Below are 46,065 nucleotides of genomic sequence, written 5' to 3' on the forward strand. Positions count from 1 at the left end.
GTTTGCACCTGCCGACTCTTGTTACGAAGCGGCACAAACTTATCAGCTTTTGGCATACCGATAAACTCCACCCGACCCTGCACCGGTCCGCACTGCCTGTACTTGTCCAGCGAATCCTGTCCCTCAAGCAGGTTCAGATCAAATGACAGCGGAGGGAACAAGTTGCTCACACTGGAGTGCTGCACATAAACAGTGGGTATGCCTAACTGCTTCGCTGCCAGCAGCATGGCACGGGCATCGGCGTTGTGGTCGTTGGCAAAGACGATGGCTTGCGGTCGATACTTCTGAAGCTTCTGCAGGTATACCTCATAGAAACCGATGGCATCGTAAAGCAGATCCACGAAGCGGAGGGTGCTGTGCTTGCGATGTGATAGAAACTGAAAGAACAGCGGCAGAAACTTGTAGTAATAGAACAGTTTTTTGCGCAGTGAGAGCCGCGCCACCTGTTGGTTATACCTGCCAATGGCTTTGCTCTGGCCCGCTACCATTACGGCATCAGGTATAGCTGCCTCTAAAAAGTGCAGACTGTCGTAATTGTTCTGACTCACCACATACAGCCATACCTTTCCTTGTAGTTGCTCCGGCTGCTCCACAGACCGGAACAGATTGCCAAACAGCCGCACCAGGGTATAGCCGGCCATGCGCAGCAGTCGCATGAAAGGGTTGGCAGGGGAGGCTGCATTTTTGGCGCTTTCCGGCAGTTTGTAGAAGCCTTCGGAAAAGTGCAGGTATAGGATGTTGCTGTACAGGGTATACCAGTCTTTCATGTGTTATACCATGTCCCAACTAAGCGGTGTACCTGCTTTGATGTCCTGAGCTGCATTTTTGCCCAGCAGGTTGTCATAGTGTTTCGGCGGTAGCCCCAGGCCCGGACGGATCACCCGGATATTCTCTTTCGTGAACGCTTCGCCTGCCTTAATATCCTGCGCGGCATAGACAGAGCGCTTGAAAAGCCGGCTCTTCTCTTCGGCCCGCTGCACACCGTACTGCACCTGCCCAGCGCCAGCCAGGCTCTTTCTGACTCTACCACCAGCGAGTGTAACTCAGCTGGCTCCAGCGAGAAAGCTGAGTCCACGCCACCGTCGGCGCGACTGAGCGTAAAATGCTTTTCGATGACTGTCGCACCCCAAAGCCACAGCAGCTACTGATGCGCCAACGCCCATAGTATGGTCCGAGAGGCCGACCTGCACGTCGTACAGGGCGCTCAGGTGCGGTATGGTGCGCAGGTTTGTATTCTCAGGCGTGGCTGGATAGGTGGAGGTGCACTTGAGCAGGATCAGCTCCAGACAGCCTTCTTCGCGCAGCACCTGCACGGCTTCGGCGACTTCCTGCACAGTGGCAGCGCCGGTGCTCATGATCACGGGCTTGCCGGTGGCCGCCACTTTGCGTAGCAGCGGGTGGTCGGTGTTCTCAAAAGAGGCAATTTTGTAAGCAGGCGCTCCCAGGCTCTCCAGGAAATCCACTGCCGATTCGTCGAAAGGGGAGGAGAAGGCGATGATGCCGCGCTCCCTGGCCCGCTCGAAAATAGGCTGGTGCCACTCCCAGGGGGTATAGGCCTCTTTGTAGAGGTCATAGAGCTCACGGCCTTTCCACAGCGAACCCTCGTCCTCAATGGTCAGGGCGCCGGGCAAAGTCATGGTGTCAGCGGTGTAGGTTTGCAGCTTGATGGCATCCGCACCCGCATTGGCGGCGGCGTCTACAATGGCCAGCGCCCGCTCCAGGGACTGGTTGTGGTTGCCAGACATCTCTGCGATGATGAAAGGCTTATGACTCGGGCCGATCAGACGGCCGGCAATGCTGATATCGTTGATCATGATTTCTGTTTTAAACTATGCTTGGGCCTTTGGCTGCCAAACAAACCGGAATGCCTTTGGGTATGTCGGATCAGCAGGGCCATACGCAAAACCGGCTTTCTCAAAAGAGCGCACAGAGGCTTTGTGGTCCTGCTGCACCAGTCCTTCTACGAGCTGCACATCCGGCCGGTCCTGTAGCAAATGCTGTATACCTTTGAGCAAAACCATATGCCCAGGCCTTTACCACGATAGTCTGCCGCAATCTGGTAGCTGATTGTAGCTGTGCTGCCGTTCATGTCGAAGCGGATGTGAGCGGCTGGCTTTCCATCTGCTTCAGCAAGATAGAGCATGGCGTTGGTGTTGTCAAGTTTGGCCTGAAACCAGCGGGTATGGTCCTCCAGCGGAATCGGCTCCGGGTTGAACGAGTGCCGGCGCACTTCCGGATCATTGGCCCAGTCGAACAGCTGCTGCAGGTCTTCCGGTACAGCTTTGCGAAGTTTCAGACTTGTCGCCAGGCTCAGGCTTTTGAAAAGCTCCAGCAGTCGCTCCGGGCTTTTGCCATCGAAAAATTGTCGCTGGGTAGTGAGTTGCGCTGCAAATAGCGTTTCGCTCATACCTTGCTGCAGTACTTCTGATAGATTGCCGTAGTCTTGGGCTATACCTTCTGTGGTCAGAAATTGGTGCATACCGGTCTGGTTGTCGGCAGTTTGCTTCACAAACAGAAGCCCACCCACAGCGGCGTATTCATAAGAAATGCCGCTGGCGGAGGTGATGGCAGCCTGGCATTTAGCCATCAGGCGGCGCAGACTCTCAGCGGAAAGATCGCGGTGCAGTTTGGCTTGTGGCAGGTCTTTCAGGTACTGTTTCAGTTCGTGTAATCGGTTATAGGCGCTGCCCACCACTATTTCGATGTACTTGACAGCAGGTATGGCTTGCAATGCTTCCAGTGCCTGCAAGGTATGGTTATCCGGATCGGCACCGCCCATGCAAACCATCACACGCAGCTCACCTTCAGGTATAGCCCTGGCAGCTTTGGCGGCTCTCAGGAAAGCAGGACGCAGCAGCGCATAGTGTGGGCCGAGCAGCAGTCGGGTATAGGGTGCAGTCTGATATTTCTCCGGCGAAACGCCGCCAGCCTGGTTGATGACCGCATCTGCTACGAAGGGATAGGTATGGATATCGTCGATGCAAACCAGAGCCGCACCACGTGATTTTATGTTTTGCTGGTAAGCCGTGCCGAAGGTATAGCCGTCCAGCACCACGATCTCTTCCGCTGAAATATAGGCATCCAGTTCGTGCACAAAGCGATCTGCATCAGGTTCAGCAGGAGGAAGCACGATGATACCATCGCATACCTCTCGTATCCGCTCCTGCAAAGCCTGGTCAGGCGACTGAATGGCGAACACGCACTCAAACTCCTTGCGCAGCATGTGCACCAGCGCCAGTGAACGGGTCACGTGGCCCAGTCCGATACGGCTGTTTCCGTCTGCCCTGAAAATAATGCGTGTCTTCCTGTCCATGCTATTGTAGTTTTAGCAGCGCTCTTAGAGCTTTCGTAGTGCTCTCGTAAATCCTCCGGCCTGCAGCAACTGCCTGGCTGCTGAGATTTCTTCCTCTTCGGTCACAAAAACCTGCCGCTGCGAATTGGCCGCATTGATCTCCTGCACCCAGGGCTGCTCCCGGAGCAGTGTGCTAATCGCCTCGTGCGTAATTAGTTTACCCAGTTTCCAGAGCCGCTCAAAAAGCAGCGCGGCCAGCGCATAGTCGGTAGGGTAGTCTACGGTCAGGCGCAGCTGAGTGATGTCCGACTCGAAATGCAGGGTCTGGTTTTTGAATCCGGCTTCTCTTCTGATGTAAGGCGTCACATGCTCCCGGTCGGCTGTTGCCGTAGCCAGAGTAGCGGCTTTTTCCAGCGCCTCGTGGGTAAAGACCTCCACGTTGGTGCCCAGGGGCAGGCCGGTGGTGATGATATAGTCTGATGCTGTCTGCAGCAGCTTCTCTACTGCCAGATCAATCATCTCCGGCATCACAAAAGGGTTGTCGCCAGTGAGGCGCACGATCACATCCAGCTCGTAGGTATGCGCCGCCTGACGGAACCTGTCCAGCACATCATCGGCTGAGCCGCGAACACAAGGAATTTCCCGAGAGCTGCAAAAAGTTTCGATGGTATCGTCCCCGCTTCGGGTGGTGGTCGCGATGATGGTTTGCTGCAGCGATTTGGCAGCACGGGCATTTGTCACCACATGCTCCAGCAGACTGGTATTTCCGCTAAACGGGAGCGGCAGCAGGGCCTTACCCGGCAGTCGCTCCGAGCCCAGGCGTACTTGTATGATGGCGCCGACTTTTACCATGCCGTCCAGCCTCCGTCCAGTACCATGTTCTGTCCCGTCATAAAGGCCGAGGCGTCAGAGGCCAGGTATACGAAAGCCCCTTTCAGGTCGTCAGGCTTACCGATGCGGCCCAGTGGGTTCTTCTTCTTCAGCTGCTCCACAAACACTTCGTTTTCCTGCACCTGCTCACTCGGGAAAGGCCCCGGCGTTACCGCATTGACTGTAATGTTATACTTACCCAGGTAACAGGCAAAGTAGCGCGTGAGTTGTAGCACGCCCGCTTTGGCAGCTCCGTAGTGCGGCGGGTTCAGGAAAGCAGGACTCTCGTCGTAAATGCTGAAATCAGGGGAAACCATGCCGTACATGGACGACACGTTGATGATGCGGCCGCCGTTTTGCTTCAGGTAGGGTATCACCTCCCGGATGCAGCGGTAAACGCTGTTGAGGTTTCCGTCGATGCCATAGGCCCATTCTTCGTCCGTGAGCTGCTCCGGCTGCTGTCCTTTGGAGTAAAAGGCGTTGTTTACCAGTACATCGATCCGGCCCTGTTCCTGCTGCACCTGTTCAAAAGCGGCTGCAACAGTTTTCGTATCGGAAATGTCGCAGTAGACGAAGGACAGGCTAAGATCGCCATGCTCACTGAAAGCCTCCCTGAATTTTTCTTCGCTTCGGCCCAGCACATAAACGGTAGCGCCTGCCTCGGCCAGACCCAGACTGATGGCGGTGCCCAGGTGGCCATAGCCGCCTGTGACGAGGGCCACCTTGCCTCAGGGAAAATAGATCGATCAGATTGCTGCTCATCGTGCGGACCACTTGTAGGGTAAAAGTATCGTTTCGTTTTCTTCTTTCAATTCTAGCAGCTCGGTATGCAGCGCTTCAGGCAAGGGCATCTTGCTGAAGCTGATGTTCTCCTGCAGGGTCTGCAGGCTTTCCACACCGATCACCACTCTGGAAATATAGGGATTTGCCAGCGCAAAACCCAGACAAACCGCTCCGATCGGGAGCTGGTACGCCTTAGCCAGTTGCTGAAGTCGCTCCAGTTTTGGAGCTGCTTCCTTTAGATATAGCGGCAGTTGGTCCGGCTGCATAAAGTACAGCCCCTGAAGGTATACGGAGCGTATGTGCGTTTCAATACCTCGATTTTTCAGTTCCGGCAGCAGCTCCTCAAAGCGCCTGTCGAAAATACTGTAGGGAAACTGCACCAGATCGATCGGCGCCTCCCGCAGCAGCAGTTCCTCCGCTTCCGCCGGATGGTAGAGCGAGATTCCCACCTTCTCCACCTGCCCTGATGATTTCATCTCCTGCAGCTCGTCCAGCACTTTAGGTTTATCGCTGTAACTCGCATAGCTGTGCAGCAGGTAGCCATAGAGCTTATCTGCGCCCAGAAGCTCCAGAGATTCCCTAAATGCCTGCGCGATGCTTTTGTCGGGTTGGTTGGGTGGGTACTTACTGATGATGCGGAAAGGTGCGGGCAAGTTGTGAAGGACCTTGCCCAGACACTGCTCGCTGTTGCCGTAGGCCGCTGCCGTGTCCAGGGTGTCTATACCTGCCTTCGCCGCTTCAGTTAGTATGGTGGCTATCTCGCTTCAGGAATTTGCCCACGCTGGTTGCTGATGCCGTAAGGGAGACCAAACTGCGCCGTGCCCAGGATCAGCCGCTTTGTCGGTGATGGATTACCTTGACTCAAGCCGTACAAAACTCTTTTACCTTCTCAATCACGTAAGCTTGCTCTTCTTCCGTCAGCGTAGGGTACATCGGCAGACTCAGGCAAGCCTCGTAGTAACGCTCTGCCTTCGGGAGGTCGCCTTTTTTGTGGCCCAAGCTGCGGTAGTAGGGCATGGTGTGGGCCGGGATGTAGTGCACCTGCGCAAAGATCTGGTGCCCGCGCAGAAAGTCATACAGCCCTTTGCGGTCAGCTACCTGGATCACGTACAGGTGGTAGGCGTGGCCCGTCTCACCCGCCTCGGTCATAGCCGCCGGATTGGTGCCCAGCACTGCTATACCTTTCGCGTCTGCAAAAGCTTCATCGTATACCCTGGCGATCTGCCTTCTGCGGACCATGCCCTCGTCGGCGCGGCTCAGCTGGCTGATGCCCAGGGCGCAGAGCATGTCGGGAATGCGGTAGTTGTAGCCCAGTGCCTGCATCTCCATGTACCAGCCGCCGTGGTTCTCCTCCAAAAGGTCCGCATCGCGGGTGATGCCGTGGGTGCGGTAGAGCAGTAGCTTCTTGTAGAGCGCCTCGTCGTTGGTGGTCACCATGCCTCCCTCGCTCGTGGCGATGTGCTTGACGGGGTGGAAGGAGAAGATGGCCATGTCAGCATACCTGCCGTTGCCGCAGAACTGCCGCTCGCCTTTGCTGTCGACAAAGAAGCCGCCCGGGGAGTGGGCCGCGTCCTCGATGATCCACAGCCCGTGCTCGTCGGCCAACCCACGCAGTTGCTCCAGGTTCACCGGGTTGCCGGCAAAGTCCACTGGGATGATGCCGCTGTAGTAGCCCTTGGGTTTGCTCTCCACCATCTGCCGCACCTGCTCTATGTCGATCAGGGCCGTGGCCGGGTCGACGTCGCAGAACTCCATTGTGCCGCCACAGTAGCGCACGCAGTTGGCCGAGGCCACGAAGGTGATGGGGGTGGTGATCACACGCGAGTTCTCGTTCACGCCCAGCGCCATAGTGCACAGGTGCAGCGCGGCCGTGCCGTTGCTTACAGCCACGGCGTACTTGGCCCCCACATACCTGGCGAAGGCCTGCTCAAACTCCGCCACCTTCGGGCCCTGCGTCAGGAAGTCAGACTGCAGCGTCTCCACCACCGCCTGTATGTCGGCCTCGGTGATGTGCTGACGTCCATAAGGTATAGGGCGCATGTGCTTCTCGTTTTGCATGGCAGGAGGAAAAAGAAGTTTAAGAGTTTAGGAGTTGGGGAGTTTAGGAGTTAAGAGTTAAAAGTGGCGAAGGTACTGTAGGGACAGGTCGCAACCTGTCCGAATCATGCACAAACAACAATTAACAATCAGCAATCAACACTTTAACAATTTAAGCCTTAAAATTTGGATCAACATGCTGACGAATCTGCTCACGCAACTGCTCAACAGTGAGCCATTCGGTGTTGGTGCCGGAGTTATACTTGAAACCCAGCTCCACCATTTTGCCATTGTGTGCTTTCATGAAATCCTCCACCGTCCAAAGCGGGGTAGAAGGCACAATCACGTAGTATTTATCAAGCTCCACAGTGTTAAGTGAATCGGTCTCAGTGATCATCTCTTCGTGCAGCTTCTCTCCCGGACGTATACCTACCACTTCTTGTTTACAGTTCGGACCAATGGCTTCAGCCAGGTCGGTGATCACATAAGAAGGAATCTTCGGCACAAAGATCTCACCTCCCCAGTGATGCTGCAGCGCATGGAAAACCAGTTCCACACCTTCTTCCAGCGAAATATTGAAACGGGTCATCTCCGGATGGGTGATCGGCAACACACCTTCTTCACGCTTTTTCAAGAAGAAAGGAACCACTGAACCACGGGAACCGATCACATTGCCGTAACGCACGACTGAGAACTTGATGTCGCGCTTGCCCTTCATGTTATTGGCGGCTACGAAGAGCTTATCAGAGCACAGTTTGGTTGCGCCGTAGAGGTTGATCGGAGCAGCGGCTTTGTCAGTAGACAGTGCCACCACATGCTTCACGCCGGTGTCAAGGGCAGCATTGATGATGTTCTCGGCACCCAGCACATTTGTCTTTATGCATTCCATGGGGTTGTACTCAGCAGCAGGCACCTGTTTCATGGCAGCGGCGTGCACTATAATGTCGATGCCCTCACAAGCTCTTTTGAAACGATCGCCGTCGCGTACGTCGCCAATAAAGTAGCGAACGGAATTGTACTTGCTGTGCGGGAAAACCTGCGACATCTCAAACTGCTTCAGCTCGTCACGGGAATAGATCACCACCCTTTTCACATCCGGAAAACGGGCGTATACCATCTCCACGAACTTCTTTCCAAACGAGCCCGTGCCGCCCGTTACGAGTATAGCTTTATTATTTAGGTCTAATGCCATGCTTATTTTTTGCTTAATACCAGGCTCAGAAACTGTAACCCACGCCAAGCTGCAAGTTAAATATTTAATTGTTGATCTGTAATTGTTAAATTGTTGGATGGATAAATTGTTGATGGCTAATATTGGGATGAAGTTCTTAATTTGCATGAAGCGAGGTAAGCAGGGAATAAATTGATCTGTACATGTGCTTCGTTGTCCAAATTTAAATTCCAAAACCTCTCTATGTTAAAGAAGGCTTTTTTTGGCGTACTCCATGCTTTAGGATACTATTCCCGCTATACCTCGGTGTTGCACCATCCGGACAAACAGGTTTTTACTCCCGGCTATGTCCTCGACTTTAATGAAGTGGAGAGAGCATTCCTGGAAGATTCAGCTCGTAGTTTTAACTACGCCATCGACTATAGCCTGGGCTATCGGCAGAAGGAGCAGTACCTGATTCGGTTGCAGAATGTGGAGGTGTTGGGTAACTCCGGTGCCGTGGTGCTGGATGGAAAGGTCGTGGTGGAATCGGTGGGAGAGGTGAGTCGGCTGGCCAAGTCGGACGCTTTCAAAGAAGTGTCGCTGCTACTGCCTAAAAATCAGAGCGGTCGCTATACCTCGGTGCTGCATCTGCCCTGGGCTGACAACAACAACTACCACTGGTTCTTTGACTGTCTGCCGCGTCTATACCTGGTGCTCGAAAATACCCAGGAGCCGATCCAAGTGATCATGCGACGCAACATGGCCCTATACCAACTCGAAACACTGGCTTTTGTCCTGAAAGACTATCCTCAGGCCGAGGTGGTCTATATAGGGAAGAATGAAAAATGGCAGGTTGATGAATTTGTATTGCCCTCTTTTGTGGCCAATGCACAAAGCGGTTACCTGCCCCGCGAGGTGGTGGACTGGCTGCGGCACAAGGTATGGCAGGGGTATGGTGTGCAGCAGAGCAGCCGCAAAAGGCGCATCTACATCAGCCGCGCCAAGGCCAAAACCCGCCGCGTGCTGAACGAGCAGGAGCTTTTACCGCTACTCGACAGGTATGGCTTTGAAGTGGTGCGTGCCGAGGAACTGACCTACCAGCAGCAGGTGCAGCTGTTTTATGAAACAGAAGCCGTCATCGCTCCCCACGGCGCCGGCCTGACCAACTTGCTTTTCTCGGAGCAATGCCAGGTACTGGAATTCCACCCAGCCAACCTGATCAAGACGCACTACTTCCTGCTCTGCAAAGCCCTCGACTTCAGGTATAGCGCAGTGATGGGCACAACAGGGGATAAATTGGAAAACTATACCGTGCCGATGCAGGAGGTAGAAGCGTGGTTGGAAGGTGTAGGAATTTAGGTATATTTAGTTAACTTGAATTTAAATAGAAGATTTGGCTATAAGCTACCTCCATACATCATGCAACTAGTGGGATATGGAGAAGAAGGTATTCTCTACAGTAGCCGAAAAATCTCAAAAGACTCAAACCGATTTGATCTGTTTGAGAAAATCGAAGAAGGCTTCTACCATTTCGCTGTATATAACTAAAAACAACGACAGCCCAACAAGGTGCAGCCTTAACCCAGCTACGCTCAGGCTTCGGCAGCACAAGACCGTCAAGATGTATGAATAAATCCCTGCTCACTTGCTTGCTGCTTCTTCTTTCTATTGCTGTTCAAGCACAATCTGAGGATAGGTGGGTAGCTTTTAGAGACAGCACTTCAACGTTGATCGGCTTCAAAGATGCTAATGGAAAAGTAAAGATAGCACCTAGGTTTTCGGAGGGGACTAGGGCAAACTACTTTGAGCACATTATTGCTGTGGTGGAGGAGAAGGAGGGCAGGGATGAAAACTATTATCTCACTAAAACTGGCAAAAAAGCTGGAAGGGATAGCCTGCACATCTTCGATTTTGAGGCAGATTGTGAAAGTGAGGGCTTTATACGATTCAGAGACAAAGCCTCCGGTCAGGTAGGTATGTTTGATAAGAATGGAAAGGTCGTGATTCCGGCCCTATACAATCACCTATCGAAGGTGCATAACGGCCTGGTGTGGGCATTGAAGGGTGCGACAGAGAGGTATCTGGACAAACACAAAGAACATTCCGTCTGGGAAGGTGGCGAAGAGCTACTCCTCAATTTGAAGCATGAGATTGTCCTGCGGAATTTTAAGTATGGTCGTAATGTGAATCTATACTCTTTCGAAGCCAGTGCTAAACCCGCCAAAGACCCAAACAGACAAAGCTTCAAATCTGAAAAAGGAGAGTTTTACTCTTTCATCGACTTCGATAGGGAATTTAAAAACTGGCTCAATTCGAACTTACTTAATTCCTTCACTTTTGATAATATGGCGAAAGCTTCACACGACAGCATAACCTTCTGGCTGGAATCGAACGGCTGGATAACAGAAGCTAAGGCGAGTTTCCTGATTAGAAATCTAGATTTGATCAGAGAGAAAATGCTGGTTGTGAAAAAAAACAAAGCCGATTATAATGTATTCATTGATGAGCTTAATCCTTACATGTTTAACGGCAGAAGTTTTGAGAAGTACTACAATAACTGCGGTGAAGCCATAATAGAAAAATATCCGGTTATGCATCTGGTGATCAACACCAAGGCAGGATCTGACGTGGTGCAGAATCGATTCGAGTTTTTGAGAACTGAAAACGGTTACAAACTGATAAGTTTAGTGATCAGGAATGGCGAAATAAAATGAGGTTAGCCTGTAGTGCTTATGCTATACCTTTGGTACTACTAAAAGGCATATTATTTGTGCTGACGAGTGGCTATACCGTCTCATCTGCCGGTGGATTCCCGATGGATGGGAAATCCGTGTCTCTAACCTACGTGGTAGAGGACACCGTGGAGGGTTTCCTGAAAGGAGAAGATACGATACTGAACTATACCTTGCAGTTGATCCATCAAAAGCCAGTTTTATAAGCCAGGAATTTTTAATGTCTTAAATCCTCACAGACAAACTTAAACATCCTATCACATGAAGTTTCTGAAGATCCTATACCTGGTATTTGCTGCCGCCATGCTGGTCGATTTAGTCACCTCCTTCTATACTGACCAGGAAGTATTCAGAGTAATTTTCTGGGAGACCAATATCGTGTGGTATCGTATCTATAAACTTTGTTTTTTGTTATTGGCTGCTGCAGCTTTCTGGGATCAACAGAAGCGTGAAAAATTAAACGAACAGTAAGCTGCCCGCTTGATTTTTAAAACAACACTAAACCTTACGGGGTGTCCGCTATCGAGCAGACGCCCCGTTTCTGTATTACGCTTCTTCCACCAAACCCAGCTCCCGGGTGGAGATTTCCCGCATTTCCACTTTCCGGATCTTGCCCGTTACCGTCATCGGGAACTCCTCTACAAACTTCCAGTACTTCGGTATTTTGAAGGTGGCGATCTGACCTTTGCAGTAGGCAGCAATGTCTTCGGGGGTAGCGTAGAATCCATTTCGGAGTTTCACCCAGGCCATCACTTCTTCACCGTATTTGTGGTCGGGCACGCCGATCACGTGCACATCCGAAATGGCTTCGTGGGTGAGCAGAAACTCTTCTATTTCTCGTGGCGCAATGTTCTCGCCACCCCGTATGATCAGGTCTTTGATGCGGCCACCACCTGCACATAGCCTTCCTCGTCCATCACGGCTAAATCACCAGTGTGCATCCAGCCATTTTGAAGCACCCGCGCAGTTACATCCGGCATATCCCAATAGCCCAGCATCACCGAGTAGCCACGGGTGCAGAGTTCGCCTTTCTGCCCGCGCGGCACGATCAGGCCTGTTTCCGGGTCCACAATCTTTACCTCCAGGTGCGGGTGTACCTTGCCCACGGTCGATACGCGTTTCTCCAGCGGATCGTCCAGCTGGCTCTGCGTCGAGACAGGGGAGGTTTCGGTCATGCCATAGCACACGGTCACCTCCCGCATGTTCATCCGCGACTGCACCTGTTTCATGGTTTCGATGGGGCAGTTGGAGCCGGCCATCACGCCGGTGCGCAACGTCGAGAAGTCGTATTGTTCGAAGTTGGGGTGCTCCAGCTCGGCGATGAACATGGTTGGCACACCATAGAGTGAGGTGCATTTTTCGGACTGTACGGTCTGCATGACCTGTTCCGGGTCAAAGGTCTCGGCCGGAATGACCATGCAGGCGCCGTGTGTGATGCAAGCCAGATTTCCGATCACCATCCCGAAGCAGTGGTAAAAGGGCACCGGTATACAGACGCGATCCTGCTCGGTATACTTCAGCGTCTCCCCGATAAAAAAGCCGTTGTTGAGGATATTGTGATGGGAGAGGGTCGCACCTTTGGGCAAACCAGTAGTACCCGAGGTATACTGAATGTTGATCGGGTCATCGAACTGCAAGGTCGCTTCCCGCTCCGCCAGCTCCTGATCAGTCACGGCTTGCCCTGCTGCGATAAAACGTTCCCAGTCACGCTCCATGATCACGGTGCGGGTCGGGTATTCACAGTCAGGGCGTATGTGATTGAGCATTTCCACATAGTCCGTCTGCCGGAAGTAGTGCGATGCGATGAGCAAACTGATCTGGCTTTGCTTCAGGGCATACTTCAGGTCATTGGTTTTGTAGGCCGGATTGATGTTAACGAGTACCGCACCCACACGGGCAGTGGCAAACTGTACCAGCACCCACTCCACCCGATTAGGCGACCAGATGCCCACCCGGTCTCCTTTCTTTATCCCATAGGCCATCAGACTTTTGGCCACTTGCTCCACTTGTTCCCACAGCTGTCTGTAAGTGGCGCGGTAGTTTTGCGTCACCATCACAAGGGCTTCACGGTCGCCAAATTTTTCTACTGTGTTGCGTAAGCTTTGTCCGATGGTTTCGCCGCGAAGGGGCGTGGTGCTTATGCCGTGGCTATAGGAGGGCGTGCTGTTCATGGGATCGTACCTTTAATATTGCTGTGTATTTGTCAGTTGGTTGCACAATTCATGTTTGAACATTTAAGTTAAAAATCGTCTTCCAGAAAAGCACGTGAAATGTTGCTAATTTGCTATAGCTGGAAAAGTGTAGAGGGCTATACCCAGAACCATGATTTCCGTAGCCGTCTGCAGGTATAGTATATTGATTGCGGGTATAAAGGATTATTATCTTAATTTTAGAGTGATGGTAGGTATAGTTAGTTACGAAGGGAGAAACAACTTGAGCCATCAGCTTGATCTAAAACCAAACAGACCGTTCTATGGAAATCATATCGCTTGCAGACCGTCCGGAATTGACGCAACCAGCTATTCAATATTTCTGGAAGTGCTGGGGCAGCGCATCTAACTTCAAGTTTTATGAGGACTGCATCCTGTACTCGGTTCAGGATAAGTCGCGGCTGCCTATGTTTTATGTGCTGCTGCATGAAGAGCGTATTGTAGGCTCCTACGCTCTGCTCACCAACGATATCATCAGCCGACAGGACCTGATGCCCTGGCTGGCCTGCCTCTATGTGAACGAAGAGCACCGTGGCCAAGGTATAGCCAGCCAGCTACTACAGCACGGTCTGGCAGAAGCAAACCGTCTTGGCTATCAACAGCTACACCTGAGCACAGACCTTGAGAACTTCTATGAACGCAAAGGCTGGCTATACCTTACTGATGGGTATAATGTGATGGGAGAGGCTATTAAGATCTATACCTGCAAAACTGCTCAATCATCTTCGAAATCTTCCTGAGGGGACTATTATACTAAATGCTCCCATAACTATCCGACACTAACTACATGCCGCTTACAGGATTGGAAATACGCAGCTTTTCCCGGACTTTCAATCGGAATACAATCTCAAGCAATCTTATTTTATTAATTATACTTTATTAATGATTAATGGAATAATAATTGCTTGCATAGAATATTATGAATACATTGTAATTAACGTTCCACCTCTAATAGAGCTACATGATGAATAAACTTTACAAATCCGGCCTGATCCTGGCTTGCCTCTCCTTTTCATTTTATAGCTGCGACTCCAATAAGGAGGGTGAAGATGTGTTACCTACCCAAGACGAGCTAGAGTACATCGTAATTGACGCCAATACCACTGACCAGCCTGTCCGACCTGATATAAATGCGAATATTGATGGGGCGTTTGCTTACAGAGAAAATCATTATATAGCTCCAGCGCCCCATCAGTTTACCATTGACAAAAAATACTTTTGGGCACACTACAGCGGTTAGGACAAAAATGTGACTGAACTCCCACTTCATGGTAGCAAAGTAAATGGGGAGGCCATGTGCATGAATGGCCTTACAGGCTGTGACAATTTAAAGCCTTCTACTCTCTGGAACTTTTATGGAACGCAGGCGCAGGACAGGAGGCTGAAATGGGAGTATCTCAACAAAGACAAAAGCAAAGGTTATCGTGTAGAAATGACCAACGTCCCAACGCCTGCCACTGTAGTAGAAGCGCCTGTTCGTATTTTGTGGGGGGAAAACATCAATTTTCAATTTGAAAGAAACAGTGCGGCAGATAGTGTTGTAATAGCGCTGCTCTTTGTGCCTAAAGACAAGATAGACGATATACTTCCATTCCCAGTTATTGGAGGTACGCGATCATGGATATTCGCTGCCAAACCTAACGAATCGTCGATTACCATGAAGAAAGAAGTGCTGCAAAGCATGGGGCAGAGATCTGGATTTCCGACTGCAAACGATTCAGTTTTCGTTAATGTAATGACATCCCGCCATGTTATCAAAAATATAGACAACAAGAAGATATTGATCTCCTACACGATAAATGATATAAGACCTGTCGTGCTGGAAAGAGATGTCGACTAAACCTTAGCAGCTTTTGCCGTTAACCGCTTCACCACCTTGGCCAGCTTCTCTGTCAGGGCCCTTCTCGAAAACTGCGAATGGTTGATGTAGGGCAGGTCAAGGTTCGGTTGATGGACCAGGCTTTGCTCATCTGCATCATGTGGTCAAGCATCAGCTCGTAGGCCGTGTAGTGGAACAGGCGGCCGGCACCGCATTCGTCAATGATGCGGTCGGTGTCGGAGTGTACAGGGCCCAGGCAAACGATCGGTTTGTTCGACGCCAGATACTCAAACAGCTTGCCCGGCACATTGGAGTACACGGCGGGTACATCAGCGATGGCCATGAGCAGCATCGTGCTTTCCATCAGGTACTTAATGGCTTCGTTATGCGGCACGTGCGGCACAAATTCCGTTATACCTTCCAGTCCGGCCTTACGGATACGCTGTTTCACACCCTCCGACGCTTTGCCCACAAAGCGTAGCTTGTAGTTGATATCGGTGTTCACAGACCTTAGGTGCGCAATCGCCTTCAGAAACACATCAATGTTATAGTTTTCTGTGATCGTACCGGTATAGGTGATCAGGAACTCGTCCTGTGGTGGCGTAGAAGGGTATATAAAGTCATCCTCATCATACCCGTTCGGGATTACATGGATCTTATCCGGATTTATATTAACGGGTTTATTCAGAAAAAGTCGTTTCGTATCCTCACTGGTCACGACTACAGCATCGGCCTTCTCGAGCACCTGCAGCTCATATTTCTTATCGATGCGCTTGGCGATAGGGGTGTGGTACAGCTGGTCGTAATAGTGAATGTTTGTCCAGGGTCGCGGAGGTCCGCTATCCAGGGCAGGCCGTACTTTTCCTTCAGCTTCAGTCCGATCAACTGGGTTGAGTGAGGAGGGCTGGTGGTGAGGATTGCCTGGAACTGGTTCTTCTGCAGCAGCTCGCCGGCCTTCCTGAGGGCATACTTGTTCCAACCCACACGGGCATCCGGTATAAACAGGTTGCCGCGCACAAATTTGAATACCTTATCCAGGAAGCCGGTTTTAGCCTCCTCGTTGGCAAAGCCGCTGTAAGGAATTTCTTTCTTGCCGGAGAGTTTTTTGTAATACTCAAAAGGCTCTGAGGTGGCGGTGCGGTACACGGCTGTACCTTCGGGTACTTCTCTTGCAAACGTGTGATCCAGCACCGGGTAAGAGGCTTGCCGCTCATCTACGGTCAACACACTTGGTCGCACACCCGCCTGTGGCAGGTATTTACAAAACTTGAGTCCACGCTGCACGCCCGGCCCTCCTGAAGGGGGCCAGTAGTAGGAGATGTATAGTAAATTGATCTGGTCTGTTTTTTCCAAAGCGATCAGTAGAATAACTTCTTTCCCAAAGATAACGAATGATGCTTAATGATTAATGACGAATGAATAATGAGTTGTAGCCATCTGTAAACATTAATGCAATATGATTCAATATGGCTGTATTCGGCTAATCAACAAAATAGGTTCGCTTACAGATTACAGCCTGAGCAAAAAAACAATGGCCATCAGCTCGTCATCCCATTCTGCACCCATTTTTCATTTTATCTATCTATTCGGCATTACTCATTATTCAGTACCCATTCATCATTACTATAGCAACTATTCCTGATATTCCTTAGTTTTGTAGGTAAATCCAGAATTAGAGAGATGTTTGATAATTTAAGTAACAAACTAGACCGCGCCTTTAAAACCCTCAAAGGCCAGGGAAGCATCACAGAAATCAACGTAGCTGCCACCATCAAAGAGGTACGCCGTGCCCTGGTGGACGCCGACGTGAACTATAAAGTAGCTAAAACAGTAACCGACAAGATCAAGGACGAGGCCATGGGCCGCGACGTACTCATCGCTGTATCTCCGGGCCAGTTGATGGTGAAGATCGTGTACGAGGAGCTGACAGAGCTGATGGGCGGCCATAAGCAGGACATCAACCTGAAAGGCGAGCCAGCCATCATCCTGATCGCGGGTCTGCAGGGTTCTGGTAAAACCACCTTTACAGGCAAGCTGGCGAACTACCTCAAAAAGCAGGCCGCAGTGTGATGGTGGCTGCCTGCGACGTGTACCGTCCGGCTGCAATCAACCAGCTGCAGGTACTGGCCGAGCAGGTAGGAGTAGAGGCTTATACCGAACTGGAAAACAAGAACCCGGTTCAGATCGCCCTCAACGCGGTAGCGCATGCCAAAAAGACAAACAAGAAAGTAGTCATCATCGATACCGCCGGTCGTTTGGCCGTGGACGAAGCCATGATGAAAGAAATAGCCGAGATCAAGGCGGCCGTGAAGCCAACCGAGACCCTGTTCGTGGTAGACTCCATGACCGGTCAGGATGCGGTGAACACAGCCAAGACCTTTAACGAGCGCATCAACTTCGACGGTGTGGTGCTCACCAAGCTCGACGGTGACTCACGTGGTGGTGCTGCCCTGTCGATACGTGCGGTAGTAGAGAAGCCAATCAAATTCATCTCAACGGGTGAGAAGATGGAGGCGCTTGACCTGTTCTACCCGGATCGTATGGCTCAGCGTATCCTCGGCATGGGTGACGTAATCTCCCTCGTCGAGCGAGCGCAGCAGGCCTTTGACGAGGACGAGGCGAAGCGCATCAACAAGAAGATCCGCAAGAACCAGTTCAACTTCGACGACTTCCTGACCCAGCTCGAGCAGATCAAGAAGATGGGTGACATCAAGGACCTCGTGGGCATGATCCCGGGTGTTGGTAAGGCCTTGAAAGATGTAGAGATCGATGAGGGAGCCTTTAAGCCAATCGAAGCGATCATCAAATCGATGACACCCCAGGAGCGCGAGAACCCGGATATGATCAGCGGCAGCCGTCGTGCCCGTATCGCGAAGGGATCAGGTACGGACATCACGCAGGTGAACAATCTGATGAAACAATTCAATGATATGCGCAAGATGATGCGCTCCATGAACAAGATGGCCGGTACCAAAGGCGGTATGGCTAACCTTGCCAAGATGATGGGCGGACGTCGTTAAGCGATTCTGGAGATACAGCAAAGGGCTGAGCTTTCAATAGCTCAGCCCTTTTTATTTAGGAGCAATCCGTGTGCAGTTTCAGTATACCTGCTTATTTTCCTTGCTTGCCCAGCGTCTGAACGCTTCTTGTGCTTCTTCCCGGAGCATCTGTTCCATCGGGATAAAACGGTCTGGCGCATCTTTGTCTATTTCGTCGTAAATGAACTGATCATCAAAGCCCACTGCAGCCGCATCAGCTTTGGAGTTGGCATAGTATACCTTACGGGGGCGGGCCCAGTAAATAGCGCCCAGGCACATGGGGCAGGGTTCACAACTGGTGTACAGCTCACAATCTGTCAGCTGAAAGGTACCTAGCGCCTGACAGGCTTTGCGTATGGCATCCACCTCGGCATGGGCAGTCGGGTCGTTGGTGGCCAGTACATTGTTGTACCCACGGGCAATGATCTCTCCATCACGCACGACGACAGCGCCGAAAGGGCCACCAAAACCCGCTTCCATTTTCTCCAGAGAAAGCCTGATCGCTTCCCGCATAAAGTTTTTCTGTTCTTGTGTCATATGATTAGCTTCACGCTGCAACATACGTAATCGGACTAGCGTCTGGTTAATGAGCCGCGAATTTTAATCCCTGATTTTCTGTGGGGAAGTAGCCAGAATTGTTTGTGGGAAGCTTATCCGAATTTCTATCAGATAAGTATATATAATAGCAATAGCTTACACTACACTTGTGCCTTTTAACGCATACTCGTAGTGCAAGCTATTCTAGCTATTGCTGCTTCCCTTATAAGCAAGCAGCCGGTATTTTAACTGTTAAGTATCTGATTATGTCAGTATATTGTTTTTTAATTGTATTATAAATATCTTCTACTGCTAAATACGAACCATATTTGGTATTAGTTTTGAACAGTCTAAATACGTAAGTATATTTTCGAGATAAATACTGATAATTGGAACTGTCTGATAGCAAATGATTAACAACAGCATGATGAAAAATATTTGTTTGCCTTATTTACAGTTTTCCCCATTTAGGATTCCTCTGCTGAAGTGGGGTGCTATTGTACTTTTTGTCGCCATGCTCGGTGCCTGCACCGCCACACGCGAACAGGAGATAGAAGGAGACGTGAACGAGTTTCGGTCATGGGTGAATACCCAGACAAATAAACTGGAAGAGCGAACGGAAGAAGACTGGAAAAGAACAAAAGAAGACTTTAAGCGTCGCACGGAAGAGCTTGATCGAAAGCAGGAAAGCTTCTCGGAGAAGTTAAAAGCCGACTATCAGCAGATCAAAGCCGATTTCAAAGCCCGTGAAAGAGAGCGCGACAAGCTGGCTGTTGATCAGGCCCAGCTAACAAAGTGGGAGCGCGACCTGCTGGGGCAGTATGCCAATGGCACCTCCCTGAGTGCTGATAATGTAGAAGAAGCCTATAAAAACTTTATGAGCAATGTGCGGGCCCGACATAAAACCTGGGACCAGCAGGACTGGAACATGGCGGCCTCCGTGCTGGATGAGCTGAACCAGCGCAAAGAGGCTTTCGACGAACTGCCCGATGAAACAGAAGTGCGCATCAAAGCCCTTCAGATGGAATTTGTCGCTTTGAAAGAAAGCGAAACAGCCAACGAATAACACGCTATTAACTCCTTACACCCTATGGCCAACCTAGAGAACTTAACACCTGAGCTATACCTTGTCAAAGCTTTTACAGAACAGCCGAATGGAGGCAACACGGCTGGTGTCGTGCTTTTTGCTGACAAGCTTTCACATGAAAGACGCCAGAAGATAGCCGCCATGCTGGGGCTGTCAGAAACAGCTTTTGTATCAGCCTCCAATGTAGGGGATGTGAAAGTCGAGTTCTATACGCCCATAAAGCAGATTCCGCACTGCGGTCACGCGACGGTAGCAGTCTTTAGTTTGCTGTGGAAGAAAGGGCTGCTGCTTAATGGCAGCGCAGTGAAAGAATCCATAGAAGGCCCACGGCAGATCAGTTTTGAAGGAGGCAAGGTATACCAGGCGCAACTGCCGCCTCAGTATACGCCCATTGAAGCTGCAGCTATCAATCCCCATCTGATTGCCGCAGCGCTTGGGCTTCCGGAGGGTTTCGCTTTCCCGTCAGTGCCCGTCATTGCAAGCACAGGAGTTCCTTTTTTGCTGGTGCCTATTCCTGACGAGGGTACCCTGCATCAACTTCAACCTGATCAGGAACTTGTTCGATCAGTCTCGGATAAGGCGGGTTTGGTAGGCTTCTACGCATTCACGACGGCTACATCGCTTGCTGACGCAAATGCCCGTATGTTTGCCCCAAGCTATGGTATACCTGAAGAGTCTGCCACCGGTATGGCAGCGGGACCGCTTGCCTGCTACCTGCACGATTATCTGCAGCAGCAAAAACCAAATTTCCTGATACACCAGGGTTATCACATGCGCCACCCGTCACCAAGTCAGATCGAAGTGATGCTGCAGCTTGACGGAGAGGGGCACATCACAGGCTTGCGGGCCGGGGGGCACGGACTTGTGATTAGACAGATGGAGTTAGGAGATTTTTAGGTCTGGTTACTTTAGCCACTGCTGCCGCAGTCGGGAGATTTGCCGGGCATGGTGATCGAAGTGGTCCTGCAGAAAAGCCAGTGTTTGGGTGATTGTGAGCATACCTGCATACGGGTGACGAAAAACACACTTGTCCAACAATGGACGCGGAAGCTCCGTCAGGGTGTCCTCGAGCTGATAGCGGGCCGCGTCCCACTGGATGCGCAGTGAGTTCAGGCTTGCGTGTGCCGGTACTTTCGCGACTGCGGCAGGTGCCTTGAATTTCATGCCCGAATGAAGTGCAACACGAAGCAAGAGAGAGCGGAGTGTATGCGCCAGTGAGGCAGATTCCAGTTCTTCTTCCTGCACTTTGCGCTGAATGTAACTGTTGGTCAGTTGCTCTACCTGTATCAGGTGAGCTACAATCTGGTTGATGGACCACTTACCAGTGGCGGCGGGCCGGTTTAAAAGCTCTTCATCCAGGCCCTCGAGCTCGCCGATCAGTCGGTTGCGCGACTCTTCCAGTTTTAAGTATCGGCTTTCAAGCACAGGATTCATGAATTGAATGTGGCTAAATAGTGTCGTGTTCATAGGTAAACGCAGGTCTAGGTCGATTATTGATTGCCAATCTACATAAATTTCTGATTAATGCAACGGGGTATGCTATTTTTTTATCTCTAAATAGTTGATAATTAGGCAAGTGATTCAATATGGAGTAAAATATATAATTGGATAAGTTCAACTTTAAGAAAAGAAAGGAAGAGATTTCTTTTCTTTGCAAAAAAGAATCAGACAGCATGAAGATGACTAATGACCCGGTAGGGGCTGCTATACAGGACTTTATGGCCGGAAACCTTGAGGCAAGCATCGTGGTGGAAAGTAACCTGACCGAAGATGACGAGATAAGAGTAGCTTACCTGTTTCGCACACCCGATGGAATGCCGGAACTAGAACTGCTGGCGCTGGAGGCCTGCCGCGGGCGTGTACTGGATGTGGGCGCGGGGGCCGGTTGCCACAGCCTGGCGCTGCAGGAGCGTGGGGTTGATGTAACAGCGCTCGATCTGTCAGCCGGAGCGGTACAGGCCATGCAGGCGCAAGGTGTACGGCAGGTAGTGCAGCAGGATATTTTTAAACTGAGTGGCGAGCGATATGACACGCTGCTGCTGCTGATGAACGGAATAGGTATAGCCGGTGACCTGGAGGGGCTGGAGCGCTTCCTGGAGCATGCCAAAACGCTTCTTAATCCGGGTGGGCAGATTCTGCTCGAGTCCTCTGACATACTCTACATGTTTGAAGAAGAGGATGGCTCTGTGCTGCTTGATCTGAATGCGGGCTACTATGGGGAAGTAATGTATAATATGCGCTACAAGGAGCATGAGACAGGAGAGTTCAGGTGGCTTTTTATTAATCCTGCTATCCTAGAAGACTACGCTACTGACCACGGCTATACCTTCGGGCAGGTTTATGAGGGCGAGTTTGGCAACTACCTGGCCCGACTCGTGCTTCAGCCTGCCTAGCATTGCGCTCTCTGCCTTTCCCAAATCCTGGAGTACGCTTTGCCGTATGGGATTACTTAAGGGAAACAGAAAGCAGGTATGCAGAAAAAGCTTAAAACAACCTGGGAACTTACCAAGCAGACTTTTAAGAAGTTCTTCGACGACAATCCACTGGATTACGCCGCGATCATCGGCTTTTATACCATCTTCTCGCTGCCAGCCGTCCTGATCATCACCATCCGGATTGCAGGTGCTGCTTTTGGGCAGGATGCAGTGCGTGGGGAGGTCGTAAATCAGGTTGGCGGAATCATGGGGCGCAACAGCGCATCCCAGATCCAGAGCATTATCGAAAATGCCAGCCAGTCGGAGTCAAGTACTATTGGGACCATTGTGGGCGTGCTGGTCATGGCCTTTAGTGCGACAACCGTGTTTGTAGCGCTGCAGGACTCGCTCAATGCCATGTGGAAGGTGAAAGCAAAGGCAGACAAAGGCCTTATGAAACTGGTGCTCGGGCGCATCCTGTCGCTGGCGCTGGTAGTCAGTTTCGGGTTTCTGCTGCTCGTCTCGCTCTCGATTGATGTGGTGCTGGGACTGGTGTATGATTACCTGCGGCAGGAGCTCTCAGGTATAGCGGTATACCTGGTCACGATTGGTAACATGCTGGTATCCATTGCCATTGCCACTGTTATTTTTGCGGCTATCTTCAAAGTACTGCCAGACGCCAAAATTCGCTGGCCGAATGTATGGGTGGGCGCTGCGGTCACAGCCATACTGTTTACACTGGGCAAGTACGTCCTCAACATTTACTTTCAACATGACCCACTGGCCGATACCTACGGGGCTGCCGGCTCACTCGTACTGATTCTGGTTTGGGTATACTATACCTCGATCATCTTTCTTTTGGGCGCGGAATTCACGCAGGTATATTCCGAAGAACATGACCAGGGGATAAAACCCTCTGACACCGCCGTAAAGGTGGAGAAGCAGGAAGTGGAGGAAGATGAAGAAACTGGCAAGGTGGAGGTAAAACGGAAGTCGGGGCTAAACTAAAACGAACACGGCTGGCAGGAGACAAACAATTTTTGACTGAAACGTATAAAACAGGCAGTTTTAAACGGAATAAGAGAAACTATAGCATAAATTCTAAAATATAACCTATGAAAAACCTTAAATCAGTATTCGCAGCATTTGCGCTACTCTCCCTGTTTCTATACAGTTGTCAGGATGGCGGTTCCGATACCACAGGATCGCAAGATAACACCACCATGGAGTCACAGCATGATGACTCGCAAGACATGGAATCACATCATGGCGAATCCAGTTCCGTAGCATCTGGCACGTACCAGGCAACGTGAAAAAAGTAGAACCTGAACGGACTGAGATCTATGTGGAAACTGACGATAACAAAACACTAGAACTTTATTTCAGAGAGACTACCAGGCTGACCAGAAACGGCGAAACAGTTACATTCGACCAACTGAAGGAAGGCAATAGAGTAGAGGTGCAAGTCGAGAATGAAGGCGACCGCCTCAACCCGATTGCTGTAAGAATACTGGATTAGAAACAGGAACGCGTTGCGGCCTGAACGCAGGCAGTCACTTTAAATTGCGTTCCGAGAGCTTTAAAAAGAATTACTGTGCATTCCTGGCTAGTAACTTTACGCTGGAAGTACTTGGTTCTTTCCATAAAGTCGCTATCAAACACAAAACGCCCCCTGGCTTTTGAGTCAGGGGGCGTTTTTATTTATTGTAAGAAGCTGCTTAAGCTTTCTTATACATTACTTGCTTTACCGCTTCAATCGTACGCTCCACGTTTGGAAGGGAGGCTTCGATCAGAGTAGGGGCATAAGGAAGAGGCACGTCGCGGCAGGTTACACGCTTCACAGGGGCATCCATGTAATCGAATGCGTTGCTCTGGATGTGGTAAGCCAGCTCAGCAGAGATGGAGGCCAGTGGCCAGGCTTCTTCAACTACGACCATGCGGTTGGTTTTTTTCACAGACTCGATCAGCGTTTTGTAGTCGATCGGGCGCACCGTGCGCAGGTCGATTACTTCCGCATTGATGCCATCCTTTGCAAGTTCCTCCGCGGCAGCCAAAACAACTTTCATCATCTTGCCAAACGATACGATGGTCACGTCAGAGCCTTCGCGTTTGATGTCAGCCACACCGATCGGAATCAGGTACTCTTCTTCAGGCACCTCGCCTTTGTCGCCGTACATCTGCTCAGACTCCATGAAGATCACCGGATCGTTGTCGCGGATAGCAGACTTCAGAAGACCTTTGGCGTCGTATGGGTTAGAAGGAACAACTACTTTCAAACCAGGCGTGTTAGCGTACCAGTTTTCGAAGTTCTGGGAGTGCTGAGAAGACAGCATACCAGCGCTACCTGTCGGGCCGCGGAATACCATCGGGCAGGAGTACTGACCGCCTGACATAGACATCATTTTGGCGGCAGAGTTGATCACCTGGTCTATGGCTACCAGTGAGAAGTTGAATGTCATGAACTCTACGATAGGGCGCAGGCCGTTCATAGAGGCACCTACGCCAATACCGGCAAAGCCAAGTTCGGCAATAGGAGTGTCAATCACACGCTCAGGACCAAATTCGTCCAACATGCCCTGGCTCACTTTGTAAGCACCATTGTATTCGGCTACTTCCTCACCCATCAGGAACACGCTCTTGTCACGGCGCATTTCCTCTGACATGGCTTCACGAAGGGCTTCTCTAAACTGTATACTTCGCATATTAATGTTAAAATCTCGGTTCAGTTGGTAAAATTAAGATAAGTCTGTCAATTTGCAATGTATAGCGCGTAACTTATCGTATCATCGCTTCCCGGAATGCTGTTTGCCGTGATAGGCGGCGAACTCCGGGTCATCAAATGCGCGTTCCATATAGCTGCGGTCCTTCTGTATAGCCCGGCGTAAATGGATGCGCACCATGCCTTCGTTCTGCTGGCGAGCACCCACGATGGCCAGTGAGTAATGCGCCAGCGGATCATCCTGCTTTAGCTCCAGCGCTTTTTCATAATAGTCTCGTGCTCCTTCGTAGTTTTCTTTCAGCAGGTAACTCAGGCCCAGGTTCATGTTGGTTTGGTAATCGTCGCCAGAGTAGGTCAGGCTGCGGATGGCCTCGTCATAGAGGCCCATTTCCATTTCAAGGGCGGCTTTGTCGGTGAAGATACGGTGCAGAAGCTCCTGCTCACCACCCATTTTAATGGCATAGTCGTAGATCTGCAGGGCCTTCTCACGTTCGCCGCGCAGGTGATAGGCGCTGGCCAGCGCGTAGTTTACTTCGGCCGTTGGATTGCGGAATCCGGCAAAGTTCAGATTATGAATGGCTTTGTCGAGCAGTGCTTCTCTGGCCTTCGTACGGTACTCTTTGCGGGCCATCTCAGTATATACCACGCCCAGGTTGTAGTAGGCAGGCCACTTGTCGGTGGTTTTCACGGCAGCTTCGTAGAGTTTGCGGCGCTCAGCCAGCAGGGGAGTAAGGGTGGCAGCATACTGCAACTCGTCTGCCGTCAGCACATCAGCGCTGGCAGACTCGTCGGCGATACGGCGGGCCAGCAGGTATAGCTCGTAGTCAGATTTGCGGGCGCGGTTGTAGTCCACCTCTACACGGGCAAAGCGCATGGTCGGGTAGATGTACTTGCGTACGTAATCGAAAGCTGCACTCTGCTGCAGGGCATTTGCTTTCTGCTTTTCGGAGCCAGTACCTTGCAGTATCGTAGCTATCTCCTGCTTCTGGGCTTTCGGCAAAGCCGACTTATTTACGCGCTCCAACAAGGTTGCCCAGTCGGTTGGCTCTGTTTCCGTGCTGATCTCCACCTTCTTACCCGAGTAGTCGAGCAGACTGACCTTGCTGCGGTAGTAGTCGGCGAGCGCTTTGGCGCGTTTCTGTGCCAGGTCAGTGCCTTTTTCGTTAGGCGCCTGGCTTCCGATCACCTTGATGGTCTGCTGCTTCACCGTGTCCATCGCGTACTGATCCAGCAGGGGGAGGTTTTCACCCAGGTAGTTTTTGGTGGCGAATTGGTTTTCGTCGAAGTAGAACATGATGCTGGCAGGACCTTCGGCCATGGTCTTGTAGTTATCCGGCACATAGGTATAGTCGTTGCTGCGCACCATCAGCAGAGCCGTGGTGTTGAGGCCAGTTGCTACCTGCTCTTCCCGGGTATAGGCCACCCGGTCGCGCTTGCGCTTGTCGATAGCGGTACCCTGCACCAGTAACCGGCCTTTGTTCTTGTGCGGAGCGTAGGGGAAGCAAACTCCTGCGTGATGGTCGGGCGACGGTTTTCGTATAGATAATTGCCGATATCAAAGTTAAGTGCACCCAGGTGTTCCCGCTGCTGGCCGGCAGCTTCGTATACCACATCGATCTTATAGCGGTAGTCCTGGTTGTTCTTCAGCATCTTCTCAGGCAGGGTGGCCTTTAGCTCAAATACCACTTCTTCGCCGTTGGCGACAAGTGGATTTGGGGTGACTTCAATTTCCTGCTTTTGGGCTTGTTTTACCATGCGCTGCAGGGTGCAGCCTGTGTTGGCCGTGAGCATAACAACAGCCAGGGGCAGGAACAAAGCAGCGTTTTTTTTGTTGTGTTTCATATCCGAATCAGGTATACAACGTAAGATATAGGTAGCGACCTGCGTTATAGCGTTGCATTTATGGGGTTTGTCGATTTTTTTTTTGACAGTGACCTGTATAATTCCTACTTTTAAAATTAAATCAAACGAAAGTGAAAAGGCTACAATATTTTATCGAATCTCAGGCTTTTGGTGTCTGCGCCATGTTGGGTGAGAAGCTTGGCATAGCCTCTAGCAGCATCCGCCTGTCCTTTATCTACATTTCGTTTTTCACACTGGGCTCTCCGATCATCCTGTACTTTATCATGGCCTTCTGGATGAACGTAAGCAAGCACCTGCGCCGCGAGCGTAGCACCGTCTGGGATCTATAAGTCCCGCACCGTGCGTCGCTGGCGCACAAAGTACTGCCACACAATACTTCCTCTGTAAACGCCCGTCATAGCCGGAAAAGTACCTTTCAGCTGTTGTTCTTTTCTGCGCTGGCGCCAGTACTTGTTGTTGCGGAGTATCGCAACGTGTGCATCGAGTACCGCTTTGGCATCGGCTCGCTGCCCTGCCAGCAGCATACGCAGGGCCGCTACCCAGTCGAGCAGGATGCGGATAACAACAGTTGAAAACAGCTCCTTGGCTGGCAGGTTTTTGTACAGCAAGGCCATGCCATTGCGGAAGTTCAGGTAAGTTTTGCGCGGATTTGACTTGTGCAGCGTACCGCCTCCCACATGGTATACCTGGCTGTGCCCGTTGTACATCACCTTATACCCTACGTTCTTGGCGCGCCAGCAGAAATCTATCTCCTCCATATGCGCAAAAAAAAGCTGGCTCTAATCCCCCCCAGACCGTGGTATGCATTGGCTCGCACGAACATACAAGCGCCTGTCGCCCAGAATACCTCCGCCACATCATTGTACTGCCCTTTGTCTTCTTCCAGCGTTTCAAACAGGCGCCCACGGCAAAAAGGATAGCCCAGGGAATCCAGCATACCGCCGCCTGCGCCGGCGTACTCAAAAAAGTCAGGGTGTTGCTGCGAAACGATCTTAGGCTGGCAAACGGCGATGTTCTCGTCGGCTTCCATTAACTGGATGATCGGTTCTGTCCAGCCCGGCGGCACGTCCACGTCAGAGTTCAGCAGCACGTAGTACTTGGCATCGATCTGGCGCAGGGCAATGTTATACCCTTCGCAGAAGCCGTAGTTATCGTCGTTTTGGATGATGCGCACCTGCGGAAAGTGCTCCTGTAAGAAAGGAATAGAGCCATCGGTAGAGGCATTGTCGGCCACGATGACCTCACAGCCAGAACTGTTGGCCACTACCGAGGGCAAAAACTCCTGCAGATAGCGGAGTCCGTTCCAATTAAGTATGACAATAGCCGTGAGGCTGGGATTAGAGGCCAAAGTTTCCTAGATCTAAACCGGGAATATTAGGTAAAAGGCCTTCTGTGCTCTTCTTCATTTCTTCAGCCGCGCGTTCGCCCGCAGTCAGCATGGCGTTGTTCACGGCAGCCACCACCAGGTCGTTTACCATGTCGCGGTCGTTCGTGTTCAGGATGGAATCGTCAATCTCAATCTTGAGGAGCTTGCGTTGCCCATTCACAGTCGCTTTCACGAGGCCCGCACCCGACTCGGCGGTAACGGTAATGTGCTGCAGGTTGTCCTGCGCTTCTTTCATTTTGGCCTGGACTTCTTTCATCTTGCCCATCATGCCCATCATATCAAACATAGTCTATCTTCTTTTGGTGTACTGTACAGGTATAAACGTCCCCCGTAGCCGAGGGGTATACAAATATACAAGCATATCTTGAATTAAGGGAAAAATGGTGTCGGTGAGATGAGCCGGCGATGCTTCATAATCAATTGGGTCCAATTCTTTCGCCCCATTTTTTTGCACTAATGCTGTGAAATTTATCTATCCTGGAAGGTAGAACTTCCGTATTATAATTATACATATAATAAATTGTTTGCTTAGCTGGTAATTTTGTCAGCAATGGTACATCCGCTCCCTTTCCACAACTTTCATCCTTTTTTACGTCTTCTTAGACTGGAGCAACACTGCTTCTGTGTGATTATAACTATATATGGTACAATAAATTTACTCCATTCCTATGTCAGATTTTACACGCTTGCCCAATCGGGACTATGGATTCCTGTTAATTGTTTCTTTGTTTCTTTCACTTCTTGTGCAGCCTGTTTTGGCGCAGCAGGTTACAGAAGCCTGGGAGCGGCGCTATGGCAGCGATTTTCCCACTTTTCAGTCAGGTGCTTTTAGCGCGGTTGATGCAGCTGGCAACACCTATGTGGCGGGCAACAGCAGAATTAGCACCCTGGGTTCTCCTACCAATTACGATGCCTTTGTGGCAGCTAAATTTAGCCCCACTGGCGAAGTGCTCTGGCAGCACCATTTTCCACTGTTCCAATATCCCCATGCCTTGGTTGATGTCGCACTGGACGAAACAGGCTTTTACGTAGCCGCTTCCACGGTTGACATGGGTTCCAGAACGACGGTGTATGTGGTGAAATATAATGTGGCAGATGGCCAGGTGGTCTGGCAGCAGAGTGAGACGCCGTTTAGTAACATGACAGGTATAGAGCTATTGGCAGATAATAGGGGAGGACTGATTATGGTTGGCTCCGGCCATTTTAATATGCCCGGAGACTTTACGCAATTGTTTAAGTACAATGCCGCCAATGGGGAAAGGATATGGATACAATCTGTGTCAGGAACCGAGCCCCCTAACGTGTACCAGCATGTGGCAGGTATAGCCCTGGACAGTCAGGGAGACATCTACCTGACAGGCAGCACGGGTATTTTGGATAACGCCAGCCAGATGCTGACGACAAAGCGCAGCGGGGCCGATGGCTCTTTGGTTTGGCAAGTGCAGTACGATTCCAATCTGCAGAACCGTGCAATGCAAATTGCCGTGGACGAAACAGGGGGCGTCTATACCTGGGGGGTACTATATGCAACGGATCCTGATCAGCCCGAAGGAAGCTTACCTGATCAGGTATGATGCCGCCAATGGCAACCAGGTGTGGCAGGAGCCACTACAGAGTGCAGGTATACCCGGGCAGCTGGTGGCTGATGAAGCAGGAGGGCTCTACATGGTCAGCAACGTGCAGGGAGGCACTCAGCTGGCAAGGTATGGCGCTGCTGATGGCAGTTTACACTGGTCGAGTCTGCAACAGGGCTCTTTTGCTGCCCTTGACACAGACGAGGCGGGTCATGCTTACCTAGGTGTCACACTTTCAGATGCTGCCTTTGCGGTTGGCAGGTATAGCGCTACCAATGGGGAGCAGGTATGGGAATATGCTTCTCAGGAAGACAGCACCTATGTACTGGATGGGGTGAAAGTATCTGAAGCGGGTACTTTGCACCTGACCGGAACCTCTGGTGGTGTTGATTCACACCTTTTTGTGGCGAGCCTGCAGACAGCTACAGGTACGCTTGTTTTCAATACTACCTTCATCCACACTTTACCAGGTATAGACCAGCCAGCGAACATGGTGACGGATAATGATGGTAATGTGTATGTTACGGCCACCAGCGGGAACCCGGACGCTTCACGTCCGTATCAGCATGCTTTTTTGCTCAAGTACTCGCCTGACGGGGAGCTGCTCTGGAACAGGCAGTTCTATAACAGTGATGTCAGGCAGTCCAAACATCTGGCAGTAGACGCAGCGGGCGCTGTGTATATGATGCTAAGCGTGTACGGAAGCGATGCGCGTCCGCAAATCAGGCAACTTAAATTGAGTGGTGCTACGGGCGAGACGATCTGGGAACAAGAGCATGGTCCCACAGATGCCAACCTGGGCAGGGAAATACAACTCGACCAACTGGGGAATCTCTACATCATGGGCACGGTTAGTCCTCAGTTTGATCTTCCTCAAGAGGATTTCCTGATCAAAGTTGACACTGAAACAGGACAGGAACTCTGGACCAAGCGTTACGGACGGCAAGACTCAGACAGTGACCTGAATGAATTGGTTGCCTTCGCCCTGGACGAAACAGGTGATGTGTATGTGACTGGCACCGCACGTGCCCCCGCTGTAGTAAACAATCTGGCGCTGGCAAAGTATGCGGGCGGCGACGGCAGTGTGCTGTGGAACGAAATTTACAACAGCAGTAACCGACAGACTGAACACCAGGTGACGGGTATAGCCGTTGATACCACTTCAGGCGTATACCTGGCTGCCCTCGACATTCTGGACACTGGTGAGCATGTGGCCTACCTGCTTAAGTTTGAGGCAGCTAGTGGTGCATTCGTATGGCGGCAGCCTACCATTGACGAGGTAACAAATTCAGGCAGCTTGTCGAACCTGATCCTTGACAATGCTGGCGGAGCTACGTAACGAGTTTTAATAACAGGCTAATCAAGTTGAGCACAGAGGAACCCGGTGTTATATGGACAACTCCCTTCCAAGGGGCCATCTCGGCTGTTGAACTTGACGAGGCAGGAGGCATCTATGTAGCGTACAGTACTACGGATGGTGTGCAAATCGTGAAATACAAGACCTCAGATGGCTCCAGGGTATGGGATGTGTTCAAGGAAGGGCAGGCTAATCATATGCAACAACTTTTGGCTCTGGACAAAGACAGAAATGTATTTGTGGTGAATACAACCTACTCGCCTGATACAAACTTTGACCTCCTAACCGTAAAATACAGTCAAACCACAGAAGAGCCATCCTGCGCTATACCTGTAAATGTGCAGCTATACCTGGCGCCTTATGCCATACGGGCAGGCTGGGAGGCACGCACTACCGCTGACTTTTCGCCCTACATCCTCACCGAAGACACCGGTCTGCGCTGGACCTGGGGCGACGGCTCGGAGCCGACTATGTCCTATACCGCTTTTGGCACCTCACGCATCACGGGCAAGCATACCTATACCCAGGCGGGAATCTACCAGGTAGGACTTGACTTTTCTGAAAGCTGCCTGGAGGCGACCAACAGCGACTACAACCAGTGGCACGTCATTTATGACCCGGAAGCCGGCCATGTCCAGGGCTCTGGCAGCATCGTATTGGCCAATTTCGGGTTGGGTGGCAATAGCCAAAAGCTCGAAGCTGAATTCTCTTTCTCTGTCCGGTATCAGAACAAGCACGCCACCAGACCGCAAGGCACACTGCAGCTGACCGTGAACAAGCAGAAATTCTCCCAAAGCGGAGCGCTCGACTGGCTGGTGATCACCGGAGACCAGGCCATCTGGAAAGGGACAGCACAACTACAGGGCGTAGGCAGATTCGGCTATATCGTGTCGGTGCGCGACGCGGGTGGCAAAGGCAAAAACGATCCTAATGATCAGCTTCGCATCCGCGTCTGGGACCTTAGCCGTGGCAATGCCGTGGTGTTCGACAACTTTGAGTCTGGAGGTGATATTTACGACCTGTCATCCGAAACCGGACCCCGCATCGGTTGGGGCAACATCGTGATCAATGGCAGAAAAGACAACCGCGACCTGCATGCTGCTAATGGGGAAGGTATGCAGAGACTGGCATCAACCGAACTGCTAGCCTATCCGAATCCTGCCGATGCGCTCACAACAATTCGTTTTACCTCGGCTGTGGAAAGCGCTTATGAACTGCAGCTTTTTGATATGAAAGGGCGCTGATGCAGCAGGTAAGACAGGGCCAAGCAAAAGCGGGTGAAGTCACCGAAGTCCAGTTGGATGTCTCCTCTTTGAAAAAAGGCATGTACCTGGCTCGGATTACCAGTGCTGGCGGGGTGCAGACCGTGAAAATAGTGGTTGAGAGATAGTAAGTGGCGCCGTACTGGTTCTGGATTAGCGCAGCAGCGTGACAGTACCGGTACGGCGCTTTGCTTCCCCATTGTTGCTCACTATGTTGATTTCGTAGGCATAGGCTCCTGCTGGCTGTGGTTTGCCTGGTAGGTGCCGTCCCAGCCATTGTTGCGGTCGTCAGAAGCAAACACGACTTGTCCCATGCCGTTGTATACCTTGATGCTGAAGGACCTGATGAAGCGCCCTTTTACTTCGAGCACATCATTCAGTCCGTCACCGTTAGGCGTAAATGCATTGGGAATATGCACCTGCAAAGGCTGCTGGATGACCACCGTGTTGGAATAAGAGGTGGCATTGCCGTTACCGGAAGTCACCCGTACACGATAGCGCAGCTCCTGAAGCTCCTCACTCAGGTTGCGGTCTGTGTAGGTATTGCCCGTAACCGGTATACTGCTGACCACACGGCCGTCAGCGTCCAGTAGCTCCAGCGTATACTGCTCACGCCATCCGGAAAACCAACATAGCCAGTCCAGCCCAACGAGACAACCGGGGCGTTCTCCTGGGGTAGTGCGATCAGGTAAACCGGGCAGGTGGTGTTGCTGGGAGCCGAGTTGCGCTCACAGGGGTTGGTGTAGCTGGCGCGGTAGCAAGCCGGATTCAGCGGTTGCAGCGGGTCCGTATGCTCTGTCTGCTGGCTGGTGGCCAGGTCTGCAAAGGGCTCTCCCTCAATACTGCGTTGGAAGCGAATCTGCTGGGCTGTCTGGCCGCCTGGAATGGCAAGTGCCAGCTGTACCTGGTTGTTCAGATCGTAGGTGCTGTAGAGGTAGCCGGGCGGCGGAGTGGCTGTTGAGGTGGCCTGCACGCAGCGGGAAGCTGAAAACGAGCGGCTTTGCCCATTATTCAGGGTGCTGATTACCTGGTAGCCGTAGTTTTGCCCGCAGCTCAGATTGCGGTCGGTATAAGTGGTCGTGTTGCTGTTTAGATCCGCTAGCTGGTTGCCCTCGCGGTATACCTGGTAGCTCTGCACATCGCCGCCTATACCTGACCAGCTGAGGTTTGCCAGCTCATTGCCAGTCTGCACACCCAGCACCAGGCTGCTAACGGGAGCTGAAAAGAGTGGAAGCTGATTGCCGCAGTTATCGGCCGGGCGGATCCGGAACTGTAGAGGTTGTCGGGTGTCTATATTGCCTATTCTGAAGTCAACCCACCTGTTTTGAGTAGCTGGCGCACTTGTAAAGATTGGTTCAAAATTGCCGGCTGCTGTGGTGCGTCGCTCCAGCACATAGCGGTAGCCCGGTTGCAGATTCTCCAACGTGAACAGGATCTCACCGTCTGCAGCCTCACGCTGCACTTCCAGCTTTGCAATCAGGGGTGTGGGAGGAGCCGGCAAAAGCGTGACGGTGTTTGTACTGCTTGTCTCGCAGGAGCTGCCCGTGTACTTTCCACGCACCGTGATGGTATAAGTAGCAGCTGTGCCCTGGTAGGTATAGAGCGGTTGTTCTCCGGCTGCGACGCCTCGTGCTATGGTGTTGTCCCCATAATCAATGTCATACAAATTGTATCCGATGTCCGCAATGGTAACCTGAACCGATCTGCTGGCGCAGGGCTGCACCGTGAAACTGGGAGCCGGAGTGGCGACTACTTCAAATTCCTGGGGCTCAATAGTGGTGCTGTTGCCACCTCCGCGATTGATGATCTGTGTGATGATGTATTTGCCGGGCTCCGTATAGGTATACTGGAAGCGGCCATCAGCACCACGATTCACTAATTCACTCTGGTCAAAATTCTGAGGGTCAAAAGCATCAGGGCCCGGATCGTAGAAAGTCGTATACTGTACATTCTGGTCAGTGCTGCAATCCACAAAGAACACAGGTATACCTGCGCAAATCACCTTTACTTCCTGCTCATTCTGTATAGCCCGGAAACAGCCTTGCTGCCCCACAACAGGAATAGCAGCGAAAAGAAACAATATGAACAGTAGCAGTCTCAAGCGATAGGTATAGGGTGTGCTACGAATATAGTCAAGCAAGGGATAGGAGAAAAGCCTGAACCTAAAATTCAGGTATAGGAAGAGTCTTTGTTAAATGGGAAGTGTAAGGCAAGGCAGGCAATTAAAAAGAGAAATCCGCAACAGTACCGGGAACTGCTGCGGATTTCTCTTTTATGAACTATCCCTTAATTCTGGACAACAAGCAAGTGGCCGGTTCTAATAAAATCCACGCTTCTTTCCATATCAGGATGCATCACACGGTCAGTGCTCACAAAAGGGATCTGCTCGCGGAAATCAGCAAACAGCTGCTCCAGCAGTGGTGAGCTTCGAAGCGGACGTCTGAATTCCAGCGCCTGCGCAGCGTTCATCAGCTCTATGGCCAACACACGCTCCACATTCTGCACCACTTTATAGAGCTTCGTGGCCGCATTAGAACCCATGCTCACATGGTCTTCCTGCCCGTTGGAGGATGGGATCGTGTCAATGGAAGCAGGAGTGCAAAGTTGTTTGGTCTGGCTTACAATGGATGCCGCCGTATACTGCGTGATCATAAAGCCGGAGTTCAGCCCAGGCTCCGCTACCAGGAAATCAGGCAAACCGCGGCTGCCTGAGATTAGCTGGTACGTGCGCCGCTCGGATATACTGCCCAACTCCGCCAGTGCAATCGCCAGAAAGTCCAGCGCTAGGGCAAGCGGCTGCCCATGGAAGTTACCGCCCGAAATGATCTCGTCTTCGTCCGGGAAAATGTTCGGGTTGTCGGTCACGGAATTGATCTCAGTCAGGATCACCCCCTCAGCGTAGCGGATGGCGTCTTTGGAAGCGCCGTGTACCTGCGGAATGCAGCGGAAAGAGTAGGGGTCCTGCACATGTTGTTTGAACTGACTGATCAACTCACTTCCCTGCAGCAGCTGACGGAAATTTGCAGCCGTCTCAATCTGGCCCCTATGTGGACGCGCCTGGTGAATCAGGTGGTTAAACGGCTCAATGCGCCCGTCGAAAGCATCCAGTGACAGAGCTCCCACCACATCGGCTGTGCGGGACAGGCGGCGGCCCTGCAGCAAACAATGCACCCCATAGGCACTCATAAACTGGGTACCGTTGAGCAAAGCAAGTCCTTCTTTGGCCTGCAGTGCAATCGGTTCCCAGCTGAACATCTCCAGCACATGGCGGCTTTCGAGGCGGTAGCCTGGTAGTATACCTCCCCCAGGCCAATTAATGGTAGGCAGAGGTGCGCCAGCGGCGCCAGGTCACCACTGGCCCCCAGTGAACCCTGCTGGTACACGATCGGTAGATGTCGCGGTTATAAAAGTCGATCAGGCGCTTCACGGTCTGCAACTGCACCCCGCTGTTGCCATAGGCCAGCGACTGAATTTTGAGCAGGAGCATCAGTTTCACTACCTCAGCCGGCACCTCGTCGCCCATACCGCAGGCATGCGACATCATCAGGTTGCGCTGCAGCTGCTCTAGGTTATCATGCGAGATCTGCTTTTTATAAAGCGACCCGAAGCCGGTATTGATGCCGTAAATGCTCTTGTCGGAGCTGGCGATCTTGCGGTGCAGGTAATCGTAGCAGTGCAAAATGCGCTCTTCCGCCTCCTGCGACAGGGCCAGACTATACCTGTGGCTGATAATTTCCTCGATGCGCTCCAGACTCAGGTGCTGACTGGAGATATGGTGAACTTCACTCATGCTGTTTGTTTATAGTGATTCAGACTTTAACTGGGAGATGATGTCGTCGATGTACAACTCGTCCTGCTCGCCGGACTGCATGTCGCGCAGCTTCAGCTTGCCGGAGGCCATTTCCTCAGAACCTACCAGCAGCACAAATGGTATTTTCTTCTGGTCAGCATAGCTCATCTGCTTCTTCAGCTTGGCGCTTTCCGGGTATAGCTCCGAGGCTATACCTGCGTTGCGCAGCTTTTGTAGCAGGGGCAGGGCATAACGCTCCGATTCCTTGTCAAACTGCACAATGAGTACTTTGGTACCCACTTCACTGCTTGCCGGGAACAGCTGCAGCTCTTCCAGCACATCATAAATGCGGTCTACCCCAAAAGAGAAGCCGACACCCGAAACGCCTGGCATACCAAACATGCCTGTCAGGTTATCGTAACGGCCACCACCGCTGATGCTGCCCATATTGGCGTTGTTCACTTTCACTTCGAAGATACAGCCGGTGTAGTAGGAGAGGCCACGGGCCAGTGTCACATCCAGCTGTAGGCGTGGCTGACCGGATGGGTTTTGCGTTACAAGAGCATCACTTCCCAGGTCCTCCAGGTACTCCCATACCTCCTGAAGGTCTTTCAGGCCTCGCTGGCCTTCTTCAGTGCTGCCAAGTAGTGTTTGAAGTTGGTCTAATATTTCCTGGTTAGATCCTTTCAGTTCGTAAAGAGGCTCCAGTCTATCCACGGCACCCTCGGCTATACCTCGCTCCAGCAGTTCTTTGCGCACGCCTTCTGCTCTGATCTTATCGAGCTTGTCGATGGCCACGCAAATGTCACCTTCGCGGCCTTTCTCTCCAATGGCCTCCGCTATACCTGCCAGTATACCCCGGTGGTTGATCTTAATTGTGAAGTCCGTCATCCCTAGCGTGCTCAGCACCTCGTCGATCATCTGCACGATCTCCGCCTCGCATAGCAGAGAGTTAGTGCCTACCACGTCGGCATCGCACTGGTAAAACTCGCGGTAGCGGCCACGCTGGGGACGGTCGGCACGCCATACCGGCTGAATCTGGTAACGCTTGAATGGGAAGCTGATCTCGTTGCGGTTCATCACTACGAAGCGGGCAAACGGCACCGTCAGGTCGTAGCGAAGTGCTTTCTCGGAAATCTTGCGGGTCAGGTGCTTAGAGCCCTGCTCAATATCATTGGCTGTTGTTTTGGATAGGAAGTCACCCGAATTGAGAATTTTGAAAATCAGTTGGTCGCCTTCATCGCCGTACTTGCCAGTCAGCACCGACAGCTGCTCCATGGCGGGGGTTTCGAGCGGCAGATAGCCGAATTTCTCGAAGGTGCGCTTGATCACGCCAAATATATAATTGCGCTTGACCACCACAGCGGGGCCAAAGTCACGTGTTCCTTTCGGTATAGATGGTTTTTCCTTGCTCATGTTTTCAACTTTGCAGGCGAAGTTACTAAAACAGGAGCAAATGCACGGGCTGATTTTTAAAATGCGTTATCCTCACCCCGCAGCATGTTGTACACGGTATAGAAGACGATTTTGAGATCGAGGAAGAAAGACCAGTTTTCCAGGTAGAAGATATCGAGTTTCACGCGGCCGCGCATCTGGTGTATCTCACTTGTATCACCGCGGAAACCCCGCACCTGCGACAAGCCCGTTATACCTGGCTTGATAAAATGCCGCACCATAAATTTATCTACCAGTGTGGAGTAGTACATGGTATGGCTCAGCATGTGTGGTCTTGGACCTACAATCGACATCTGTCCCATCAGCACGTTAAAGAACTGCGGCAATTCATCCAGACTGGTTTTGCGAAGGATGGCCCCGATTGGCGTGATACGGGAATCGCCGCGCTGGGCCTGTTTGGAGTTGGCCTCATTGTTCACATACATGGTACGGAGCTTCCAGCACTTAAATTTCTGGTTGTCCAAGCCGGAGCGTTCCTGCTTAAAGAAGATAGGACCTTTGGAGTCGAGCCTGATAAGAATAGCCAGAATAGGAAGCAGCCAGGAAAGGATGAACAAAATGACAAGTGATGAGAACACGATGTCGAAAGTACGCTTCAGAAACTTATTGATCGAATCGTCAAGCGGAATCGAGCGGAAAATAAGCACGGGCAGCATGTCATAGAAATCTACCTGTAGCTTCTGATAGGGTAGCCCGCCCGGCTCAGGCAGGAACTTCAGCCGGATCAGGTTATTATCTACAAAATTGAGCAATCGTACGATTTGATGCTTCTGCAGCTCAAAGGGACTACAGTAGATCTCATCGACATCGTTTTGGGTCACGAATTCCTCTATTTCATCAATCTTACCGATCACACCAGACTCCTGCACATGCTTGTCATCAAAGAAGCCCAGAAAACGGTAGCCATGCTCCGGATGGTTTTTGAAGAAGCGACGCAGTTCTTTCCCTGGTGCCGTGTACCCGATAATGATTACTTTGCGGTAATTGTACCCCTTCTTTCTGTACACTCTCAGTGATGTGATGACGATAATACGCCAAAGGATCACCAGAATGGCCAATGCGAGATAATGGTGCAGCAAGAAGCTTCGGGAGAATTCTGAAGTATCCAGTATATTGAGGATTGCCTCTATCAGAATCAGATAGAGCAGCGTCACTTTCAGTACGTTCACCACTATCTGGAGGAGACGGGTAACCCGGTAAAATTTATAAATCCCGAGTAAACTTGTACACACAAACCAGGCTATCAGCCCATAAGCCAGAAAATTAGCATAAGGTTTTGTGAAAAAACCAGTTAATGTCCCCTCCGCCAACCAGTAGGCACCTGCGGCTGAAATGGATATAGCCACTGCATCGCCTAATGCATGAATAGGTTTGATATATCGGGAGTACAGGCCGGGCATGGACTTAGTAAGTCAATATCTTGAATAATAGAAGGCAAATATATTAAATATAGGTCAGGATGCAGAAAGTAATATGCCTTATATTAAGTTTTGTGATGATTCGGTAGGCAACGGGGTTGAGACTCTAGTCTTGCTAGCCAGGATTGAATAAAAGAGTGAAAAGAAGACAATTCCTTTGTTAGTCTGAAGAATAGATTCTGTAAGGGATGATAGAATGAAAAGGGACAGGAATAAGATAAGCAATGTGTTAACCTTTCTGTTTCTGAAGCCGCTGTAAAGGGGAAGGCAGACAAGCAGGAGTAGCACAGTAAAGCCTACCAGTCCCAATCCTGCTGCAGTTTCAATAAACTGGTTATGTACATTATAGTTATAATCAAACATCCAGCTCTGGATATTGTAATAACAGAGTTGTAGCAGCTCCTGAACATCGGCAGGGCCTGCTCCAATAAGCAGATTACTGTTTTCAAGCACATTCAACCCACATTTCCAGCTCACCGTCTTCATCTCAAATTGATTAAGCGTATCAATGAATCTTTCGCGGCTCTGCGGTATCATAAATATGGCTCCTAAAGAGAAAATAAGCAGAAAGCAAAATAGCAGTAAGGTCCTGATATTATATTTTCTGTTTATGATTCCACTAGTTACAAGAGAGGCGGCATAAATGAAAAGTAAACTGGCAAACGCCATTTTAGCACCTATGAAGGTGATGAAAAGCGAAAATGTAATAACTAAGCCAATTTTTATGAGATAAACTGCGCGGGTGTTGTTCTTGTTAAAACTATGCAAGACAAACAGAGTAGCAAAAACCAAATACATACCAAAGTAGGGGTAATGCAGCGGTAGGATCTCTTTTATGATTGGAGTGGCATCAGACTGATTAACCTTAAGATGCATATAACCGATTTTCAGGCTACTAAAGATTACGGTAATAAAACACGTAAGAACGAAGAACCAGAGCAGCTTTCTTATTCTGGCTTGACTAAACCCCGGAATGGATCCCAACACAAGTGGCATAACCAGTAAAGGAAGCTTCTTTTCGATCTCGAGTATACCTGCTCTCAGGTCATCGGTGTAAAGTAGCGCGGATAAGTGCAAAAAGTAAAACAGAATCAGGAGCAAGTAAAGCCCGTTCGATCTAAGAAGCTTTATTTTCTCTTGCCAATCACCGCTGATTAGCCAGTAAAAAGCTAGTAAAATAATGAAGATCCCGTTGGTTTGAAAGCCTAAGGGAAGTGTTCCAATAATCAGAAGAATGATAGAGAAGTAAATTGTCTCCTTCTTGAGATTCATAAGTTGCAAAAGCCCCATCAGTCATTAATTTAAATAATTGAGCTTTTAAGATCCTGCTTTGCCTAGCTGTTTTAACACAATCATCAAGAATTTGACATTTCCTAAAAGGTACCTCCGCCAGGTGCGTTTTGGCTCCTGGATAAAGCGGTATCCCCATTCAAGCCCGTATTTTTGCATACCTCCGGTGCTCTCTTCTTTTGGCCGGTATAAAACTCAAATGAAGCACCCAGGAAGAACATCAAGGGAGACTCAACGCCTTGCTGCTGAAGCTTCTCCCAAATACTCAGACCAATTAACTCCTGTTTTGGGTAACCAAGGCCAAGAAAAACAAATTTAGGCTGATTTTTAACGATATGATCAACAAGATAGTCAGAGATCATGTTGACTGTCTCGAGGTCATCCTGCTGAAAAATGGTGCCACATAGTATTCGGAGTTGGCGTACTCTTTTCTCAAAGCAGAAGCTACTTTTTCACTGCTAAGCACGAACAGTGTCTTTTCTGATCTGTTTTTGATTGACTTCCAGAGTTGGGGAAACAGATCGCTTCCTGCCAGCCTTGCTTTTAATCTTTCAGAGTTCATGAAAGCCGATGACCACACGATAGGCTGACCATCAGGGAGAATAAATAAGGCTTGCTTTAATCTAAGCTTCAGATCAGCGTAACGCCTGTCATCAAACTGTACAATCTGGTAGGCATTGGGTGTGACAACGAATGGAGACTTCGCACCACTGACATAATCAGGATGCTCTCTGTATCTCAATATAGGTTCTACAATAGCCTCTATATTATCTGCTGAAATGAAGTCGAAATCAAATAGGCTGATTTTTTTGAAGCTCTCCGTGTAGGCTCTTGTTCATAAACTAACCCCTATACAATACTCTTTTTGATGATACCATGCACAATACCTTTGAAACCATACTTAATATTCTGGACTGCACGGATATTTTTGATAATGGTGATAAAGCTAAGGCTTAGTAAAGCGGGAAGTAGTAACAACACATAGTTACGCTGCACAAAGAGCATAGAAGCACGGTTGTAGAAATAGTAAAAGAAGTGTTTGCGGTTGCTCGTGCTAACGCTGCCTTTGTGGTAAATGATACTTTTCAGAGACAGCATGTTCTGTATACCTTGTTTTCTACCCCTGATTTGCCAGTCCGACTCCTCAAAATACATAAAGAAATCAGGCTCCATCATCCCAATCTGCTCTATGGCAGACATCTTGACCAGTAAGCTTGCTCCGCTTTGGTAATCTATTTTGGCTGGTTCTACCTGATTTAGCGTCTCTACAGGTTTATTTTTAAAGTAAAGTTTGGTTACTCCCAATGCCGGGTGAAGAACCGCCCCACAGCACTGTACAAGTGACCTGTCGTAATAATCTACCAGAACCGATCCCACAAAACCAGCGCTCGGATTGGCGCGGGCGTCATCAATCAGGTATTCCAGTGCATTTTTCTCGATTGCGGTGTCATTATTAAGCAACCATACATACTCGATGCCAGCCAGTTTTTGAGCAAGCAGGATACCAAGGTTGTTGGCACCTGCAAATCCCAGATTCTTTCTACTCTTGATAATGAAGAAGTTTTGCTCGTGTGCTTGTAAATCACGCGTATTTATCTCTTCAATGCCAGTACAGTTTAATGTTACCGGCATTCCATATGTCGCCGTAATGAATTCTGTGATCTCCGCCAGAGAGTTGTCTGCAGAGTCATTGTCAATGATTACCGTTTTCTGTGTTTTGTGATAGTTATGTTCTGCCAGGCTTGTGAGGCACTCAATGGTATCAGCAGCATTATTCCAGTTGATGATCAGGATTGCTGTATTCTGGCTGTAATGGGCATTGTGGGTTCTTAATAATAATCCGAAATAGGTAAAAAAGGCACAGTTGAAAACAGTAGAAAGACCTATTGGAATCATGAGGCTGGCTACTATAAAACCGATGTAAATTGGCAGCAAGTACTTTTTGGAGTAATTAAATAATACTACAAATATAAAAAGATAGAAAAGCAGGAACAATACACCGTGCTCAATAAGTGTCATAAAGAAGAAACCCTCTGAATATAAGGCCTTATCATTATGGGATATACCAGCCCAACCGGAATAGCCCAGGCCGTATCCCCATGGTCTGCTTGCCAGTGCCTTCAGGCTATCCACTAAGTTTTCAATATGGATAGATGCCGAACCATCTTTGATCAGAATGTAATAGATTTTCTGGTAATAGATGGTGCCTAAGATTGCAGCCAGGAAAGATAAAACGATAATAAAGACAAATCTCCGGTTGAAATCCAGTGAGATCCAGAAATAAAAGATGCTGCCGGCTATTAAGCCAAGTATAGCGGATCTGGTGATAGTGGATATAGCTAGAACTATACAAGCAAGCAGGTGCCATTTATATTCTTTCTCTTGTATGTAGATGCTCAGGAAATGCAGGGACAGGAACATGAAGATATACCCAGAATCAAGGGGAGATAGCAGCAAGGTGGAATTTCTTAAAGCCGTGCCGCCAAATGAGTAGAAATGCTCATAGCCTTGTCCTTCAGGAGACTTTAAAATTGCCTGTTCAATGAAAAAATCGGGGGAAGTAAAAAATATCAGGCTCCCCGCCACCATGAAATAGAATATGAACTGAATGACGCTGTTGTAGTCTGATTTCCGGATGAAAAAATAGCCAAACAGAAAGAAAAGGATGGGTTTGAAGTAATAGCCAAACTGACTAAGGATGGCCTGAAAAGCAAGCTCATTCAGCACGCCGTTTAGACCTGAGAGTATCAGAAAGACAGTATAGACCAGGATAGCGTATATGACAGCTTTTTTTATCCTGGAAATGAAAAAAGCAACTACAATAGATAGCAGAACGGCGGCATAAAGGTATTTGTTTATGTTAATGCCGCTCAGCACAAATATTGCTGGAGATAGAAAAAATAAAGCAAAAAGTATTCTCACGCTTTAGTTCACACCAATAATGTTGTTAAGTTCTTCCGCACGTTTTTTCCACGTGTTATTTTGTGCAAAAGCGACATTTTCCTGTTCAGTTCTCTTGGCGGAACAACCGCTCTCCAATATGTTGCCTAGCTGGGAAATGTATTCTTGATCACCATTGTAGAGGTGGATGAATTCAGAGAACTTCTCCGTTTCAGGGTATCTGACTGCCAGCACAGGTTTAGACATAAAGATATATTCATAGAGCTTGACTGGGTTGACAGACAGGATTAGCTCATTTAGTTTGAAAGGCATGATAAGAACATCAGCCTGCTGCAAAACGCTAAACACCTGGTCATGTGGTACGGGGCCCGTATACCTGATTCTGTCATGCTGGGGAACAGGTACTTCCTTTGGCCCGACAAGCACATATTCAATATTCGGGTATACCTCCAGGCTTTTAAGCAGCAATTCGAAATCAAACCACTCAGAGATTGTCCCGACGTAGGTGATCGTTTTAGTTTTTTTCCCGGAGCTCAGAATTTTCGGCTGTGTGCTTATAGAGCTTGACTGAGCCTCCCGGATATTGATCGCATTATTTACGACCCTTGGAGTGGTGCTGAGGCCGTACCGTGTCTGCATTTTCAAAGCCAGGTTTTCGGCGGAGCAAATAATATAGTTGGAGCGACCCACAAGTTTGCCTTCTGCCTGCTTCATCTGCAGCATAAGGCTTTTGTTCTCTTTCACTCCCGGAAATTCCAGCGCATCGTCCATACAGTCGTAGACAACGGTACAGGAATCAGGAATTGAATCAGCGATGGGAGTGTACATTTCCGGGTGGCCTACCCAGATGATGTCATACTGCTTAAGGCGTTTTCGTAATTGGAACTTGATCAGTAACCGGTTCAGGAGACCAATCATGCGAAAGCTATTTCCTTTCGGCAGAACGAACAACTCTTCAATATCCAGTGCACCTACCACAGCGTTATTATTCATATTGCTCTGCCGGTAGCTTTTCTTGTAAAAAACCTGAATATTAAATTTATCAGAAAGATGCTCAGCCAGGAAGTGCGGGCGTTGTTTTGCCCAGCCCCATGGCACGTGCATCAGATAAAGTATTGATTTCATATCGCTAAAGCAGCTCAGCTATTTTCTTACTTGTCTGGCCATCACCGTAAGGATTAACAGCCTGCGCCATCGAACTGTAATAGTGGTTATCGGTCATCAATCGTGTGGTTTCCCGTACGATTGTGTCCAGGTCGGTGCCAACCAGTTTAGCGGTACCTGCATCTATTCCCTCGGTGCGTTCCGTCACATCTCTCATGACCAGTACTGGTTTCCCCAATGAAGGCGCTTCTTCCTGAATTCCCCCGGAATCAGTCAACACAAGGTGGCTGTTGTTCATTAACCAAATGAGGTATGGGTAATCTAAAGGCTCAATAAGGTGTACGTTTCTGATGCCTTTCAAAATGGATCCAACAGTAGCCTGCACACTTGGGTTCATGTGTACAGGATAGACTATTTCCACTTCGTCGCCAAACGCCGCAGCAATCTCCTTGATTGCGTTACAGATATTTTCAAACGGAATGCCAAAGCTTTCTCTTCTGTGCCCTGTTACCAGTATTACCTTTTTTGAAAAGTCTATGCCCTTGAAGTATTCTTTGTAAGGCTCTTCGTTTTCTTTAATGATGTCAAGGCCTAAAAACAGCGCATCAATGACAGTATTTCCTACAATATGAACATCTTTTGTTATACCCTCGGCAGCCAGGTTCTGCTTTGCCAGTATGGTAGGGGCCAAGTGCAGAGAAGCCAAATGACCAATCATAATCCTATTGCCCTCTTCAGGAAAAGGGGACAGCTTATTGCCACTTCGCAGACCAGCTTCAAGGTGTGCAACTGGTACTTTCTTATAAAAACCTGCCAGGCCACCTATAAAAGCGGTAGTGGTATCGCCCTGCACGAAGACCAGATCCGGCTGCACCTCTTCAAATACCTGTTCCAGGGCCTTCAGTCCCTTTGATGTGATATCAAACAAGGTTTGATTCGGTTGCATCAGGTTCAGATCGTAATCAGGGGTTATCGAGAAGAAGTTCATGACCTGATCAAGCATCTGGCGATGTTGCGCCGTCAAACAAATCGTGCATTTAAACTTATCAGGGTTATTGTTAAATTCTTTGATAAGAGGGGCCATCTTAATTGCCTCCGGTCTTGTACCGAAGACGAATAGAACTTTCTTCATGAATAAAATTTTAGCTTAAGCCGTTTCAGTAGTAATAGTTTATTTAGATCCTTTCACTATGAAGTGATGCTTTTTTGAGGTAATTGAACACAAATATAACAACCCATACCATATGGAATGCATAAGCGATCAAATAAGAGATCGCCAGCCCCTCGGCTCCATAATTATTTATCAGAAGAAACCAGGCCGCTATTACCAGTACAACCGCCCAGCCAAGATTGACATAAAAACCTGTCCAGAACTTGCCTGCAGCATTTATGAGATTTCCCATTGGGAGCAGAACAGCCGAAATGGTTGTGTAAAGACCTGTCACAATCACTAGTTGAATAGAAATATTGAAGTCATCCCCGTAAAAGTCCAGGAGGAAAGGGTATAGCAGAAGAATTATGACGGTAAAGCCAACAGATACCACCGCTGAAGCCACAATCGACAGTTTTAAAACTCTTTTTATCTTAGCAATATCTCCGTTTACAATTGAACTGGTGAAAATAGGTATGAGCACCTGGCCTATCGTCATGGGAAAGAAAATGATAATGCTCCTCCACTGAAATGTCGTATTGAATAAGCCTAATTCGTACAAACCATCAGGTTGCTCTACCAGAATTCTGTTTGTAAACCAGGTAATGGGGTAAACAAATATGCTGCTTAACAGGAATGGGACAGCCTTCCCAAGGAGTGACTTAAAGACATCAACTCTCGATTCAGGCATTTGTCCGGAAAAGACGCGGCCTTTGAATATTTCGCTAAGTAGCCATTGGTTAAAGAGCGAACAAAGGAGCATGTGCAGAGAAAAGCCAATGAGTATACCATTCTCCTTAAAGAAAAAGAATGATAAAAAGAT

At 49.9% G+C, this 46,065-nt stretch carries 49 protein-coding genes and 4 pseudogenes; 18 read left to right on the forward strand and 35 right to left on the reverse strand.

Features of this window, described 5'->3' with window-relative positions:
- From O71_RS07325 to pseB, 11 genes and pseudogenes are all read right to left on the reverse strand, one after another.
- Positions 1 to 767 (reverse strand): annotated as a pseudogene (locus O71_RS07325) (hypothetical protein); the annotation flags it as partial.
- A 3-nt stretch (positions 768 to 770) separates the two neighbouring features.
- Positions 771 to 932, reverse strand: a pseudogene (locus O71_RS26385) (SAF domain-containing protein); the annotation flags it as partial.
- The gene (locus tag O71_RS26390) at positions 878 to 1,075 is read right to left on the reverse strand and encodes a hypothetical protein (protein ID WP_255345362.1); all 198 of its coding nucleotides are present in this window, start codon (positions 1,073 to 1,075) and stop codon (positions 878 to 880) included. The pseudogene O71_RS26385 and the gene O71_RS26390, both read right to left, overlap by 55 nt.
- Entirely contained in the window at positions 1,044 to 1,814 is a 771-nt protein-coding gene (pseI, locus tag O71_RS07330; RefSeq protein WP_007654908.1) for a pseudaminic acid synthase, read from the reverse strand. The genes O71_RS26390 and pseI overlap by 32 nt, the downstream gene beginning before the upstream one ends.
- A 15-nt stretch (positions 1,815 to 1,829) precedes the next feature.
- Positions 1,830 to 1,994, reverse strand: a complete 165-nt coding sequence (locus tag O71_RS23765) for a hypothetical protein (RefSeq protein ID WP_155800675.1) — start codon at positions 1,992 to 1,994, stop codon at positions 1,830 to 1,832.
- Positions 1,961 to 3,313: a UDP-2,4-diacetamido-2,4,6-trideoxy-beta-L-altropyranose hydrolase gene (gene pseG, locus O71_RS21575; RefSeq protein ID WP_007654914.1), complete on the reverse strand. Its 1,353-nt coding sequence runs from the start codon at positions 3,311 to 3,313 to the stop codon at positions 1,961 to 1,963. Before pseG ends, O71_RS23765 begins: the two co-directional genes overlap by 34 nt.
- A 24-nt stretch (positions 3,314 to 3,337) precedes the next feature.
- Positions 3,338 to 4,144 carry a cytidylyltransferase domain-containing protein gene (locus O71_RS21580; protein WP_007654915.1) on the reverse strand — a complete coding sequence of 269 codons (807 nt, stop codon included), beginning with the start codon at positions 4,142 to 4,144 and terminating at the stop codon, positions 3,338 to 3,340.
- Positions 4,138 to 4,884 carry an SDR family NAD(P)-dependent oxidoreductase gene (locus tag O71_RS07345; protein ID WP_007654917.1) on the reverse strand — a complete coding sequence of 249 codons (747 nt, stop codon included), beginning with the start codon at positions 4,882 to 4,884 and terminating at the stop codon, positions 4,138 to 4,140. Before O71_RS07345 ends, O71_RS21580 begins: the two co-directional genes overlap by 7 nt.
- Positions 4,885 to 4,920: 36 nt before the next feature.
- Positions 4,921 to 5,703, reverse strand: coding sequence for an aldo/keto reductase (locus O71_RS07350; RefSeq protein ID WP_081490454.1), 783 nt, complete (start codon positions 5,701 to 5,703; stop codon positions 4,921 to 4,923).
- Positions 5,704 to 5,806: 103 nt separating this feature from the next.
- Positions 5,807 to 7,003, reverse strand: a complete 1,197-nt coding sequence (gene pseC / locus O71_RS07355; protein WP_007654921.1) for a UDP-4-amino-4,6-dideoxy-N-acetyl-beta-L-altrosamine transaminase — start codon at positions 7,001 to 7,003, stop codon at positions 5,807 to 5,809.
- Positions 7,004 to 7,154: 151 nt separating this feature from the next.
- On the reverse strand, positions 7,155 to 8,174 hold the full coding sequence (gene pseB, locus O71_RS07360; protein WP_007654923.1) for a UDP-N-acetylglucosamine 4,6-dehydratase (inverting): 1,020 nt from the start codon (positions 8,172 to 8,174) through the stop codon (positions 7,155 to 7,157).
- Between the two features lie 222 nt (positions 8,175 to 8,396).
- Between pseB and O71_RS07365 the strand changes: the two genes are divergently transcribed.
- The 4 genes from O71_RS07365 (at position 8,397) to O71_RS07385 (ending at position 11,338) form a co-directional block, all read left to right on the forward strand.
- The gene (locus tag O71_RS07365) at positions 8,397 to 9,494 is read left to right on the forward strand and encodes a DUF563 domain-containing protein (protein ID WP_007654925.1); all 1,098 of its coding nucleotides are present in this window, start codon (positions 8,397 to 8,399) and stop codon (positions 9,492 to 9,494) included.
- Between the two features lie 266 nt (positions 9,495 to 9,760).
- Positions 9,761 to 10,849, forward strand: coding sequence for a WG repeat-containing protein (locus O71_RS07375; protein ID WP_071530854.1), 1,089 nt, complete (start codon positions 9,761 to 9,763; stop codon positions 10,847 to 10,849).
- 29 nt (positions 10,850 to 10,878) lie between these two features.
- Positions 10,879 to 11,073, forward strand: a complete 195-nt coding sequence (locus O71_RS07380) for a hypothetical protein (protein ID WP_040573935.1) — start codon at positions 10,879 to 10,881, stop codon at positions 11,071 to 11,073.
- A gap of 55 nt (positions 11,074 to 11,128) precedes the next feature.
- A complete protein-coding gene (locus tag O71_RS07385; RefSeq protein WP_007654932.1) occupies positions 11,129 to 11,338 on the forward strand; it encodes a hypothetical protein in 210 nt (69 codons plus the stop codon).
- Positions 11,339 to 11,413: 75 nt separating this feature from the next.
- Here the strand turns inward: O71_RS07385 and O71_RS25385 are convergent, their stop codons facing one another.
- On the reverse strand, positions 11,414 to 11,662 hold the full coding sequence (locus O71_RS25385; RefSeq protein ID WP_007654934.1) for an AMP-dependent synthetase and ligase: 249 nt from the start codon (positions 11,660 to 11,662) through the stop codon (positions 11,414 to 11,416).
- 74 nt (positions 11,663 to 11,736) lie between these two features.
- The gene (locus tag O71_RS07390; RefSeq protein WP_007654937.1) at positions 11,737 to 13,038 is read right to left on the reverse strand and encodes an AMP-binding protein; all 1,302 of its coding nucleotides are present in this window, start codon (positions 13,036 to 13,038) and stop codon (positions 11,737 to 11,739) included.
- 302 nt (positions 13,039 to 13,340) lie between these two features.
- On the opposite strand from O71_RS07390, the gene O71_RS07395 reads away from it, so the two are divergent.
- The 3 genes from O71_RS07395 (at position 13,341) to O71_RS07405 (ending at position 14,917) form a co-directional block, all read left to right on the forward strand.
- On the forward strand, positions 13,341 to 13,817 hold the full coding sequence (locus tag O71_RS07395; RefSeq protein WP_007654938.1) for a GNAT family N-acetyltransferase: 477 nt from the start codon (positions 13,341 to 13,343) through the stop codon (positions 13,815 to 13,817).
- A gap of 221 nt (positions 13,818 to 14,038) precedes the next feature.
- Positions 14,039 to 14,317: a hypothetical protein gene (locus O71_RS07400; RefSeq protein WP_007654940.1), complete on the forward strand. Its 279-nt coding sequence runs from the start codon at positions 14,039 to 14,041 to the stop codon at positions 14,315 to 14,317.
- Between the two features lie 9 nt (positions 14,318 to 14,326).
- Entirely contained in the window at positions 14,327 to 14,917 is a 591-nt protein-coding gene (locus O71_RS07405) for a hypothetical protein (protein WP_007654942.1), read from the forward strand.
- 52 nt (positions 14,918 to 14,969) lie between these two features.
- On the opposite strand, the gene O71_RS25390 is transcribed toward O71_RS07405, so the two are convergent.
- Together O71_RS25390 and O71_RS25395 are read right to left on the reverse strand one after the other, a co-directional pair.
- Positions 14,970 to 15,641, reverse strand: coding sequence for a glycosyltransferase (locus O71_RS25390; RefSeq protein ID WP_237717753.1), 672 nt, complete (start codon positions 15,639 to 15,641; stop codon positions 14,970 to 14,972).
- On the reverse strand, positions 15,617 to 16,249 hold the full coding sequence (locus O71_RS25395; protein WP_237717754.1) for a hypothetical protein: 633 nt from the start codon (positions 16,247 to 16,249) through the stop codon (positions 15,617 to 15,619). The genes O71_RS25390 and O71_RS25395 overlap by 25 nt, the downstream gene beginning before the upstream one ends.
- Positions 16,250 to 16,576: 327 nt before the next feature.
- Here O71_RS25395 and ffh point away from each other — a divergent pair.
- Positions 16,577 to 17,916 (forward strand): annotated as a pseudogene (gene ffh / locus O71_RS07415) (signal recognition particle protein).
- Between the two features lie 78 nt (positions 17,917 to 17,994).
- Here ffh and O71_RS07420 read toward each other — a convergent pair.
- The gene (locus O71_RS07420) at positions 17,995 to 18,471 is read right to left on the reverse strand and encodes a nucleoside deaminase (protein ID WP_040573958.1); all 477 of its coding nucleotides are present in this window, start codon (positions 18,469 to 18,471) and stop codon (positions 17,995 to 17,997) included.
- A 514-nt stretch (positions 18,472 to 18,985) separates the two neighbouring features.
- Between O71_RS07420 and O71_RS07425 the strand changes: the two genes are divergently transcribed.
- Positions 18,986 to 19,537 (forward strand): hypothetical protein, encoded by a 552-nt coding sequence (locus tag O71_RS07425; protein WP_155800679.1) that lies wholly within the window; start codon positions 18,986 to 18,988, stop codon positions 19,535 to 19,537.
- Between the two features lie 24 nt (positions 19,538 to 19,561).
- The gene (locus tag O71_RS07430; RefSeq protein WP_007654949.1) at positions 19,562 to 20,455 is read left to right on the forward strand and encodes a PhzF family phenazine biosynthesis protein; all 894 of its coding nucleotides are present in this window, start codon (positions 19,562 to 19,564) and stop codon (positions 20,453 to 20,455) included.
- Between the two features lie 6 nt (positions 20,456 to 20,461).
- Here O71_RS07430 and O71_RS07435 read toward each other — a convergent pair whose 3' ends face one another.
- A complete protein-coding gene (locus O71_RS07435; protein WP_234986434.1) occupies positions 20,462 to 21,025 on the reverse strand; it encodes a DinB family protein in 564 nt (187 codons plus the stop codon).
- A 206-nt stretch (positions 21,026 to 21,231) separates the two neighbouring features.
- Here O71_RS07435 and O71_RS07440 point away from each other — a divergent pair, with 206 nt between their 5' ends.
- From O71_RS07440 to O71_RS07450, 3 genes are all read left to right on the forward strand, one after another.
- Positions 21,232 to 21,951, forward strand: coding sequence for a bifunctional 2-polyprenyl-6-hydroxyphenol methylase/3-demethylubiquinol 3-O-methyltransferase UbiG (locus tag O71_RS07440; RefSeq protein WP_040573961.1), 720 nt, complete (start codon positions 21,232 to 21,234; stop codon positions 21,949 to 21,951).
- A gap of 78 nt (positions 21,952 to 22,029) precedes the next feature.
- Positions 22,030 to 22,980 carry a YihY/virulence factor BrkB family protein gene (locus O71_RS07445; protein ID WP_007654954.1) on the forward strand — a complete coding sequence of 317 codons (951 nt, stop codon included), beginning with the start codon at positions 22,030 to 22,032 and terminating at the stop codon, positions 22,978 to 22,980.
- Between the two features lie 301 nt (positions 22,981 to 23,281).
- On the forward strand, positions 23,282 to 23,491 hold the full coding sequence (locus O71_RS07450; RefSeq protein WP_007654958.1) for a hypothetical protein: 210 nt from the start codon (positions 23,282 to 23,284) through the stop codon (positions 23,489 to 23,491).
- 199 nt (positions 23,492 to 23,690) lie between these two features.
- On the opposite strand, the gene O71_RS07455 is transcribed toward O71_RS07450, so the two are convergent.
- From O71_RS07455 to O71_RS07465, 3 genes are all read right to left on the reverse strand, one after another.
- Positions 23,691 to 24,674, reverse strand: coding sequence for a pyruvate dehydrogenase complex E1 component subunit beta (locus O71_RS07455; RefSeq protein WP_007654960.1), 984 nt, complete (start codon positions 24,672 to 24,674; stop codon positions 23,691 to 23,693).
- Between the two features lie 81 nt (positions 24,675 to 24,755).
- The gene (locus tag O71_RS07460; protein ID WP_155800681.1) at positions 24,756 to 26,153 is read right to left on the reverse strand and encodes a tetratricopeptide repeat protein; all 1,398 of its coding nucleotides are present in this window, start codon (positions 26,151 to 26,153) and stop codon (positions 24,756 to 24,758) included.
- Positions 26,087 to 26,533, reverse strand: coding sequence for a hypothetical protein (locus tag O71_RS07465; RefSeq protein WP_040573939.1), 447 nt, complete (start codon positions 26,531 to 26,533; stop codon positions 26,087 to 26,089). The genes O71_RS07460 and O71_RS07465 overlap by 67 nt, the downstream gene beginning before the upstream one ends.
- A 131-nt stretch (positions 26,534 to 26,664) precedes the next feature.
- Here O71_RS07465 and O71_RS07470 point away from each other — a divergent pair, with 131 nt between their 5' ends.
- Positions 26,665 to 26,883, forward strand: coding sequence for a PspC domain-containing protein (locus O71_RS07470; RefSeq protein WP_007654962.1), 219 nt, complete (start codon positions 26,665 to 26,667; stop codon positions 26,881 to 26,883).
- On the opposite strand, the gene O71_RS27125 is transcribed toward O71_RS07470, so the two are convergent.
- The 3 genes from O71_RS27125 to O71_RS07480 are packed head-to-tail and all read right to left on the reverse strand — an operon-like array spanning position 26,878 to position 28,227.
- On the reverse strand, positions 26,878 to 27,312 hold the full coding sequence (locus O71_RS27125) for a glycosyltransferase family 2 protein (RefSeq protein WP_007654968.1): 435 nt from the start codon (positions 27,310 to 27,312) through the stop codon (positions 26,878 to 26,880). The genes O71_RS07470 and O71_RS27125 overlap by 6 nt on opposite strands.
- Positions 27,300 to 27,902 carry a glycosyltransferase gene (locus tag O71_RS27130; RefSeq protein ID WP_007654969.1) on the reverse strand — a complete coding sequence of 201 codons (603 nt, stop codon included), beginning with the start codon at positions 27,900 to 27,902 and terminating at the stop codon, positions 27,300 to 27,302. The genes O71_RS27125 and O71_RS27130 overlap by 13 nt, the downstream gene beginning before the upstream one ends.
- The gene (locus O71_RS07480; protein WP_007654970.1) at positions 27,892 to 28,227 is read right to left on the reverse strand and encodes a YbaB/EbfC family nucleoid-associated protein; all 336 of its coding nucleotides are present in this window, start codon (positions 28,225 to 28,227) and stop codon (positions 27,892 to 27,894) included. Before O71_RS07480 ends, O71_RS27130 begins: the two co-directional genes overlap by 11 nt.
- A 382-nt stretch (positions 28,228 to 28,609) precedes the next feature.
- Between O71_RS07480 and O71_RS07485 the strand changes: the two genes are divergently transcribed.
- The 4 genes from O71_RS07485 to O71_RS27135 are packed head-to-tail and all read left to right on the forward strand — an operon-like array spanning position 28,610 to position 32,262.
- Complete coding sequence (locus tag O71_RS07485; RefSeq protein WP_040573941.1) at positions 28,610 to 29,515, forward strand: PQQ-binding-like beta-propeller repeat protein; 906 nt, start codon at positions 28,610 to 28,612, stop codon at positions 29,513 to 29,515.
- Positions 29,466 to 30,854, forward strand: coding sequence for a PQQ-binding-like beta-propeller repeat protein (locus O71_RS07490; protein WP_192811648.1), 1,389 nt, complete (start codon positions 29,466 to 29,468; stop codon positions 30,852 to 30,854). The genes O71_RS07485 and O71_RS07490 overlap by 50 nt, the downstream gene beginning before the upstream one ends.
- Before the next feature lie 26 nt (positions 30,855 to 30,880).
- Positions 30,881 to 32,116: a hypothetical protein gene (locus O71_RS07495; RefSeq protein WP_007654975.1), complete on the forward strand. Its 1,236-nt coding sequence runs from the start codon at positions 30,881 to 30,883 to the stop codon at positions 32,114 to 32,116.
- The gene (locus tag O71_RS27135; RefSeq protein WP_007654977.1) at positions 32,116 to 32,262 is read left to right on the forward strand and encodes a T9SS type A sorting domain-containing protein; all 147 of its coding nucleotides are present in this window, start codon (positions 32,116 to 32,118) and stop codon (positions 32,260 to 32,262) included. The genes O71_RS07495 and O71_RS27135 overlap by 1 nt, the downstream gene beginning before the upstream one ends.
- An 81-nt stretch (positions 32,263 to 32,343) precedes the next feature.
- On the opposite strand, the gene O71_RS07500 is transcribed toward O71_RS27135, so the two are convergent.
- The 12 genes and pseudogenes from O71_RS07500 to O71_RS23775 all read right to left on the reverse strand — a co-directional run.
- A complete protein-coding gene (locus O71_RS07500) occupies positions 32,344 to 32,706 on the reverse strand; it encodes a T9SS C-terminal target domain-containing protein (protein ID WP_040573943.1) in 363 nt (120 codons plus the stop codon).
- Positions 32,655 to 34,235 carry a hypothetical protein gene (locus O71_RS24250; protein WP_040573944.1) on the reverse strand — a complete coding sequence of 527 codons (1,581 nt, stop codon included), beginning with the start codon at positions 34,233 to 34,235 and terminating at the stop codon, positions 32,655 to 32,657. The genes O71_RS07500 and O71_RS24250 overlap by 52 nt, the downstream gene beginning before the upstream one ends.
- Before the next feature lie 185 nt (positions 34,236 to 34,420).
- Positions 34,421 to 35,924 (reverse strand): annotated as a pseudogene (hutH, locus tag O71_RS27140) (histidine ammonia-lyase).
- 9 nt (positions 35,925 to 35,933) lie between these two features.
- Positions 35,934 to 37,340: a histidine--tRNA ligase gene (gene hisS / locus O71_RS07515; RefSeq protein WP_007654983.1), complete on the reverse strand. Its 1,407-nt coding sequence runs from the start codon at positions 37,338 to 37,340 to the stop codon at positions 35,934 to 35,936.
- A gap of 56 nt (positions 37,341 to 37,396) precedes the next feature.
- A complete protein-coding gene (locus O71_RS07520; protein ID WP_007654985.1) occupies positions 37,397 to 38,779 on the reverse strand; it encodes an undecaprenyl-phosphate glucose phosphotransferase in 1,383 nt (460 codons plus the stop codon).
- Positions 38,780 to 38,857: 78 nt separating this feature from the next.
- Positions 38,858 to 40,069, reverse strand: a complete 1,212-nt coding sequence (locus O71_RS07525) for an O-antigen ligase family protein (protein ID WP_155800683.1) — start codon at positions 40,067 to 40,069, stop codon at positions 38,858 to 38,860.
- Between the two features lie 101 nt (positions 40,070 to 40,170).
- Positions 40,171 to 40,449, reverse strand: a complete 279-nt coding sequence (locus O71_RS26395) for a WecB/TagA/CpsF family glycosyltransferase (RefSeq protein WP_007654989.1) — start codon at positions 40,447 to 40,449, stop codon at positions 40,171 to 40,173.
- The gene (locus O71_RS26400) at positions 40,446 to 40,829 is read right to left on the reverse strand and encodes a WecB/TagA/CpsF family glycosyltransferase (RefSeq protein ID WP_007654991.1); all 384 of its coding nucleotides are present in this window, start codon (positions 40,827 to 40,829) and stop codon (positions 40,446 to 40,448) included. The genes O71_RS26395 and O71_RS26400 overlap by 4 nt, the downstream gene beginning before the upstream one ends.
- A gap of 107 nt (positions 40,830 to 40,936) precedes the next feature.
- Positions 40,937 to 42,676: a glycosyltransferase family 2 protein gene (locus O71_RS07540; RefSeq protein ID WP_155800685.1), complete on the reverse strand. Its 1,740-nt coding sequence runs from the start codon at positions 42,674 to 42,676 to the stop codon at positions 40,937 to 40,939.
- Positions 42,677 to 43,012: 336 nt separating this feature from the next.
- Positions 43,013 to 44,113 (reverse strand): glycosyltransferase, encoded by a 1,101-nt coding sequence (locus O71_RS07545; RefSeq protein WP_007654995.1) that lies wholly within the window; start codon positions 44,111 to 44,113, stop codon positions 43,013 to 43,015.
- A gap of 4 nt (positions 44,114 to 44,117) precedes the next feature.
- Positions 44,118 to 45,224, reverse strand: coding sequence for a non-hydrolyzing UDP-N-acetylglucosamine 2-epimerase (gene wecB, locus O71_RS07550; RefSeq protein WP_040573947.1), 1,107 nt, complete (start codon positions 45,222 to 45,224; stop codon positions 44,118 to 44,120).
- A 43-nt stretch (positions 45,225 to 45,267) separates the two neighbouring features.
- The coding region (locus O71_RS23775) for a hypothetical protein (protein ID WP_007655000.1) at positions 45,268 to 46,065 on the reverse strand (798 nt) is incomplete at its 5' end.

The organism is Pontibacter sp. BAB1700, from assembly GCF_000277005.1.
In the GTDB taxonomy this organism is placed as follows: domain Bacteria; phylum Bacteroidota; class Bacteroidia; order Cytophagales; family Hymenobacteraceae; genus Pontibacter; species Pontibacter lucknowensis.

Coding starts and splice junctions, on each gene's coding strand:
- pseI (WP_007654908.1), bottom strand. CDS start 1,814: ATGATCAACGATATCAGCATTGCCGGCCGTCTGATCGGCCCGAGTCAT.
- pseG (WP_007654914.1), bottom strand. CDS start 3,313: ATGGACAGGAAGACACGCATTATTTTCAGGGCAGACGGAAACAGCCGT.
- O71_RS21580 (WP_007654915.1), bottom strand. CDS start 4,144: ATGGTAAAAGTCGGCGCCATCATACAAGTACGCCTGGGCTCGGAGCGA.
- pseC (WP_007654921.1), bottom strand. CDS start 7,003: ATGCAAAACGAGAAGCACATGCGCCCTATACCTTATGGACGTCAGCAC.
- pseB (WP_007654923.1), bottom strand. CDS start 8,174: ATGGCATTAGACCTAAATAATAAAGCTATACTCGTAACGGGCGGCACG.
- O71_RS07365 (WP_007654925.1), top strand. CDS start 8,397: ATGTTAAAGAAGGCTTTTTTTGGCGTACTCCATGCTTTAGGATACTAT.
- O71_RS07375 (WP_071530854.1), top strand. CDS start 9,761: ATGAATAAATCCCTGCTCACTTGCTTGCTGCTTCTTCTTTCTATTGCT.
- O71_RS07385 (WP_007654932.1), top strand. CDS start 11,129: ATGAAGTTTCTGAAGATCCTATACCTGGTATTTGCTGCCGCCATGCTG.
- O71_RS07390 (WP_007654937.1), bottom strand. CDS start 13,038: ATGAACAGCACGCCCTCCTATAGCCACGGCATAAGCACCACGCCCCTT.
- O71_RS07395 (WP_007654938.1), top strand. CDS start 13,341: ATGGAAATCATATCGCTTGCAGACCGTCCGGAATTGACGCAACCAGCT.
- O71_RS07400 (WP_007654940.1), top strand. CDS start 14,039: ATGATGAATAAACTTTACAAATCCGGCCTGATCCTGGCTTGCCTCTCC.
- O71_RS07420 (WP_040573958.1), bottom strand. CDS start 18,471: ATGACACAAGAACAGAAAAACTTTATGCGGGAAGCGATCAGGCTTTCT.
- O71_RS07425 (WP_155800679.1), top strand. CDS start 18,986: ATGCTCGGTGCCTGCACCGCCACACGCGAACAGGAGATAGAAGGAGAC.
- O71_RS07430 (WP_007654949.1), top strand. CDS start 19,562: ATGGCCAACCTAGAGAACTTAACACCTGAGCTATACCTTGTCAAAGCT.
- O71_RS07435 (WP_234986434.1), bottom strand. CDS start 21,025: ATGAACACGACACTATTTAGCCACATTCAATTCATGAATCCTGTGCTT.
- O71_RS07440 (WP_040573961.1), top strand. CDS start 21,232: ATGAAGATGACTAATGACCCGGTAGGGGCTGCTATACAGGACTTTATG.
- O71_RS07445 (WP_007654954.1), top strand. CDS start 22,030: ATGCAGAAAAAGCTTAAAACAACCTGGGAACTTACCAAGCAGACTTTT.
- O71_RS07455 (WP_007654960.1), bottom strand. CDS start 24,674: ATGCGAAGTATACAGTTTAGAGAAGCCCTTCGTGAAGCCATGTCAGAG.
- O71_RS07465 (WP_040573939.1), bottom strand. CDS start 26,533: ATGAAACACAACAAAAAAAACGCTGCTTTGTTCCTGCCCCTGGCTGTT.
- O71_RS27125 (WP_007654968.1), bottom strand. CDS start 27,312: ATGGAGGAGATAGATTTCTGCTGGCGCGCCAAGAACGTAGGGTATAAG.
- O71_RS07480 (WP_007654970.1), bottom strand. CDS start 28,227: ATGTTTGATATGATGGGCATGATGGGCAAGATGAAAGAAGTCCAGGCC.
- O71_RS07485 (WP_040573941.1), top strand. CDS start 28,610: ATGTCAGATTTTACACGCTTGCCCAATCGGGACTATGGATTCCTGTTA.
- O71_RS07490 (WP_192811648.1), top strand. CDS start 29,466: ATGCAACGGATCCTGATCAGCCCGAAGGAAGCTTACCTGATCAGGTAT.
- O71_RS27135 (WP_007654977.1), top strand. CDS start 32,116: ATGCAGCAGGTAAGACAGGGCCAAGCAAAAGCGGGTGAAGTCACCGAA.
- hisS (WP_007654983.1), bottom strand. CDS start 37,340: ATGAGCAAGGAAAAACCATCTATACCGAAAGGAACACGTGACTTTGGC.
- O71_RS07520 (WP_007654985.1), bottom strand. CDS start 38,779: ATGCCCGGCCTGTACTCCCGATATATCAAACCTATTCATGCATTAGGC.
- O71_RS07525 (WP_155800683.1), bottom strand. CDS start 40,069: ATGAATCTCAAGAAGGAGACAATTTACTTCTCTATCATTCTTCTGATT.
- O71_RS26395 (WP_007654989.1), bottom strand. CDS start 40,449: ATGATCTCTGACTATCTTGTTGATCATATCGTTAAAAATCAGCCTAAA.
- O71_RS07540 (WP_155800685.1), bottom strand. CDS start 42,676: ATGGTGGCGGGGAGCCTGATATTTTTTACTTCCCCCGATTTTTTCATT.
- O71_RS07545 (WP_007654995.1), bottom strand. CDS start 44,113: ATGAAATCAATACTTTATCTGATGCACGTGCCATGGGGCTGGGCAAAA.
- wecB (WP_040573947.1), bottom strand. CDS start 45,224: ATGAAGAAAGTTCTATTCGTCTTCGGTACAAGACCGGAGGCAATTAAG.